Raw genomic sequence first — 55,975 nt, 5'->3', positions numbered from 1 at the left:
ACCGTCGAGATGCCGGTGAAGTCCGCCACGTACAACCCGTCGACCGGCCACTGAGGGAGGGACCACCTTGACGCGGACCATCACCCCCCGCCTGCGGACCCTGGTACTGCTGCTGCTCGCTGTCACCGGCGCGCTGCTGGCGGGCGCCGGACCGGCCTCCGCGCACGCGGCGCTGACCGGCAGTGACCCCGCGCAGGGGGTGGTGGTCAAGAAGGCGCCCAGCCAGGTGTCGCTCACCTTCTCCGAGACGGTCGCGATGACCGGGGACTCCGTGCGGGTGCTCGACCCGAAGGGCCGGCCGGTCCAGACGGGCACGCCCGCCGACGTGAGCGGGACGACCTACGCCGTGCGGCTCAAGAGCGGCCTGGCCAAGGGCACCTACACGGTCGCCTACCAGGTCGTCTCGGCCGACAGCCACCCCGTCGCCGGGGCCTACACCTTCTCCGTCGGGGCGCCCTCGGCGACCGTGGTCTCCGACGCGGGGCCGGCCGCGGGCGGCGGGACCGTGGGTGTGCTCTACGGGTTCGGGCGGTACGTGTCCTACGCCGGCTTCATCGTGCTCGCGGGCGGCGCGGCCTTCGTGCTCGCCTGCTGGCGGCGCGGCGCGGGCGTACGGGCCCTGCAGCGGCTGGTCGTCGGCGGCTGGCTGGCGCTGACCGCGGCCACCCTGTGGCTGCTGCTCCTGCGCGGCGCGTACACCACCTCGGGCAAGCTCGCCGATGTCCTCGACCTCGATCTGCTCGGCCAGGTGCTCCAGACCAAGACCGGTGCCGCGCTGGTCTCCCGGCTGTTGCTGCTCGCCGCCGCCGCGCTGTTCGTCGCCGTCCTGTTCGGCGCCTACACCCGGCGGGAGGAGGGCGCGGAGAAGCGCGACCTGACCTTCGGGCTCGCCGTCGGCGGCACGGTCGTCGCGGCCGGTCTCGCCTCCAGCTGGGCCATGGCCGAGCACGCCTCGGTCGGGCTCCAGCCGGGCATCGCCATGCCGGTCGACGTCGTCCATCTGCTCGCCGTCGCCGGCTGGCTGGGCGGTCTCACCGCGCTCCTGGTCGCCCTGTACCGCGCGCCCGCCGAGACGCCGGTCGAGGCCGCCGCCGTGCACCGCTTCTCCCGGCTGGCCTTCGGCTCGGTCCTCGCGCTGGTCGTCACCGGCGTCTACCAGTCCTGGCGGCAGCTCGGCTCCTGGTCGGCGTTCACCGAGACCCGGTACGGGCAGCTGCTGCTGGTCAAGATCGGCCTGGTGGCGCTGCTCGTCGGTGTCGCGGCGGTCTCGCGGCGGTGGACCGCGCGGCTCGCCGACACGGGCACGGGCGCCGGGGCCGACCGGCCGCGGAAGGAACGGGTCGCCTCCGCGGCGGCCGGGCCGGCCGCCAAGGCCTCGGCCGGGGCGTCAGTGAAGGCACCGGCCGAGCAGTCCTCCGGCGCGAACGGGCCGGCCGGCGGGGACGCGGACGCCGAGGGCGACAAGGGTGAAGGCACCGGTGACTCCCCGCGCGCCGCACAGCTGGCCCGGCAGCGGGCCGCGGCCGACGCCGCCCGGCGCAAGCGGCTGCGGGACGCCGACCCCAACCGGTTCGGGCTGCGCCGCTCGGTGCTCGCCGAGGCCGGTGTCGCGGTCGTCCTGCTCGCCGTCACCACCGTGCTGACGCAGACCGAGCCGGGCCGCACCGAGCAGCAGGCCGAGGCCGCCACGTCCGCGTCGGCCCGCTCGTCGTCCCCGTCCTCCCCCGCGTCCGGTGCGCTCACCCTGGACATGCCCTTCGACACCGGCGGCACGGACGGCAAGGGCGTCGCACGCATCGACCTCGATCCCGCGCGCGTGGGCGGCAACGAGATGCACGTCTACGTCGAGCGGCCCAACGGCCGGGCCTTCGACGTCCCCGAGGTGAAGGTCTCCTTCACCCTGGAGGCGAAGAAGATCGGCCCGCTCCCCGTGAACCCCGACCACATCACCACCGGCCACTGGTCGGCGAGCGCGGTGCAGATCCCCATGGCCGGCGACTGGAAGATCGCGGTGACCGTGCGGACCTCCGACATCGACCAGGTGACCGTCTCCAAGAACGCGCAGATCGGCTGAACGACACCATGCCCGACCAGTCCCTCCCCGAGGCCCGGACGCCCGAGTCCGCCGTGCGCCAGCCCGCCGGCGACCCCGGCACCGGCCGGGGCGTCTCCCGGCGTGCCCTGCTCGGCACCGCCGGCGCCACCGGGCTCGTGCTCGGCGCGACCGGCGGCGCAGTGGGCTACGCCGCCGCGCCCGCCGGGGCCACTCCGCTGACCTCGGTGGGCACCGACCGGGCGGTGTTTCACGGGAAACATCAGCCCGGTATCACCGAGGGGCTCCAGGCGCGCGGCCATCTCGTCGCCTTCGACCTGGCGCCGGGCGCGGGCCGCAAGGAGGCGGCGGCCCTGCTGCGCCGCTGGTCGGCGACGGCCGAGCGGCTGATGGCGGGCGAGGCCGCCCCGCACGACGACACCGACGTGGCCCGTGACGCGGGGCCCTCCTCGCTGACGGTCACCTTCGGTTTCGGGTACGGCTTCTTCGGCAGGACGGGCCTGGAGAAGCAGCGGCCGGCCGCGCTGGACCCGCTGCCGGCCTTCTCCTCCGACCACCTCGACAAGGCCCGCAGCGACGGCGACCTGTGGGTGCAGATCGGCGCGGACGACGCCCTGGTCGCCTTCCACGCCCTGCGGGCGATCCAGAAGGACGCCGGGTCGGCCGCACGGGTGCGCTGGCAGATGAACGGCTTCAACCGCTCCCCGGGCGCCACCGCCCACCCCATGACGGCCCGCAACCTCATGGGCCAGCTCGACGGCACCCGCAACCCCCGGCCGGCCGACGCCGACTTCGACCAGCGGATCTTCGTGCCCTCCACCACCGGGCCCGCGTGGATGGCGAACGGCTCCTACGCCGTCGTACGCCGCATCCGCATGCTGCTGGACGACTGGGAGGGGCTGTCGCGCACCGCCCAGGAGCAGGTCATCGGGCGCCGCAAGGCCGACGGGGCGCCGCTGTCCGGGGGCGACGAGACGACCGAGATGGACCTGGAGAAGACGGACGCCAAGGGCGAATACCTCGTCCCCGTCAACGCGCACGCGCGGATCACCCGGCCCGACCGCAACGGGGGCGCGGCGATGCTGCGGCGCCCGTTCTCCTACCACGACGGCATCGACGCGGACGGCACGCCCGACGCCGGTCTGCTGTTCGTCTGCTGGCAGGCCGACCCGCTGCGCGGCTTCGTCCCGGTGCAGCGCAAGCTCGACCGGGGCGACGCGCTCTCGCAGTACGTCCGGCACGAGGCGAGCGGGCTGTTCGCCGTGCCGGGCGGGGCGGCCAAGGGCGAGTACGTGGGGCAGCGACTGCTGGAGGGGTGAGCCGGCACGCACGTCCGCGGCGGCCCGGAAGGCGTCCGGATACGCGAGGCAGCGGTGCACCCGGGGCCGTTCCGCGTTCAAACCACCCGGTCGGGTGGCCGTCGTGAGACGGAGGCGACGGGCCGCCGTGCCGCCGTTAGGGTGAGGACATGCCAGCGAGCTATGCGTACCTGGGCCCCGAGGGCACCTTCACCGAAGTCGCCCTGCGGACGCTCCCGGAGGCGGCCACCCGGGAGCTGATCCCGTACGTGTCGGTGCAGTCCGCGCTGGACGCCGTCCGCGCCGGTGAGGCCGAGGCGGCGTTCGTGCCGATCGAGAACTCCGTCGAGGGCGGCATCACCACCACCCTGGACGAACTCGTCGCCGGCGCACCGCTGACCATCTACCGCGAGGTGCTGCTGTCGATCACGTTCGCGCTGCTGGTCCGGCCGGGCACCGAGCTCACGGACATCAAGACCGTCTCCGCCCACCCGGCGGCCCAGCCGCAGGTGCGCAACTGGCTGCGCGCGCATCTGCCGGACGCGACCTGGGAGTCGGCCGCGTCCAACGCGGACGCCGCCCGCCTGGTCCAGGAGGGCCGCTACGACGCCGCCTTCGCGGGCGAGTTCGCCGCCGCCCGGTACGGGCTGCGCGCCCTGGAGACGGGGATCCACGACGCGGAGAACGCCCAGACCCGGTTCGTGCTGGTCGGCCGCCCCGCCCGGCCCGCCGCGCCGACCGGCGCCGACAAGACCTCCGTGGTGCTGTGGCAGCGCGACGACCATCCCGGAGCCCTGCGCGACCTGCTCGGTGAATTCGCCTCGCGCGGCATCAACCTCATGCTGCTGCAGTCCCGGCCCACCGGTGCCGGTATCGGCAATTACTGCTTCTGCATCGACGCCGAGGGCCATATCTCCGACCGGCGGATGGCGGAGGCCCTCAGAGGTCTGAAGCGGATCTGTCTCCAGGTGCGTTTCCTCGGCTCCTATCCGCGTGCCGACATCACCCCGGCCGAGGCCCGGCCGACGCTTCCGGGGACCTCGGACGAGGAGTTCACGGCGGCGGCGGACTGGGTGGCGCGCTGCCAGGACGGGCGCTTCTAGCCAGTCGTACCTGCGGATCATCGTTATCCACAGGCGTTATCCACAGGTGCCCTTCTCGACCTGGGGACAAGTCGACAAGGAAGTGCCGTTCGGTCGACAAATCGCCCTACGGCCCCCAGGTGGCGTCACCGGCGCATGAGTCACCCTTCGTCCACCCGTTTCCCATGGTTCATCTTTTGGGGCGACCGTTTTCCACCCGAACGTGGGTGTGGATGGGGTTTGACCCGGGAATTCTTCCGTCCGTTCGACGCTTCCGGAGTGATCAATTCCGACGTCCACAGACCTTCCACACAGCCTGTGGATAACCCTTCCGGGGGTGTGGATTCCTGTGGACAACGCGCTTCCCAAGTCCCGTTCCCCACAAGGAAATCCAGTCAACCGGGCGCCCGAGGCATGCCCCGTCCCAGGGAGTGAGACACTTTTCCTTGACACGCTCGGCAATTAGCGCATAACGGAACGTAAGCCGCGTATCTGAACTCTCCGGAATAGGGATTCGTGAGCGGCAACCGCGCACCGGTAGCCTGGGCCCCGTGATTGACCTTCGCCAGCTCCGTGAGGACCCCGACCGTGTGCGCGCGTCCCAGCGCGCCCGTGGAGAGGACGTCGCGCTCGTCGACTCCCTCCTGTCTGCCGACGAGCGGCGCAGGTCCTCCGGCGTCCGCTTCGACGAACTGCGCGCCGAGCAGAAGCAGCTCGGCAAGCTGATCCCCAAGGCCTCCGCCGACGAGAAGGCCGAGCTGCTCAAGCGCGCCGAGCAGCTGAAGGCGGACGTCAAGGCCGCCGACGCCGAGCGCGACGCGGCCGACGCCGAGACCCAGGAGCTGCTGCTCCGGCTCGGCAACCTCGTCCACCCCGACGTGCCCGTCGGCGGCGAGGAGGACTTCGCCACGCTGGAGACGCACGGCACCATCCGTGACTTCTCCGCCGAGGGCTTCGAGCCCCGGGACCACCTGGAGCTCGGCCAGATCCTCGGCGCGATCGACGTCGAGCGCGGCGCCAAGGTCTCCGGCTCCCGCTTCTACTTCCTCACCGGCGTCGGCGCCCTGCTGGAGCTGGCCCTGGTGAACGCGGCCATCGCCCAGGCCACCGCGGCCGGCTTCACGCCGATGCTCACCCCGGCGCTGGTCCGCCCGCAGTCCATGGCGGGCACCGGCTTCCTCGGCCAGGCGTCCCAGGACGTCTACCACCTCGACAAGGACGACCTCTACCTGGTCGGCACGTCCGAGGTGCCGCTGGCGGCCTACCACATGGACGAGATCATCGACGCCGACCGGCTGCCGCTGCGGTACGCGGGCTTCTCGCCCTGCTTCCGCCGTGAGGCCGGCTCGCACGGCAAGGACACGCGGGGCATCTTCCGTGTGCACCAGTTCGACAAGGTCGAGATGTTCTCGTACGTCGCTCCCGAGGACTCCCAGGCGGAGCACCAGCGCCTGCTGGAGTGGGAGAAGCAGTGGCTGACCTCGCTGGAGCTGCCGTTCCGCGTCATCGACGTCGCGACCGGCGACCTCGGCGCCTCCGCCGCCCGCAAGTTCGACTGCGAGGCGTGGATCCCGACCCAGGGCAAGTACCGCGAGCTGACCTCGACCTCGGACTGCACCGAGTTCCAGTCGCGCCGCCTGTCCATCCGGGTCCGCGACGGCAAGCAGGTCAAGCCGCTCGCCACGCTCAACGGCACCCTGTGCGCCGTACCGCGCACGATCGTGGCCATCCTGGAGAACCACCAGCAGGCCGACGGCTCGGTCCGGGTTCCCGAGGTCCTGCGCCCGTACCTGGGCGGCAGGGAGGTCCTGGCACCGGTGACCCGGTGAGCTTCCCCTACGGGCTCGTCGCCACCGACCTCGACGGAACGCTCCTGCGCTCCGACGAGTCGATCTCGCAGCGCACCCGGGACGCGCTCGCCGCGGCCACCGCGGCGGGCGCGGCGCACATCGTCGTCACCGGCCGGGCCGTCCCCTGGACGCGGCACATCCTGGACGACCTCGGCTACGACGGCCTCGCCGTCTGCGGCCAGGGCGCGCAGGTCTACGACGCCGGGGCGCACCGCCTGCTGACCTCGGTCACCCTGGACCGGCAGCTGGCAGGAGTGGCCCTCGCCAAGATCGAGGCCGAGGTGGGCCCGCTGTACCTGGCGGCCAGCCGTGACGGCCTCGACGGCGAGGTGCTGGTGGGGCCGGGATACGCGGTCACCGGGCGGCTCCCGGCGACTCCGTTCACGGACGCGTCCGACCTCTGGACCGCGCCCTTGAACAAGATCTACATCCAGCATCCGACGCTGGGCGACGACGAGCTGGCGGCCGTCGCCCGGCAGACGGCAGGCGGGTTCGTCACGGTGGCCCTGGCGGGCGAGGGCATCGTGGAGCTGCTGCCGCTCGGCCTGTCCAAGGCCACCGGGCTGTCACTCGCCGCCCGCCGCCTCGGCCTGAAGGCCGCCGACACGATCGCCTTCGGCGACATGCCCAACGACGTCCCAATGTTCGCCTGGGCGGCCCGCGGCGTGGCCATGGCCAACGCCCACGCGGAACTCAAGGCGGTGTCGGACGAGGTGACGTCCTCCAACGAGGACGACGGCATCGCGGTGGTGCTGGAGCGGTTGCTGGCCTGAGATCCCCCGGCCGGCGAGCCGGCCGGGTCGGGTGACAGCGTCTTGCGGAGGATGCACGGATCGAACGTGCGCGGGCCTTTCGGACCCGACCATGGCTTAGCAAGCCAGTGCCTTACCACTCGGCCAATCCTCCGGGTGGGCGGCCCACGCGGATGCGGACATCGCGTGCTCGAAGCGGCCGCCCCGGGCAGCTCCCACGGGCGTCACGGAGGAGTGGCGATCACTCCGGAGCCGGCCTCGCGCTGCCCTGTCGGGAGCTGGGCGTACTGCCGTGCATGGACATCGCCCATCTCCTCTCCCAGTACGTGGCGCCGGGACGATCCCGGCGGACGGGGCACAACCACTGTGCCCCGCCGCCGAGTCGGGCGCCACCGAATTAGCCGGGTGCCGCCGGAGCGGCGCTAGCGACGGCGCCGTCCGCGCCGCCGGGCCTTGCTGAAGAACCAGCCGGCCGGCGGCTCGTCGGAGCGCCAGGGCTGCGGCTGCGGTCCCTCCGCCCGCCAGCGCGCGGCGAGCATCCGGGCCCGGGCGGACGGCTCGGAGGACTCCGCGGCGCGTACGAAGGCCTCGTCCAGGACGATGTCGTCCCAGGCGGCCTCCCCGGCCCGCTCCCGCCCTTCGGGCTGCGGTATCTCCTCACCCATCTGCGGCCTCCCAGCCATGTGTCCGATTCGCCCAGTGTGCCCGGGCCGGGGTGAAGTCCCCGTCAAGGCCGCCGCGGCCTACTCCTCGCCCGCGAGCTTCAGCGACCGCAGTTTCTGGCCGGCGTACCAGGTGGCCAGGACGGTGACGGCCACCAGCAGCACGGTGGCCGTCGTCAGGCTCACCTCGGAGGTCACCATGTCCCCGCCGGCGACCTTGTGGGCGACGGCCAGCGACCACTGCTGGACGCTCAGCGTGCGCGCGCCCGGCACCAGGGAGCCGAACAGCGCCTCCCAGACGAGGGCGTAGACCAGCCCGAACACCACGGCGTGCCGGGAGACCGTGCCGAGCAGCAGGAACAGCGCCGAGTAGGCGATGGAGGAGACCAGCGCGGCGACCGTGTAGGCGACGGCGATCTGCTGGCCGTTGCCGTTCAGGATCAGTCCCGCGATCAGGGTCGGCACGGCCGAGAACACCATGGTCACGGCGATGGCCACGATGAGCTTGGTGAAGATGATCGTGGGCCGCTTGAGCGGCTTGGACAGCAGGTAGACGACGGAGCCGTCGTCGATCTCCGGGCCGATCGCGCCCGTGCCCGCGATGACGCCGATGATCGGCACCATGGTGGCGAGGGCGAAGCCGCCGAGCACGTCGGAGGCCGTCTGGTCGTCGGCTCCGGTCAGCGCGCGCACGGCGACCGCGATCACGATGAGCAGCAGGGGCAGCGCGCCGAGGATGAGGGCCCGGCGGCGGCCCAGCAGGGCCCGGTAGGTGAGCCGGGCGACGGTGGGGTCGTACATCTTCGGCCTCCTACGCCGCAACCAGGTACGAGAACACGGACTCGAGGGACTCGTCGGACGGCGAGACCGTGAGCAGCCGGATGCCGTGGTCCCTGGCGACCTTCGGCAGCAGGGCGGTGAAGCGGCCGAAGTCGACGGCCTGGACGCGCAGCGCGCCCTCGGCCGTGTCGACCTCGATGCCGGCCGTCGACGGGTCGGCGATCAGCGCGGCCGCGAGGGCGCGGTCGTCGCTGGAGCGCACCAGGTAGCGGTGCGGGCGGTCGGTCATCAGGCGGCGGATCCGGCGGAAGTCGCCGCTGGCCGCGTGCCGTCCGGCGACGACCACCTCGATGTGCCGGGCGAGCTGCTCGACCTCCTCCAGGATGTGCGAGGAGAACAGCACCGTGCGGCCCTCGTCGCCCATCTTCCGCAGCAGGTCCATCAGTTGCATGCGCTGGCGCGGGTCCATGCCGTTGAACGGCTCGTCCAGCAGGAGCAGCGAGGGGTCGTGGACCAGCGCGGAAGCCATCTTCACGCGCTGGCGCATGCCCTTGGAGTACGTGGAGATCTTCCGGTCCTGGGCGTACTCCATCTCGACGGTGGCGAGCGCCCGCCCGGCGGCCTTGGCGCCGAGTCCGTGCAGTTCGGCGTTGGCGACGACGAACTCCCGTCCGGTGAGGAAGTCGTACATCGCCTCCCGCTCGGGGACGATGCCGATGTGCCGGTAGACGGACTCGTTGCGCCACACCGGCTTCCCGTCGAGGGTCACCGAGCCGGTGGAGGGGGCGAGGAAGCCGCCCATCATGTTGATCAGGGTGGACTTGCCGGCGCCGTTCGGGCCGAGCAGGCCGGTGACGCCGGGGCCGATGGTCATGGTGACGTCGTTGACGGCCACCACGTTGCCGAACCAGCGGGACACGTGGTCGATGGTGAGAGTGGTCATGGGCGCAGCCCGTTCCTCGGGAGGGTGGTGGCGGGCGACGGGACGGGCGTGGTCACAGTCCCACCTTCTTGTAGCGGCGCAGCAGGAGGCCGTAGCTCGCGGCGATCAGACCGAGGACGACCAGGGCGTACGCCACGCCCTCGCCGCCGGACGGGCCGGTGCCGCCGGGGAAGCCGGAGCTGCCGCCGAGGAAGGCGGACTGCACGCCGTCGATCAGCGTGACCGGCGAGAACAGGCCGAGCCAGGGAACGGCACCGCTGCTGCCCTGGACGTCGGCGATGGCCTGGAGGGTGGAGACCGCGCCGTAGGAGATGGTCATCACGGCGATCACGGCGGCGATGCCGAAGCCGCGGCGCGGGGTGACGGCGGCGATGACCAGGCCGATGCCGGCGAAGAGCAGCGAGAGCAGGGCCACGGAGACCAACCCCTGGGCGAATTCCCCGGACTGGTGGGCGAAGCCCATCTTGGCGAGCAGCGAGCCCACGTACAGCACCAGCAGCGGGGCACCGGTGAGGACGAACAGCGCCGAGGCCAGTGCCGCGAACTTCGCCACGACGTAGTCCGCGGTCTCGATGGGCCGGGAGAAGTACAGCGGGACGGTCTTGAAGCGCAGGTCGCGCGAGACCGACTGGGGGGCCTGCGCGGCGACGTACAGGCTGATCACCGCCTGCATGACGAGCGCGTAGCGGGTGTAGGCGTGAGCCAGCGGCAGTTCGTGCGCCTTGGTGGCCACCGCGACGGCCACCATGATGGCCGCGGGCACGCACATCACCGCGAACAGCAGCATCGGCAGCACCTTGGACTTGGCCGAGCGGCCGAGGCCGTAGGCGCCGCGCAGGGACTGCGAGTACAGGGACCGGCGGGCGTAGGAGCGGCCGAGGCGCGGGCCGTCGTAGCCGCGGTAGCCGATGTCGTGGATACGGGTCTGGTCGCCGGAAGGCGTCGCCAGGGGATGCTCAACCGCCATGGCCGACGGCCTCCTTCCGCTGCTCGTCACTGCTGAACACCTCGGAGATGTGGTGCCGGCGCTGCTCCATGCGCACCAGGCCGAGGCCGAGGTCGGCCACCACGTCCCGGACGAGGTCGTACGTCGCGTCGCCCTCGGCGGTCAGCAGCAGGATGTGCCCGGCTCCGGGCAGTCCGCCCGCCTCGGCGTGCGTGTCGATTCCGCGCGCGTGGAGCTCGTCGCGGACCGCGCGGGTGCCGTCGGGGTGGCTGTCGCTGTCGGTGACCTCGATCGCGAGGGTGGTCGTGGTCTGGGTGAAGTCGGTGGTGGAGCTGGAGCGCAGCAGCTTGCCGCCGTCGATGACGACGACGTGGTCGCAGGTGCGTTCCAGCTCGCCGAGCAGGTGGGAGGTGACCAGGACCGAGATGCCGAAGTCGGTGTGGACGCGCCGGATCAGGCCCAGCATCTCGTCGCGGCCGACGGGGTCGAGGCCGTTGGTCGGCTCGTCCAGGAAGACCAGCTGCGGGTCGTGCACGAGCGCCTGGGCCAGTTTCACCCGCTGCTTCATGCCGGTCGAGTAGCCGCCGATGGGGCGGTAGCGCTCCTCGTACAGGCCGACGTGGCGCAGGGTGTCCGCGGTGCGCTCGCGCGCGGCGGTGGGCGGCAGACCGGACATGCGGGCCATGTGGACGACGAACTCGGTGGCCGAGACGTCGGGCGGCAGGCAGTCGTGCTCCGGCATGTAGCCGACGCGCTCCCGGATGGCGGCGCCCTCGGTGGCGACGTCGAGGCCGAGCACCTCGGCGCGGCCCTCCGTGGCGGGGGACAGACCCAGCAGGATCTTGATCAGGGTGGACTTGCCGGCGCCGTTGGCCCCGACGAGTCCGGTCACACCGGCTCCGATGTCCATGGACAGCCGGTCGAGCGCGGTCACCCGGGGGAACCGCTTGCTCAGGCTTTCGGTCGCGATCACAGTCACCCCTCGAAGGTAGTGACCCCGACCACCGCGGTCGTCAGACCTCAGAGCCGTCTCGGCGTCAGACCCAGGTATTACGGGGCCCTAGGGGTCCCCCCGGGGGAGGGCCTGGCCTTGACCGCCCCTCGCGGCCGTCCACAGCCGCACCGCGCCTATTGACGCCACCTCTAACAACTGTCACATTCACCAGTGTCAAGTTACGGACGCGTACCGCAGTCGACGGGACGGGGCGGCATGACGACGGCAGTGAGCAGCGGACTCTCCGCGGAGTTGCGGGGGTTCAGACGGGTGCAGCGCCTCGCCTACGAGTGCGCGGAGGCGGTCGCGGCGCGGTTGGAGCCGGGCGTGACCGAGCGCGAGGCGGCGCGGATGCAGCGTGCCTGGCTGCGCGAGCGGGGGGTGCGGGACTGGTTCCACCTCCCGTTCGCCTGGTTCGGCGACCGCACGGCCTTCGCGAACTTCCGCATCCCGCTGCAGTTCTTCCCGACCGACCGCGCGCTGGAGCCCGGGATGCCGTTCATCTTGGACATGGCCCCGGTGTACGAGGGATACACGGCGGACATCGGCTACTCGGGCTCGCTCGGGGTGAACCCGGTGCAGGACCGGCTGATGGCCGACCTGGAGGCGCACCGCGAGCTGATCCTGCGCGAGGTGCGCGAGAAGCGCCCGCTGCGGGAGATCTACGAGGACGTGGACCGGCTCATGGTGCGCCAGGGTTACGCCAACCGGCACCGGGCCTACCCGTTCGGGGTGATCGCCCACAAGGTGGACCGGGTGGCGCAGCGCCGCTGGTCCCCCCACCTCTTCGGCTTCGGCACGCAGTCCCTGACGGGCCTCGTCGCGGACGCGCTGCACGGCCACCGCGAGGGCTGGTCGCCGCTGTGGTCGCCGTACCGCTTCTCCGACCACCCGCCGCGGCCGGGTCTGTGGGCGGTCGAACCGCACCTCGGCTTCCGGGGTACCGGAGCGAAGTTCGAGGAGATCCTGGTGGTGACGGATTCCCGGGACCCGGAGGACAGCGCCTTCTGGCTGGACGACGATCTGCCGCACGTGCGGCGCTGGGCGGAGGAGAAGTGACGCTGACAGGTGCGCGCGAGCGCTGGGTGCGGACCGGCGGGGTCGAGCTGTGCGTCGCCGAGCTGGGCGACCCGCAGCAGCCGACCGTGGTGCTGGTGCACGGCTATCCGGACAGCAAGGAGGTGTGGTCGGAGGTCGCCGCCCGGCTGGCGGACCGCTTCCACGTGGTCCTCTACGACGTCCGGGGCCACGGCCGCTCCACGGCGCCGAAGCCCCTGCGCGGCGGCTACACCCTCGCCAAGCTCACGGACGACTTCCTGGCGGTCGTGGACGAGGTCAGTCCGGACCGGCCGGTGCACCTGGTCGGGCACGACTGGGGTTCGGTGCAGGCGTGGGAGTTCGTCACGGTGGGCCGCACGGAGGGCCGCATCGCGTCGTTCACCTCGATGTCCGGACCGTCCCTGGACCATTTCGGGCACTGGATCAACGCGCGCGTGAAGCGTCCGACGCCCCGCCGGGTGGGACAGCTCCTCGGCCAGGGCGCCAAGTCCTGGTACGTCTACCTGCTGCACACCCCCGTCCTGCCGGAGCTGGCCTGGCGCGGCCCGCTCGGCAGACGCTGGCCGAAGATCCTGGAGCGCGTCGAGCGGGTCCCCGGCGGGGACTACCCGACCGCGTCCCTGCCGTCCGACGCGGCGCACGGCGCCTGGCTCTACCGGGACAACGTCCGCGCCCGGCTGCGCAGGCCGCGCCCCGACGCGTACGCGCACGCCCCCGTGCAGCTCATCACGCCCCAGGGGGACGCGTTCCTCTCGGAGCGGCTGTACGACGACCTGGAGCAGTGGGCGCCCGGGCTGACCCGGCGCACCCTGCCGGCCAAGCACTGGATCCCCCGCACGCGTCCCGACCAGGTGACCGCGTGGATCGCTGAGTTCGTCACCTCCGTGGAGGGCGGCCGCCCCGAGCCGAAGACCGCCGGGCGCCACGCCCAGCGCTTCGGCGGACAGCTGGTCCTGGTCACCGGCGCGGGCAGCGGCATCGGCCGGGCGACGGCGTTCGCGTTCGCGGAGGCCGGCGCCCGCGTGGTGGCCGTCGACCGTGACACGGAGTCCGCGGCCCGCACGGCCGAGCTGTCCCGGCTGGTCGGCGCGCCCGAGGCCTGGGCCGAGACGGCCGACGTCTCCGACGAGCAGGCCATGGAGAAGCTCGCGGAGAAGGTGCACCGGGAGTACGGCGTGCTGGACGTGCTGGTCAACAACGCCGGCATCGGGCTGTCGGGGTCCTTCTTCGCCACGACGACGGAGGACTGGCGCAAGGTCCTCGACGTCAATCTCTGGGGCGTGATCCACGGCTGCCGGCTCTTCGGGGCGCGCATGGCCGGGCGCGGTCAGGGCGGGCACATCGTCAACATCGCGTCCGCGGCGGCGTTCCAGCCCTCACGCGCCCTGCCCGCCTACAGCACCTCGAAGGCGGCCGTGCTGATGCTCTCCGAGTGCCTGCGCGCCGAACTCGCGGGCCAGGGCATCGGGGTGAGCGCGATATGCCCCGGCATCGTCAACACCAACATCACCTCCACGGCCCGCTTCGCCGGTGTCGACGAGGCGGAGGAGCGGCGCCGCCAGAAGAACTCGGCCCGGCTGTACGGGCTGCGCAACTACCCGCCGGAGAAGGTCGCCGAGGCGATCCTGGACGCGGTGGCGGGCAACAGGGCGGTGGTCCCGGTCACCCCCGAGGCCCGCGGCGCCCTTCTCATGTCCCGTTTCCTGCCGGGGGTGTTGCGGCGGATCGCCCGGGTGGAACCCAAGCTGTGAGCCGGCGGCGGGCGGTCCGGTTCCGGCCGGCCGCCGCACACGGCACCGGCCGAGGAGGCGGAACATGAGCGGACCCCCGTCCCAGCACACCTACCGCATCGAGGACTTGGCCCACCGGACCGGCACCAGCGTGCGGACCATCCGCGCCTACCAGGACCGCGGCCTCCTTCCCCGCGCGGAGCGCCACGGCCGGGCCAACCTCTACTCCGAGGCCCACGTCACCCGGCTCCACCAGATCGCCCACCTCCTGGACCGCGGCTACACCCTCGCCTCGATCAGGGAACTCCTGGAGGCCTGGGACACCGGACGCGGCCTGGGCGGTGTCCTCGGCCTGGTCGCGGAGGTCGAGGGCCCCTGGACGGACGAGCGACCCGACCGCATCACCCGCGCCGAACTGGACGCCCGCTTCGGGGGGCCCGACGACGCCGCCGTGGCCGAGGCGGTCGAGCTCGGCGTGCTGGAGCGGATCGACGGCGACGCGGACACGTTTCTCGTCCCGAGCCCGCAAGAACTGTCCGTGGCAGCCGAGTTGCACGCTGCGGGAGTACCACTCTCCGCCATCTCCCGTCATCTGCGGGAGTTGAGGGGCCAGGTGGAGCATATCGCCGCCCGTTTCCTGGAGTTCACCACCGAGTACGTCTTCGCGCCCTACCTGGACGATCCGGGCCACCGCACGGACGCGCACGCGGCGGAAGCGGCCTCGCTCGTCCGCCGGCTGCGCCCCCTGGCACAGCAGACCGTGGACGCCGAACTCGCTCGAGCCATGCGGGTGTTCGCCACCCGGCACCTCCGCTCGCACCTCGGTTCCGGCGCCCCCTCGGAACCCTGGTCGGACACGCGTACGGTCGCGCTTCCCACCGGGACGATCGAGGCCGTCGAAGGGCTGGTTGGCACCGAGCGCGTCGCCGCCTTCGTCGCCCTGGCCGCCGAACGGGAAGTGCGCGCAAGAGCATTGGATGAACTTGCCACAACCACCGAAAAACCTACGAAGGTTGGTGAACCGCCGTAAAACCAGCACTGGTTGTCCACAGTTTCGTCAATTCACCTGTGGATAACCCGACTTGGCTGTGGACCAAACCTACGGGCGAAAAACCGACTGCGTGATCCGCGTCTCTGGCGCACGCTGGAGCCATGGACGAAAGACGCACCGTCAAGGTGTCGAAGTACCTCTCCAAGCACCTGCGCCATCAGCCCGAGCGCATCGGGCTCGCACTGGACCCGGGCGGCTGGGTGGAGATCGACACGCTGATCACCGCGGCCGCCGCCCACGGGTTCCGGTTCACCCGTGAGGAACTGGACCACGTGGTGGCCACCAACGACAAGCGGCGCTTCGTGATCGAGGGCGGCAGGATCCGGGCCAGCCAGGGCCACAGCGTGGAGGTCGACCTCGGCCTGCCCCCGGCGACCCCGCCGCCGTACCTCTACCACGGCACCGTCGCCCGCAACCTGGACGCCATCCGGGCCGAGGGCCTGCGGCCGATGAACCGGCACGACGTGCACCTCTCCGCCGACCGGGAGACCGCCACCCGGGTGGGCGCCCGCCGAGGCCGCCCGGTGGTGCTCACCGTGGACGCCGGCGCCATGCACCGCGACGGCCATGTGTTCCACGTCAGCGCCAACGGCGTCTGGCTGACGAAGGCCGTCCCACCGGGCTACCTGCGGCTGCCCGGCCCCCGCTGACGTCACCGCGCCGACCGGTGGCGGAGGATCGGCGCCATGGAGCACTCGCCCGAACACCTCCCCACCACCGAGGCCGCCGTCACCGCACTGCGCGCCCTCGCGGCCCGTCACGGACGCGAGATCGAGGTGATCCACGACATCGGCGCGGACAGGACCTCCCGTCGCAGCGCTGCGGGCGTCGGCGTCACCACGGACCCCGACGGCTCACTGCCGCACGAGGCCCAGGTCGAGTTCGGCGGTATGCCCCGGGTGAGCGTGCGCCTCTACCCGGAGGACGACGCGCTGATCACCGTCGAGGGCGTCGAATGCCCCGACATCGCCCGCGACGACGTCCCCGCCTTCCTCCGCTCCGTCTTCGGCGGCCTCGCGCACGTCCGGGCCCGCCGCTTCCCGCCCGGCCACCGCCTGGTCGTCCCGCTGCCCGGCGACCGCGCCCACCAGGAGCACGTACCGGCGTTCCTGCTCGGTCCGTGGCTGCGCCGGCGCATACGGTGACCGTTTCCGGGGTTACTCGTGAGGCCGCTTACCCTCGGATCCATGAGTCTGCGTCTGAGCACCGTGATCCTGCCCTACCGCCGCTGGAGCGAAGGCGGTCGTTCGGCCTGGACACGGGCCGAGCAACTCGGTTTCCACACGGCGTACACCTACGACCATCTGTCCTGGCGCAGCTTCCGGGACGGCCCCTGGTTCGGCGCGATCCCCACCCTGACCGCCGCCGCGACCGCCACCGAGCGGCTGCGCCTGGGCACGCTGGTCACCTCTCCGAACTTCCGGCACCCGGTGACGCTCGCCAAGGAACTGATCTCCCTCGACGACATCTCCGGCGGCCGGATCACCCTGGGCATCGGCGCCGGCGGCACCGGCTTCGACGCCACCGCCCTCGGTCAGGAGCCCTGGAGCCCGCGCGAGCGCGCCGACCGGCTCGCCGAGTTCGTGCCGCTGCTGGACCGGCTGCTCACCGAGGACTCGGTGTCGCACGAGGGCCGTTTCTACTCGGCCCACGAGGCGCGGAACATCCCCGGCTGTGTGCAGCGGCCCCGGCTGCCGTTCGCGGTCGCGGCCACCGGCCCGCGCGGGCTCAGGCTCGCCGCGCGCCACGGCCAGGCGTGGGTGACCACCGGCGACCCGAAGCTGTACGAGACCGGTACGCCCGAGCAGTCCGTGGAGGCGCTGCGCGGCCAGATCGCCAAGCTGACCGAGGCCTGCGACGCCACCGGACGGGACGTGGCGGACCTCGACAAGATCCTGCTGACCGGCTTCACCCCGGACCGCGGCCGGCCCCTCGAGTCGCTGGACGCCTTCGTGGACTTCGCCGGCCGGCACCAGGAGCTGGGCTTCACCGAGATCGTGATCCACTGGCCGATCCCGGACTCGGACTTCGCCGCGGAGCAGAAGGTCTTCGAGCGGATCGCGATGGAAGCCCTCGCCCAGCTGCGCTGACGCCCGCTGAATCCCCGTCCTCCACGCCCGTGCGGAGCCCCGCACGGGCGTGCGGACCTATGCGCGAGAATGATCCGGTGACCTCAGCGACCAGACAGCACGGGACCCCTGCCGCCGCCGTACCCCCGCGGCTGATCGCCACCGACCTCGACGGCACCCTGCTGCGCGACGACAAGTCGGTCTCCCCCCGCACGGTCGCCGCGCTGGCCGCAGCCGAGGAGGCGGGCATCGAGGTCTTCTTCGTGACCGGCCGCCCGGCCCGCTGGATGGACGTCGTCAGCGAGCACGTCCACGGCCACGGCCTGGCCATCTGCGGAAACGGCGCCGCCGTCGTCGACCTGCACGGCGGCCCCGGCGCCCACCGCTTCGTGAAGGTGCGCGAGCTGGCCCGGGAGAACGCCCTGAACTCCGCCCTGCTGCTGCGCGAGGCGGCACCCGGCACGGTGTTCGCGATCGAACAGACCTACGGCTTCCACCAGGAGCCGGACTATCCCAAGCTGCACATGGAGATACCGGACAACCTCCTGCCCGCCGAGGAACTGCTCGCTCCGGACGGCCCCGACGCCGACCAGCCCGTACTGAAGATCCTCGCCTACCACGCCACCCTCGACCCCGACGCCTTCCTCACCCTCGCCCGCCTGGCCGTCGGCGACCAGGCCAACGTCACCCGCTCCAGCCCCAGCGCCCTGCTGGAGCTCAGCGGACCAGGCGTCTCCAAGGCCAGCACCCTCGCCCTGTGCTGCGCCGAGCGCGGCATCTCGCACGAGGAGGTCGTCGCCTTCGGGGACATGCCCAACGACGTGGAGATGCTGACCTGGGCCGGCCGGTCGTACGCGATGGGCAACGCCCACCCGGACGTCATCGCCGCCGCGTCGGGCCGTACGGTCGCCAACAACGACGACGGCGTGGCGGTCGTGATCGAGCAACTCCTCGCGGGCCGCGCGGCCTCCTGATCCACGGTTCGCCCGCGGCACCGGCAGGCCGTCGCCTTCCGGTGCCACGCACCGCCTCACCGCGCGTCCGCGAGCACCTCCGCCGCCGCCTCCCGCCGCGCCATCGCGCGCAACGGACCGTCCGCCCCGGCCAGCTCCGCGTACGCGCCCCGCTGCACCACCCGGCCGCCGTCGAGCACGATGACCTCGTCGACCGCCTCCAGGCCCGCCAGCCGGTGCGTGATGAGCAGCGTCGTACGGCCCTCCGTCGCGGCCAGCAGATCCGCCGTCAGCGCATCGGCCGTCGCCAGGTCCAGATGCTCGGCGGGCTCGTCCAGGACCACGACGGGGAAGTCGGCCAGCAGTGCGCGAGCCAGCGCCAGCCGCTGCCGCTGACCGCCGGACAACAGGGCGCCGTGCTCACCGACGAAGGTGTCCAGACCGTCGGGCAGCCCGTCCACCCAGTCCAGCAGCCGGGCCCGGGCGAGCACCCCGCGCAGCTCGGCCTCCGTGGCGTCCTTCCGGGCCAGCAGCAGGTTCTCGCGCACCGAGCTGTCGAAGAGGTGCGCGTCCTGCGCGCACAGCCCGACGAGCCGGCGTACGTCGTCACCGGCCAGCGCGGTCGCGTCCACACCGGCGAGCGTGTACGAGCCCGCCCGCGGGTCGAGGAAGCGCAGCAGCACCTGGGCGAGGGTCGTCTTGCCGGCGCCGGACGCCCCGACCACGGCGATCCGCCGCCCCTGCTCCAGCCGGAGGCCGAGGCCGGCCAGCGCGTCCCCGCGCTGCCCCGGATGCCCTGCCGCCAGGTCCTTGATCACCAGCGGGAACGGCGAGGCGGGTGCCTGCCGGGGCCGCTCGGGCTCACGCACGGGCTCCGGCGCGTCCAGGACCTCGTGGACCCGCTCCGCGCTCCGCCGCACCCGCTGCCGGTACCGCACGGCGAGCGGCAGTCCGAGGACGGCCTCGAAGGCGGCCAGCGGGGTGAGGACGACGACCGCCATCGTCACGCCGTCGAGCCGGCCGTCCGCCACCGCCCGGGCGCCGAGCAGCGCGGTGGCCGTGACCGTCAGGCCGGAGACCAGCGCGGTGAGTCCGTCGCCGAGCCCGGTGACGGCGGCGGCGCGCGAGGCGATCCGGGTGAGGACGCCGTCGGCCCCGCGAGCGGCGGCCACGCGGGCGGGCAGCGCGCCGGCGACGGTCAGCTCCGCGGTACCGGTGAGGAGATCGGTCACCCGGGTCGCGAGCACGCCCCGGGCCGGTGCCAGACGCCGCTCCGTCCGCCGAGCCGCCTTGGCGGTCACCAGCGGGACACCGGCGCCGGCCGCCAGCAGCCCCACCGCGAGGGCGGCCCCGGCCTCGGGCAGCAGCCACGCAGTGAAGCCGACGGAGACCGCGGAGACGGCCACGGCCACACCGGCGGGCAGCAGCCAGCGCAGCCAGTAGTCCTGCAGCGCGTCCACATCCGTGACGAGCCGGGTGAGCAGATCGCCGCGGCGGGCGGTCCGCAGTCCGGCGGGGGCGAGGCGTTCCAGGCGGCGGTAGACCGCGACCCGGGTGTCAGCCAGCATGCGCAATACGGCGTCGTGCGACACCAGCCGCTCGGCGTACCGGAACACGGCCCGCCCGATCCCGAAGGCTCGGGTCGCGGTGACGGCCACCATCAGATAGAGCACCGGCGGTTGCTGCGAGGCCCGCGAGATGAGCCAGCCGGAGGTCGCCATCAGACCCACGGCACTGCCGAGCGCGAGGCTGCCGAGCAGAAGGGCGAGCGCCAGCCGGCCACGCCGGGCCCCGGCGAGCCCCCGAACCCTGGCGAGCACCCCCTTGCGGGGCCCACCCGCGATCGGACCGGGCTGTTCCCCCGCCGCCTGGGCCTCCAGCACGCCGAGCCGATCGGCGAGCGGACCGGACACGGGGTCCGGGGAGCGGGGCCCTTCGGCAGGCCCGGCCTCCCCACGGCACTCCGGAGCCTCCCGCAGCCGCACCACCCTGTCGGCCACCTCCAGCAGCGCGGGCCTATGCACGACGAGCAGCACGGTACGGCCCACCGCGAGCCTGCGTACCGCCGCTACGACCTCTGCCTCCGTCGCCCCGTCCAGGGCGGCCGTCGGCTCGTCCAGCAGCAGCACGGGCCGGTCGGCGAGGAAGGCCCGGGCCAGGGCGAGTCGCTGCCGCTGCCCCGCCGACAGGCCGGCCCCGTCCTCCCCGAGCACCGTGCCGGCACCCTCGGGCAGCGCGTCCACGAACTCCAGCGCGCCCGCGTCCCGCAGGGCCTGCCGTACGGCCGCGTCGTCCGCGTCCGGCCGGGCCAGCCGCACGTTCTCCGCGATCGTCCCCGCGTACAGATGCGGGCGCTGCGGTACCCAGGCGATCCGCGACCGCCACTGCTCCAGGTCGAGGGCGCCGAGTTCGGCTCCCCCGATCCGCACCCGGCCGTCGGTGGGCCGTACGAACCCGAGCAGTACGTCCAGCAGCGTCGACTTGCCCACACCGCTCGGCCCGACCAGTGCGACGGTCTCGCCGGGCGCGACACCGAAGGACACTCCGTTCACCGCGTCACTCGACCGGCCGGGGTAGCGCACGGTGACCCCTTCGAACGCCACCACGCCCGCCGGCGGCACCGCGCCGGAGCCGGACACCGGAAGCGGAGTCTCCAGCACGGCGAAGATCTCCTCCGCGGCGGCGAGACCCTCGGCCGCCGCGTGGTACTGGGCGCCCACCTGCCGCAACGGCAGATAGGCCTCGGGCGCCAGCACCAGGATGACCAGGCCGATGTAGAGGTCCATGTCGCCGTGGACGAGCCGCATACCGATCGTCACGGCGACCAGGGCGACGGACAGCGTGGCGAGCAGTTCCAGCGCGAAGGAGGACAGGAAGGCGATCCGCAGGGTGCGCAGGGTGGCCTGGCGGTACTCGCCGGTGATCCGGCGGATGGACTCGGCCTGCGCCTTGGCCCGGCCGAACACCTTCAGCGTGGGCAGGCCGGCGACGACGTCCAGGAAGTGCCCGGACAGCCGGGACAGCAGCCGCCACTGACGGTCCATCCGGGACTGGGTCGCCCAGCCGATCAGCATCATGAAGAGCGGGATCAACGGCAGCGTGCCGACGATGATCGCCGCCGACACCCAGTCCTCGGTGACGATCCGCGCCAGCACCGCCACCGGCACGACCACCGCGAGCCCCAGCTGCGGGAGATAGCGCGAGAAGTAGTCGTCCAGGGCGTCCACGCCACGTGTGGCGAGGGTGACCAGAGAACCGGTCCGCTGTCCGCTCAGCCAGCCGGGGCCCAGCACGGCCGCACGGTCGAGAAGGCGGCCGCGCAGCTCCGACTTCACCGCTGCGGCGGCCCGGTGGGCCGCGAGTTCGGTGAGCCATGCGAAGACCGATCGCCCCACGGCGACGGCGGCCAACAGCAGCAGGGGAGTGCGCAGTTCGGCGACGGCCTGCGTGTGCTGGAACGCCCCGACGACGATGTCGGCGATGAGCATCGCCTGCGCGATGACCAGTCCGGCGCCGACGGCACCCAGACCGACGACCGCCGCGAGGAAGAAGCGGGTGGCACGCGCATAGCGCAGAAGGCGTGGATCGATGGGTTTCACGTGAAACATGCCCCTTCGGCCCAGAGGGTGTGTTTCACGTGAAACACACCCTCGGCGGACTCAGTGTGCGGGTTCGGCGAGGTGCTGCGTGCCGATCCGCTTGCGGAACACCCAGTAGGTCCAGCCCTGGTAGAGCAGGACGATCGGCGTGGCGATCACCGCCAGCCACGTCATGATCCTCAGGGTGTACGGGCTCGACGAGGCGTTGGTGACCGTCAGGCTCCAGTCACCGTTGAGCGTGGACGGCATGACGTTCGGGAAGAGCGAGAGGAAGAGCATCGCCACGGACGCCACGATGGTGACGCCCGACAGGGCGAACGCCCATCCCTCGCGCCCGAGTTGATTGGCCACGAGCGCGGCTGTCAGAGCGGCGACCGCGACGACCAGCGCCACCAGGCTCTTGGCGTCACCGCTGTGGGCCTGCGTCCACAGCAGGAAGGCGAGCGCCACGACGGCCGCGACGAGACCGGTCCACAGCGCCAGCTTCCGTGCCCGCACCCGGATGTCCCCGACGGTCTTGAGGGCGGTGAACACCGCTCCGTGGAAGGTGAACAGGGTGAGCGTCACCAGACCGCCCAGCAGAGCGTAGGGATTGAGCAGGTCCCCGACGCCGCCGACGTACTCGAAGTGCCGGTCGATCTTCACGCCCCGCACGATGTTCGCGAACGCCACACCCCACAGGAACGCCGGGAGCAGCGAGGTCCAGAAGATCGCCGTCTCCCAGTTCCGCTGCCAGTTCTCCTCGGGTCGCTTCGCCCGGTACTCGAAGGCGACACCGCGGACGATCAGGCAGACCAGGATGAGGAGCAGCGGGAGGTAGAAGCCCGAGAAGAGCGTGGCGTACCACTCCGGGAAGGCGGCGAAGGTCGCGCCGCCCGCCGTGAGCAGCCACACCTCGTTGCCGTCCCAGACGGGTCCGATGGTGTTGATCAGCACCCGGCGCTCGGGCCGGTCGCGCGCCAGCAGCTTGGTGAGGATGCCGACCCCGAAGTCGAAGCCCTCCAGGAAGAAGTAGCCGGTCCACAGGACGGCGATGAGGACGAACCAGACGTCGTGAAGTTCCATGACTGTTCCCTCGGCCTAGTACGAGAAGGCCATCGGCTTGTCGGCGTCACGGGTGTCGCCGCCGATCTTCGTGGGCGGGTTGAGGTCGGCCTCGGTCAGCTCGGGCGGGCCGGCCTTGACGTACTTGGCGAGCAGCTTGACCTCGACGACGGCGAGGATCGCGTAGAGCGCGGTGAAGACGAGCATCGAGGTGAGGACCTCGCCCTGGGAGACGCCGGGGGAGACCGCGTCCCGGGTCTGCAGGACGCCGTAGACGACCCACGGCTGGCGGCCCATCTCGGTGAAGATCCAGCCCCAGGAGTTGGCGATCAGCGGGAAGGCCATGGTCCAGGTCGCGATGCGCCAGAACCAGGGGCTGAGCTTCGGGCTGAGCGCCTTGTTCCTGAACAGCACCAGGTGCGGCACCTCGTCGTCGCCGACCCTGAGGGCCTGCGGGAGCATGAACTTCTTGCGGGTCAGCCAGAGGCCGGCCAGGCCGATGGCGAAGGAGGCCATGCCGAAGCCGATCATCCAGCGGAAGCCCCAGAAGGCGACCGGGATGTTGGGCCGGTAGTCGCCCGGACCGAACTTCTGCTGCTCGGCCTTGTTGACGTCGTTGATGCCGGGGACGTACGAGGTGAAGTTGTCGTCGGCGAGGAAGGACAGCAGACCGGGGATCTCGACGGCCACGGTGTTGTGGCCCTTCTCGACATCGCCGTAGGCGAAGATCGAGAACGGCGCCGGCTTCTGACCGTCCCACAGCGCCTCGGCGGCGGCCATCTTCATCGGCTGCTGCTTGAACATGACCTTGCCGAGGGTGTCGCCGCTGACCGCGGTGAGCAGACCGGCGATGACCACCGTGATCAGTCCGAGCCGCAGCGAGGTCTTCATCTCGCGGACGTGCTTCTTGCGGGCCAGGTGGTAGGCGGCGATGCCGACCATGAAGGCGCCGCCGGTGAGGAAGGCCGCGGACAGGGTGTGGAAGGCCTGGCTGAGGGCGGTGTTCTGGGTCAGCACGGCCCAGAAGTCGGTCAGCTCGGCACGCCCCTTCGCCTTGTTGATCCGGTAGCCGACGGGGTGCTGCATCCAGGAGTTCGCCGCGAGGATGAAGTACGCGGAGAGGATCGTGCCGATCGAGACCATCCAGATGCAGGCCAGATGGATCTTCTTGGGCAGCTTGTCCCAGCCGAAGATCCACAGACCGATGAAGGTGGACTCGAAGAAGAACGCGATCAGGGCCTCGAAGGCGAGCGGGGCACCGAAGATGTCCCCGACGAAGCGCGAGTAGTCGGACCAGTTCATGCCGAACTGGAACTCCTGCACGATGCCGGTGACGACGCCCATCGCGATGTTGATCAGGAAGAGCTTGCCCCAGAACTTGGTCGCCCTGAGGTACTTCTCCTTCTCCGTGCGCACCCAGGCCGTCTGCAGCCCGGCCGTGAGGGCGGCCAGGGAGATGGTCAGCGGGACGAACAGGAAGTGGTAGACGGTGGTGATGCCGAACTGCCAGCGCGCCAGTGTCTCCGGCGCCAGAGCCAGGTCCACGTCGTCACTCTCCTTACTACGCCGTGGTACAGCGGCGGTTTGCCCCTTTTGCTACACGCATACGGGAGCAAACGGGACGCGCTTGTGAACGCGTTCACATTCACAAGCTATTATGACGCACTGATTTTCGGCAATCGAAGGGGGGTCCCTCCTTCGCCTTCGCGTCAGGGCCTTGGCAGGGACTTCAACATCTTGTTGAATTGCGCGCCATGCAGATACGGATCTCCTGGCCCGCGGGGAACCTCACCGCGACCCTCGACGAAGACAGCCCGACCACTCAGGCCCTCACCAAGGCGCTGCCGCTCACCTCGACCGCGCACACATGGGGCAAGGAGGTGTATTTCGATACAGGAGTTTCCGTTTCACGTGAAACGGACGCCCGGGAGGTCGTGGACCCGGGCACGGTGGCCTTCTGGACGGACGGCGACGCGCTCGCCCTCCCCTACGGCCCCACACCGATCTCGCGAGGGGCCGAGTGCCGCCTCGCGAGCCCGTGCAATGTGCTGGGAAGCGTGGACGGGGACGCCGGCGTCCTGGTGACCGTGCGCGACGGCGACCCCATCCGGGTGGAACTGATCGACGAGTAGAGCAGGCGCCGCCTACAGCTCCTTGCGGAACGCCTCCGCCACCTTCATGAAGATGTCGTTCGCCTCGGCCTCCCCGATCGTCACCCGCACACCCTCACCCGGGAACGGCCGGACCACCACACCGTGCTTCTCGCAGGCCTGAGCGAACGGGACCGTGCGCTCCCCCAGCCGCAGCCACACGAAGTTGGCATGCGTCTCCGGCACCGTCCAGCCCTGAGCGCGCAGCGCGTCGACCACGCGCGCGCGCTCGCACACCAGTGAGCCGACCCGGCCCAGCAGCTCGTCCTCGGCCCGCAGCGAGGCGATGGCGGCCTCTTGCGCGAGCTGGCTCACACCGAACGGCACCGCCGTCTTGCGCAGCGCCGCCGCCACCGGCTCGTGGGCGATCGCGAAACCGACGCGCAGTCCCGCCAGCCCGTACGCCTTGGAGAACGTCCGCAGGACGCAGACGTTGGGCCGCGTCCGGTACAGCTCGACACCGTCGGGCACCTCGGGGTCCCGGATGAACTCCCGGTAGGCCTCGTCCAGCACCACCAGCACATCGGAGGGCACCCGGTCGAGGAACCGCTCCAACTCGGCCCGCCGCACCACCGTGCCGGTCGGGTTGTTGGGGTTGCAGACGAAGATCAGACGCGTCCGGTCGGTGATCGCGTCCGCCATCGCGTCCAGGTCGTGCACATCGCCCGGCGTGAGCGGGACCTGCACCGACCGGGCGCCGCTGATCTGCGTGATGATCGGGTAGGCCTCGAAGGACCGCCAGGCGTAGATGACCTCGTCGCCGGGTCCGCTGGTGGCCTGGATCAGCTGCTGGGCGACACCCACCGAGCCGGTACCCGTGGCCAGGTGGGAGAGCGGGACACCGAAGCGCTCCGACAACTCGTTCATCAGCCCGGTGCACGCCATGTCGGGGTACCGGTTGAAGTCGCACGCGGCCGTGGTGACGCTCTCCAGCACACCGGGCAGCGGCGGATACGGGTTCTCGTTGGAGGACAGCTTGTAGGCGACCGGCCCTCCGGCCGCCGCGGGCTTGCCCGGCTTGTAGGTGGGGACACCCTCCAGCTCGGCGCGCAGCTTGGGGCTCATCTCGCTCACCGCAGTCCTCCTCGCGACCACCGGCGGCCCGTCGACACCGCCGGCTTCCAATACTCCTCACCTTATGAGGATTCGGCGCCGCTGCGAACAGGTGCGGGACGGCAATGCCTACGACCACGGGAAGGCGATGCGCCCGGGTGCGGGACGGCAAGGGGTAAAGCTCATCCGTCCCACCGGCATCAGGGGCATCACCGTACGAAGGCGCACGTTTCGGGGGCGCGCCCTACATATATCTATGCGCCGGTGGCTTGCGCCGTGGCGCGCATCACCCGTGAAGGTGAGTTGAGACCTCTTCGAGACATCGGGCACTTGGCAGGCTCATGCGCGTCGACAAGTCACGTCTTAGCATGGGAGCGCGTAACTTCCTTGTTTTCCATGGCAGTTGACACCCAATGACCATGCAGAAACGTGCCTGTCAACGCGTGCATATGCGTCCGCACTACCCCACCGTATGAGCCCTACTATCGGCTCGCCATGACAGCAGCAGGGAAGCACCAGGTGAGCCGCGCGGAAACCTCACGTCGAGGCAGCCGGCCCGGCCGGGCCGGCATCAGAGACGTGGCCGCCGCCGCGGGGGTCTCCATCACGACCGTCTCCGACGCCCTCAACGGCAAGGGCCGGCTCCCGGATGCCACCCGGCGCCATGTACGCGAGGTCGCCGACCGGCTGGGGTACCGACCCTCGGCCGCCGCCCGCACCCTCCGTACCGGCAAGTCGGGGCTGATCGGCCTGACCGTGACCACGTACGGGGATGAACCTTTCACCTTCACCGAGTTCGCGTACTTCGCCGAGATGGCGCGCGCCGCCACCTCGGCCGCGCTGGCCCGCGGCTACGCGCTGGTCATCCTGCCCGCGACCTCCCGCCACGACGTGTGGTCCAACGTCGCCCTGGACGGCACGGTCGTCATCGACCCCTCCGACCAGGACCCGGTAGTCAGCGAGCTCGTCCGCCAGGGACTGCCGGTCGTCTCGGACGGCCGTCCGGCCGGCTCGCTCCCGGTCACCGCCTGGGTGGACAACGACCACGAGGCCGCCGTCCTCGGCATCCTCGACCATCTCGCCGCCGCCGGCGCCCGCCGCATCGGCCTGCTCACGGGCACGTCGACGGACACGTACACCCATCTGTCGACCACCGCCTACCTGCACTGGTGCGAGCGGGTCGGCCAGGACCCGGTCTACGAGGCCTACCCCGCCCACGACCCGTGCGCCGGCGCGGTCGCCGCCGACCGGCTGCTCGCCCGCCCCGACCGGCCGGACGCCGTCTACGGGCTGTTCGACCCCAACGGCACGGACCTGCTCGCCGCCGCCCGCCGCTACGGCCTCCGCGTCCCCGACGACCTGCTGCTCGTGTGCTGCAGCGAGTCCACGGTGTACGCCAGCACCGAGCCTCCGATCACCACCCTGTCCCTGAAGCCACGCCGCATCGGCACCGCCGTCGTCCAGCTGCTCATCGACGCCATCGAGGGCGTGGAGTCGGACCAGCCGGTCGAGCAGGTGATACCGACCGAGCTGATCGTGCGCACCTCCTCCCAGCGGCGTCCCCCGCGCACGACGGTCAGCCCGCCCCGCACGCCGGACGACAAGTAGGCCGACGGGCCCAGCGCGGGAAGGGGTCCACGGCCGGGGGCGTGTCGTGGTGCACGGCCGGGGCGCGCGGCCGTCGGTGTGCTCCCGTCCCGTGCGCCCGCGGGCGGGCGGGATCGTCGGCAGACGGCCGGTGACCGTCCGAACACCTGCCCAAACGGGGCGAATGCCGCAGCGAACCGGAGTCTTGTTCCGATTCACCACCCCTGGGTCATCACACGTCGCGCCGCGCATTCCTATGATGGGCGCACGACACCGTGGACCGCTGCGACCAGGCAGTCCGAAGCGGTGCAGATGCGGCGCGATGGTGGAGGGGTCTGATGACTCAGGGGGCCGGTCAGGGACCCGAGGTGGAGCGGACGGCGACGCTGCGCGACTTCCGGGTACCGGCGTACGTCCATGAGACCGGTCCGTTCGGCCACGACGTCCACCCGGGCGACACCGCCCCGCCCCTCGACGAGGCGTACCCCGAGGGCTACACGCCCACCCAGCGCGACCTGCCGGTCATCAACCGCGGCGACACCGTCCAGGTGGCCGTCGAACCGGCTCCCGCCGCGGCACCGCAGCCGACGACCGGGCCAGGACCGCTGTTCGTCGTCGGTGACGTCCACGGATACCTCGACGAACTGATGGCCGCCCTGCGGGAGCAGGGGCTGGTCGACGCCGCGGGCCAGTGGTGCGCCGGCACCGCCCGGCTGTGGTTCCTCGGTGACTTCACCGACCGCGGCCCGGACGGCATCGGCGTCATCGACCTCGTGATGCGGCTGTCCGCCGAGGCCGCGGCCGCAGGCGGCTACTGCAAGGCCCTCATGGGCAATCACGAGCTCCTGCTGCTCGGCGCCAAGCGGTTCGGCGACACCCCCGTCAACTCGGGCGCCGGCACCGCCACTTTCCAGGCGGCCTGGCTGCTCAACGGCGGCCAGAAGACCGACATGGACCGCCTCCAGGACCACCACCTGCAGTGGATGGCCCGCCTCGACGCCGTCGAGGAGGTGGACGGCTATCTGCTCGTCCACTCCGACACCACCGCCTACCTCGACTACGGCGACTCGATCGAGGCGGTCAACGACACCGTCCGCGAGGCCCTGACCCGCAACGACGCCGACGAGGTCTGGGACCTGTTCCGCAAGTTCACCAAACGCTTCTCCTTCCGCGACGAGGGCGGCGCCGACGCCGTTCGCTCACTTCTCGATACGTACGGTGGCACCCGGGTCGTTCACGGCCACAGCCCCATCCCGTACCTCCTCGGCGAGGTCGGCTCCGAGGAGGACGGCGAGGAGAGCTCCGACCCCGTCGTCGAGGGACCGCACATCTACGCCGACGGGCTCGCCATCGCCATGGACGGCGGCGTCACCATGGCCGGGAAGCTGCTTGTCCGGCAACTGCCCCTGGACGCCTGACCGTTCCCCGCGCGGCCCGTTCCCGGCGAGGTCCGCGCGGAGCAGGTGACCGAATTTCCGTCAACCCCCTGTCACCGTGTACCGCCACGGCTCTACCATCGGCTTATCCGTAGCAGGCTCCCCTCCGTTTCTGCCCGACGGCTCGCCGGCGTGCGAGCCCCAAGCCCTACGGAGCATCGGGGGATGCACATGAACAGCGTTCCGCAGCACCTGCAGAGCGAGGACCGCCAGGAATTCGAGCGGCTCCTCGACGAGGCGCTGCGCTCCGCACCGTCCCGACCGGAACTGGCCGCTGTCGGTCAGCGGCTCAACCCCGAACAACTGCGCACCATGGCGCTCAACGCCACCGCCCTGATCACCGAGGCCGCGGCGGCCGAGTACCAGCACTACCTGAAGATCCGCGACGAACTGCGCCACCCGGCGCTGTCCGCCCCCGCCTCCCCGGAGACCGGCGGCGACTCCACCACCACGGACCCCGCACCGGACACGGCGAGCCTCGCCGCGGCCCTCGGGGAGGCGGCCGAGACCACCGGCGCGGGCGCCGTCGCGGTCGTCGCCGTACTGGCTCCGGTCCTGTCCGGGACCGCCGCGGTGATCTTCCTGCTCGTCGGCTACATCCTGAAGATGCTGGACCCCCGGCAGTCCTTCGCCCGGACCATGCTCACCGCGGGCTGGGTGTTCGGCGCCGTCACCGCGGCCGCGATCCTCGTCGCCGCCGTCGGCCTGCTGCTCACGGCCCTGCGCAACGGCACCTCCGCGGAGGCCGAGGCACGGGACGCCGCGCACGAGGAACTGGCCAGGGCCAGAGAGGCCTGGCGGGACGCCCTGCTGGAGCGGGGCATCCTGCCGTTCCTGCGCGAGGCGCTCGCCGAGCCCGGCCCGGCGGCGCTGCACCGCACGACCCCGCCCACCCCGACCGGACGCATGCCGCGCCTGGGCTACGACCGTCCCGGCTTCACCAGCCCCGACGACGGCACCGCCTCCGGCCGCCCGAGCTTCACCAGCCCCGACTACACCAGCCCGGACTTCGGCGGCCCCGAGCACCAGCCGGAGTGACGACGCCCGCCCCGGCCGGGAGCCCACCGGGACCCGGCCGTGCCGTGCACGGCCGAGCCCGCTCCGGACTCCGGCGGCCCCAGCCGGCTCGGCGGCACCGGCTCAGAGGATGCCGGCCTGACGGGCCGCGGTGATCCAGGAGGGGAACTCGGACAGCAGCCGGTCGTACAGTTCCGGGTCGGGGACCTTCTCGATGTCGTCCACCGCGAAGAACCCGACGTTGTCGACCCGGCGGCCCGGCATGGTGTCGAAGCGCTCCAGCACACCGTAGTTGGACCGCCCCAGGCCGACGAACTGCCAGAAGACCGGTTCCTCCACCGCCTCCCGCAGCTCCCGCTCGATCTCGGCGTTGCGGTAGACGCCTCCGTCGGAGAAGAACAGCACGAGGGTGGGGACGGCGGCCGGGTTCTCCCGGACGTACTGCCGAACCTGGGCGATCACCTTCTGTTCCTCGTTCTGGATACCGACCGCCCGCATGTCGACCTGCCCCGGCTCCAGCCCCTTCCTGGGCTTCTTGTTCCGGCGGAAGACGCTCAGCTCACCGACGCGGACATGGAGCCGCAGCCAGTCCGGAAGCTCACCGATGTGCAGATCGGGCAGCCGGGCCGGATGCGAGGCGAACGTCCAGGCCTGCATCTCCCCGTCGTCGTCGAGCTGGGCGACGACCGCGGCCATGCGCTCCACCACGTCGGCCACCACACCCTTGGCGTACAGGGGGGACATGGAGCCGGAGGCGTCGAGCACCAGTACGACCCGTGCGGTGACACCGGCGGCACCGTGCTTGGTCAGGCTGACCGCCACCTGTTCCTTGCGCAACGAGAGCCGCTTGCGCATGTCCACGGGCAGCCGGTCCTCCGGCTTGCCGAGGGCCGGGCCCCCCACCGGTACGGACGGGGCGGGCGGTGTCACCGGCGGCGCGGCGGGGACGGTCGCGGTCGTCGGAGCCGTCGGGGCGTCGTCCACGGTGATGCCGAAGTCGGTCGCCAGACCGGCGAGCCCGGAGTCGTATCCCTGACCGACCGCACGGAACTTCCACCGCCCCTCGCGCAGATACAGCTCGCCTCCGATGAACGCCGTCTCCGTCGTGGCCTCCATGTCGAACCGGGCCAGCTCTTCCCCCGTCCCCGAGTCGAGCACTCTCAGGGTCAGTTGGCGCATCTGGCCGAACGTCCCCCCGTCCGCCGACGCGCACAGCACCACGCGTTCGACGGCCGGCTCCAGCGCCCGCAGATCCACCTCGACCGTGTCCGTCGTGACGCCTCGCCCCGGCCCTCCCGGCTGCTTTCCGAGGTGACTGACGGCGCCGGACCCGTGCCGCGGCTGGTTGTAGAAGACGAAATCACCGTCGTCGCGAACGCGCCCCGCCCCTGTGAGCAACAGCGCCGAGGCATCGGCGTCGGGCACGCCCGGCCCTTCGGACCAGGCGAACTCGGCGCGCACCGCCGCGGAGCCGACGGGAACGTTCGCGCCCTTGCTCATCGATCTCGCTGTCATGCCGCCAGTCTGCGGTGCGCGCAGGCCCAGGGGTACCTCCCCGACACCGCGGGGAGCGACAGCCCGGCCACACCCGGGCCGTCGCTCCCCGCACCGCTCAGTCGGCGATCGGCAGGTACACCCGGTTGCCCGCTGCAGCGAACTCCTTCGACTTCTGCGCCATGCCCTCCTCGATCTGGGCCTTGCTGCCGCCGTGTTCGCGGCGGATGTCCTGCGAGATCTTCATGCTGCAGAACTTGGGGCCGCACATGGAGCAGAAGTGGGCCGTCTTGGCGGGCTCCGCCGGGAGGGTCTCGTCGTGGAACTCCCGTGCCGTATCGGGGTCCAGGGCAAGGTTGAACTGGTCCTCCCACCGGAACTCGAAGCGTGCGTCGGACAGCGCGTCGTCCCATTCCTGCGCGCCCGGGTGGCCCTTCGCGAGATCGGCCGCGTGGGCGGCGATCTTGTAGGTGATGACACCGGTCTTGACGTCGTCCCGGTTGGGCAGGCCCAGGTGCTCCTTGGGCGTGACGTAGCAGAGCATCGCCGTGCCCCACCAGGCGATCATCGCGGCGCCGATGCCGGAGGTGATGTGGTCGTACGCCGGCGCGACGTCCGTCGTCAGCGGGCCGAGCGTATAGAACGGAGCTTCATCGCAGATCTCCTGCTGAAGGTCGATGTTCTCCTTGATCTTGTGCATCGGGACGTGTCCCGGGCCCTCGATCATCGTCTGTACGTCGAAACGCCTGGCGATGCGGTTGAGTTCCCCGAGCGTGCGCAGCTCCGCGAACTGTGCCTCGTCGTTGGCGTCCGCGATGGAGCCGGGCCGCAGGCCGTCGCCCAACGAGTACGTGACGTCGTAGGCGGCGAGGATCTCGCACAGTTCCTCGAAGTTCTCGTACAGGAACGACTCCTTGTGGTGCGCCAGGCACCACGCGGCCATGATCGAACCGCCGCGGGAGACGATGCCGGTCTTGCGGTTGGCCGTCAGCGGTACATGCGCGAGCCGCACCCCGGCGTGGACGGTCATGTAGTCCACACCTTGTTCGGCCTGCTCGATGACGGTGTCCTTGTAGATCTCCCAGGTCAGTTCCTCGGCCCTGCCGTCGACCTTCTCCAGGGCCTGGTACAGCGGCACGGTGCCGATGGGCACGGGGGAGTTGCGCAGCACCCACTCGCGGGTGGTGTGGATGTTGCGCCCGGTGGAGAGGTCCATGACCGTGTCGGCGCCCCAGCGGGTCGCCCAGGTCATCTTCTCGACCTCCTCCTCGATGGAGGACGTCACGGCCGAGTTGCCGATGTTGGCGTTCACCTTCACCAGGAAGCGCTTGCCGATGATCATCGGCTCGATCTCCGGGTGGTTGACGTTGACCGGCAGCACGGCGCGGCCGGCCGCGATCTCCTCGCGGACGACCTCCGGGGACACGTTCTCCCGGATGGCCACGTACTCCATTTCCGGCGTGATCTCCCCGCGGCGCGCGTACGCGAGCTGGGTCACCGCCTCACCGCGACGACCGCGGCGCGGCTGCCGCGGACGCCCGGGGAAGACCGCGTCCAGGTTCCGCAGCCCGCCGCGCGGTGAGGTGTGCTTGATGCCGTCGTCCTCGGGACGGACGGGACGGCCGGCGTACTCCTCGGTGTCGCCGCGGCCGATGATCCAGTTCTCCCGCAGCGGCGCCAGTCCCCTGCGGACGTCGGTGTCGACGAGCGGATCCGTGTACGGGCCGGATGTGTCGTACAGCGTGACCGACTGCCCGTTGGTGAGATGCACCTGACGGACCGGCACCCGCATGTCGGGGCGCGAACCCTCGACGTACGCCTTGTGCCAGCCGATGGACTTCCCGGCCTCCTGGGTCTTCTCACCCTGAACGGAGGCAGGCGTGCGTGCGTCCTTGTTGGTCATGAGACCTACTCCCTACGCCGGCATTACCCGGTAACAGGTTCGGCGGTCGACGCAGCGGCTTCCGTCGGCCGATGCTTCCCGTGAGACGTCGTTCCACGTGAAACATCGCGAATACGGAGGTCAGCGCCCTCTCAGCCCGGTGCTCCGAGCTCCCGCGTGTGCAAAGGTGCCTCCACGCTAGCGTCATATGTGGCGCGGTGAACAGTGGGCCCCTGCCGTTCTTGCGATGATCTGGCGGTGACCAGGATGGAGCAGTACCCGTACCAGCCGCCCGAGCCGCGCCGCCCGGACAGCCCGGCAGCGGGCAGCCGACGGGGGGACGGGCGCTCCCGCGGGCAGGAGGCGGGTGACGGGCACGGCCACCCTCACCACGGCCACGGCGAGGCGCACACCGGCCCTCAGACGCCCGGCCACAGCCACAGCCACAGCCATGGGCCCGCCGCGCCCGTCTCCCGGCATCTGCGCAAGGTCATCGCGGCGATCCTGGTGCCGTTCACCGCGGCTGTCCTGGTCGGCCTGGTGGTGCTGTGGCCCGGGGGAGCGCCGTCGCACAAGCGCACGGGCGTCGGCTTCGACCGGCAGACCCAGCAGGCCACGGTGACCCGGGTCGTCGAGGTGAGTTGCAAGTCGGTGAACGCCTCCGGTGGCACCCCGGCCGGCGACACGACCGCCGAGGGCGGCTCCGGGGCACAGGAGACGGGCGGCACCTGCAAGAAGGCGACCATCCGTGTCGACACCGGGAAGGACGAGCGGCGTACGTTCACCGAGATCGTGCAGCCCGACCAGTCACGGCAGTTGCACCAGGGTGAGAAGGTCGTGGTCGCCTACGAGCCCGCGGCGCCCAAGAACCTGCAGTACTCCGTGGCGGACGTGAACCGGAAGTTCCCGATGGCGCTGCTCGCCGGGATCTTCGCGATCGCGGTCGTCGTGGTGGGCCGGCTGCGCGGGGTCATGGCGCTGGTCGCGCTGGCCGTGAGCTTCGTGGTGCTCACCTTCTTCATCCTGCCCGCGATCCTTCAGGGCTCGAATCCCCTGCTGGTGGCCGTCGTCGGGGCGAGCGCGATCATGCTCATCGCGCTCTACATGTGCCACGGGCTGTCGGCCCGGACGTCGGTCGCGGTGCTCGGCACCCTGGTCTCCCTCCTGCTGATCGGCGTCCTCGGCTCGGAGTTCATCGACTGGGCCGCCCTGACCGGCAACACGGACGACAACACCGGTCTGATCCACGGGCTCTACCCGTCGATCGACATGAGCGGTCTGCTGCTGGCCGGTGTCATCATCGGCTCGCTCGGCGTGCTGGACGACGTCACCGTGACGCAGACGTCGGCCGTCTGGGAGCTGCACGAGGCCAATCCGGCGATGGGCTGGCGCGGGCTGTACCGGGCCGGCATCCGCATCGGCCGCGACCACATCGCATCCGTCGTCAACACCCTGGTCCTCGCCTACGCCGGTGCCGCGCTGCCGCTGCTGCTGCTGTTCTCCATCGCGCAGAGCAGCGTCGGGGCCGTGGCCAACAGCGAGCTGGTGGCCGAGGAGATCGTGCGCACCCTGGTGGGGTCGATCGGCCTGGTCGCCTCGGTGCCCGTCACGACCGCGCTCGCCGCGCTGGTGGTGTCGGCCGACCGCTCCGGCCCGCACGCTCCGGCCGGCACAGCCCAGCCCGTCCCGGCCCGCACGGGGCGGGGGCGCCGCCGGAAGCGGTAGCCGATCGGCCCGGTGAGACCGCCCCGCCCTGTGCAGAAGCGTTCCTGCACAGGTCCGTGAAGGAGAGCGGGGCGTCCGGTGCCGTGGTCGCGAGGCCTCAGCCGGCGCTCTGTTCCTCGGCGAGGATGCGGTCCAGCGCCTCGTCGAGATGAGCGTCGAAGTCGGCCAGCGCGCCCTCCTGTCCCAGCGGCACGAGTTTGTCGGTCCGGTCGAGGAAGGCCACGAGTGGCGGGGCCGACGACCGGAACAGAGCCTGGTCGCAACCGACCTGAAGACGGATCATCACCTCCCCCAGCACCTCGGCGTCCGCCGGGGCGATGTGCACATCCCCCTCCCCGCACGGCCGGCCCACCCCGTCGATCAACAGCTCGCGGCCGAAGGCCCAGGTCACCGGTGCGTCACCCGGCAGATGAAAGGTGAGGCGCACCGCATAGGGATCACCGGTCTCGTAGCGCAACTCCACCGGAATGCGGAAGGAGAGCTCCTCCGACACGAGAAAGCTCATCATGACCTCTGCCTGTACGGACTCGCGCATCGCCTATCCCGTCATATGACATCGACTGGCCGGGATTGATCCCTCTGACCGTGGTCAAATCTTGCTGAAAGTACACAGCAGATCACAAGGAGTAAGTTTTCAGATACTGATAGAGAGGGTGAGAGAGCCCAGATGCCGCCCGATCTCCGCCTGCAGACGCTCGGCCGCGGGCAGCAGCCGGTCGGCATGGCGGGCGGGCAGGGAGATGGCCATGGTGGCCGCGGTGGTGCCCACCGTGATCGGGACCGCCGCGCAGACGGTGCCGAGCGCGTACTCCTGCCGTTCCACGACGGCCTCCATGCGCCGCGTCCGGCCGAGCCGTCGGAGCAGGGCATCGTTGTCCCGCACGGTGTACGGCGTGATGGCCTGCGCGGGGTAGCGGGCGAGATGGTCGCGCCGGGTGTCCTCGTCGAGCTGGGAGAGCAGGCACTGGCCGATGGCGTGCGCGTGGCCGGTCTCGCGGAAGTCGGCCCACTCCTCGACCGCGGGCGCCTCGGGGGAGTCGGAGACGCACATGACGTCGATCTCGCCGTTGCGGTACATGGCGTAGTACACCGGGACACCGATGGAATCGCGCCAGTGCGCCAGCGTGTCCGCCACTGTGCTGCGACGTTTCTGCTGCGCCCCGCTGCTGCTGAGCCGTTCCGCCGCGTCACCGAGGAAGAACAGTCCCTTCTCCCGGTGCAGATAGCCCTCGTGCACCAGCGTGCGCAGCAGGTGGTACGTGGTGGGCAGGGCGAGGCCGGTCTCGCGGGCCAGTTGCTTGGCGGGGGCGCCGTAGCCATGGGTGGCGACGGCCTCCAGCAGGCGCATGGCGCGCTGGACGGAGCCGATGAGGGTGACGGCGCCCTGGGTCTCCGTGACACCCGCGGAGACCCGCCGGCCGGCCGGCCCCGTCGCCGGGAGTTGCTCCGGGTGGTCCGTGGCGTGCGGCTGCCCCGGGACGGTCACGGCGGGCGGGCGGTGGACGGGGGGTGGGCACGAACGTGGTGGAGCAGGGGGTGCGCAGGAGCGCGGTGGAGTGGGGGGTGCGTGGGCTTCCGCCGGTGCGGTGTCAACCGTGGCCAAGGGTCTCTCCCGAAGCGCGAGGGGGGTCAGCCCGTGCGCAGGAGGTGCACGGGTGGGGTCTGCGCCGCCCACGGGGCCGGACCCCGCGAGGAGTTTTGGACTCTAACGGCCCGCCACCGCGCACAGTCGGCCTCATCGGGAAACTTCCCCCGCCCGAGGGAACCGGTTCCCGTCACGGGTCACCGGTCCCCGGGTGCCTCACCAGTCGCTGCGCGAAGAGGAGTTCGACATGAACTTGCGCACGATGTAGATCAGTCCGCCGACCAGGGCGACGAAGACCAGCGCCTTGAAGAGCAGGCCGATCACGAAACCGACGACGGTCGCTATCAGGCCGCCGAACACCACCAGGGCGATGACCGGCACCGCGACCCACTTCACCCACCACGGCAGTCCCGCGAAGATCTCTCGCATCGCCCTCGTCCTTTGCGTCTCGTGCGTTGTCGATGTTCCGCTCTCGATGCTAGGGCCGGGCAGGGGTCCGATGGGGCAACCGCACCCCTTGTCGTCCCCTGACCCGTCCCCTAGGGAACCCCGAGGTCCGGACTCACGCCTCGGGCGGAGAGAAGACGACCAGAACCCTCAGGTCCTCGCTGATGTGGTGGAACTTGTGGGCGACACCGGCGGGCACGTACACGACGCTGCCCCGGGCCACCTCGGTCGTCTCCAGACCGACCGTGATCGACGCGCGACCGCTGACGACGAAGTACACCTCGTCCTGGTTGTGCGGCTTCTGCGGGTCGTGTTCGCCCGCGTTGAGGGCGTAGAGGCCGACCGACATGTTCCGCTCGCGCAGGAATTGCAGGTAGGCACCCTCGTTGGCGGCGCGTTCCGCCTCCAGTTCGTCCAGCCGGAATGCCTTCATCGCCACTGTCGTCCTCGTCTCACTGCCCACTCCCGATCAGGTCTGCCACGATCAGACACATGAAGAATTTCGTAGTCAAGACGATCGCCAACGCGGGCGCCCTGGCGGTCGCTGTGTGGCTGCTCGACAAGATCACCCTGACCGGTGACAGCACGGCCAAGAAGGCCGGCACGCTGATCGTCGTGGCGCTGATCTTCGGCTTGGTGAACTGGCTGGTCAAGCCGATAGTCAAGGTGCTCACGTTCCCCCTGTTCATCCTGACCCTGGGACTGATCACCCTGATCGTCAACGCGCTGATGCTGCTGTTGACGTCCTGGGTGTGCGGCAAGCTCGACCTGAGCTTCCACGTGGAGGGCTTCTGGACGGCCGTGCTCGGCGGCCTGATCATCTCCATCGTCTCCTGGGCGCTGCACGTCGTCCTGCCCGACGAGGACTGAGCGCGCCATGACCTACCGCGTCTGCTTCGTGTGCACCGGGAACATCTGCCGTTCCCCGATGGCCGAGTCCGTGTTCCGCGCGCGCCTGGCGGACGCCGGCCTCGGGGACCGGGTGGAGGCCGACAGCGCGGGCACCGGCGGCTGGCACGAGGGGGAGGCCGCCGACCCGCGCACCGTCCGGATCCTGGAGGAGCACGGGTACGACGCCGGGCACGTCGCCCGCCGGTTCCGGCCGTCGTGGTTCGCCCGGCTGGACCTGGTGATCGCCCTCGACCTCAGCCACCTCACGGCCCTGCGCCGGCTCGCGCCCACCGAGGAGGACGCCCGCAAGGTCCGTCTGCTGCGCTCGTACGACCCCTCCGCCGCCGACGACCTCGACGTGCCCGACCCGTACTACGGGGGGCCGGACGGCTTCGAGGAGTGTCTTGAGATGGTTGAAGCTGCGAGCACCGGTCTGCTCGCCGATGTACGGGAACGACTGGAAGGACGGGCCGCATGAGCGACGCGACCAGCAACGAGGGGCGCACCGGCGACGGCACGCGCGCGGTACGGGCGGGGCTGCCCGAGCCGGTCAAGCACGAGCCGACCCTGCCGGGTCCGGTGTTCGCGGCCCACTTCCACCTGCCCGGCGAGGTGACGGGACCTTACTCGTACGGCCGTGACGACAACCCGACCTGGACGCTGCTGGAGCGCGCCATCGGTGAGCTGGAGGCGCCCGGCCGGGAGGACGTCGAGACGCTGGTGTTCGCCTCCGGCATGGCGGCGATCTCCGCGGCACTCTTCTCCCAGCTCCGCGCCGGGGACGCCGTCGTGCTGCCCTCCGACGGCTATCAGGTGCTGCCGATGGTCCGCGCCCAGCTGGAGGCGTACGGCGTGGAGGTGCGCACCGCGCCCACCGGCGGCGACGCCCAGCTGGAGGTCCTCGACGGCGCGAAGCTGCTGTGGATCGAGACCCCGTCGAACCCCGGGCTCGACGTCTGCGACATCCGGCGGCTCGTGGAGGCGGCACACGCGCGCGGCGCCCTGGTGGCCGTCGACAACACGCTCGCCACGCCGCTCGGACAGCGCCCGCTGGAGCTGGGCGCCGACTTCTCCGTGGCCAGCGGTACCAAGCAGCTGACCGGGCACGGAGACGTCCTGCTGGGCTATGTGGCCGGCCGCGACGCCGAGGCGATGGCCGCCGTACGGCGCTGGCGAAAGATCGTCGGCGCGATCTCCGGGCCCATGGAAGCCTGGCTCGCGCACCGCTCCATCGCCACCCTCCAGCTGCGTGTGGACCGGCAGAACGCGACGGCCCTCACCGTCGCCGAGGCGCTGCGGCAGCGGCCCGAGGTGGCCGACCTGCGCTATCCCGGACTGCCCGACGACCCCTCGCACAAGATCGCCTCGCAGCAGATGCGACGCTACGGCTGCGTCGTCTCGTTCACGCTGCCCACGCGCGCGCGGGCGGAGCGTTTCCTGGAGGCCTTGCGGCTGGTGGAGGACGCGACGAGCTTCGGCGGGGTGCGCTCGACGGCCGAGCGCCGGCGCCGCTGGGGCGGGGACGCGGTCCCGGAGGGCTTCATCCGTCTGTCCGTCGGCGCCGAGGACCCCGAGGACCTGGTGGCCGACCTGCTCCGTGCCCTGGACGCGTCCGCCGAATGACCGGGAACGGGTCCGTCTGCTGATGTCTGCGGACGGTCCGAACCTCCCCCCTCGTGGCTCGGACCGTCCCGGTTCCGCGCGCGAAGAACCGCGCGCACAAGGCTAGTTGACTCTGTGTCAGTGTCCAATCACGCTAGAGACAGAGACCTATCGACATATTTATAGTTGGTGCCTGCCCGGGGGCCGGAGGACGACAGGGACAAGGGAGGGCACGCCATGGATCTGGCCTTGCTGCGGACCTTCGTCACCGTGCACCGGGCCGGTTCCTTCACCCGCGCCGCGGCCCTGCTCGGGCTCTCCCAGCCGGCGGTCACCTCACAGATCCGCACGCTGGAACGGCAGCTGGGCAGGCCCCTCTTTCTCCGCCGGGCCAGGGGTGTGACCCCGACGACCACCGGCGACGAGCTGGCCCACAAGGCAGCACCGCACCTCGACGCCCTGGTGGAGATAGCGGAGAGCGGTCTGGACGACGACTCGTCACTGCGGACGCTGCACCTCGCCGGTCCGCCGGAGTTCACCGCCGAACGCGCTCTGCCCGCCCTCACGGAGCTGACCGGCGACGACGGCCAGGGCTTCATGCTGCGCGCCTCCTTCGGCACCGCCGAAGAGGCGCTGGACGGGCTGGCGGCCGGGCACCATGACCTGGCCATCAGCACGGCCCGGCCGCGCGGGGCCCTGCTCACCGCGACTCCGCTCTGCGACGAGGAGCATGTGCTGGTCGCCGCGCCGCGCTGGGCGGAACGGATCGGTCCGGAAACGCTGCGCCTGAGGGGCGCGCCCGCTCTGGAGAACCTGCCCGTCGTCGAGGTGCACGAGTCGCTGCCGCTCGTCGCGCGCTACTGGGCCTCCGTCTTCGACTCCCGGCCCGCCGCTTCGGGCGCGGTCGTCGTCCCCGACCTGCGGGCCGTGCTCTCCTGTGCGATCGCGGGCGCGGGGCTGGCGGTGCTGCCCCGCTACCTGTGCGCGCCCGCCCTCGATCATGGCGCGATCGTGACCCTGCACGAGCCGGCCGTGCCGCCGCTGCGCACCTACTTCCTGGCTGTGCGCAGCGGCACCCTGGCCATGCCGCATATCGCCCGGGCCCACGAGTGGCTGCGGCAGGCAGCCACGGCCTGGTTCTGAAGGCGCCGACAGGGGAGTGCACGCGCTGCGGTCGTTCGCGGACGCTTCGCGATGTTTCACGTGGAACCAGCCGGGCCACATTTCTCCCATGACCGTCCGACCCGTGGTCAAGCGCACCGCCCGTGCCGTTCTGCTGGACGGTGGCGACCTGATCCTGATCAAGCGCACCAAGCCTGGTGTCGATCCGTACTGGGTGACCCCCGGTGGTGGGGTCGAGCCCGGCGACCCGACCGTCGTGGACGCCCTGCACCGAGAGGTGTACGAAGAACTCGGCGCCAAGATCACCGATGTGGTGCCCTGTTTCGTGGACACCGTCGAGCACATCGGCGAGGACGGCGGCGCCACCGGCGTGAAGGTGCAGCACTTCTTCGTCTGCCGGCTCGAGTCCATGGACCCGTCGCTGCGTCATGGCCCCGAGGTGGACGAGCCGGCCGGGGAGTACGAGATCGTCCGGATCCCGTTCACCCGTGTCGGCATCGCTTCCGTACACCTCGTCCCGCTGTCGCTGCGCCACTACCTGGACGGCAACATCGAAGGGGTGCGTGCCATGCACGCTCCCGACCTGGGTTAGCGCGGTCAGTTCCCCGCGAGGAGAAGCTCCTCCACCGAGTCGTGCCGTATGCGGCCCGGCGGGATGCCGATGTCCCGAAGCGCGTGGACACCGCTGCGGATCATCCCGGGCGGGCCCGACAGATAGGCGTCGAACTCCTTCCAGGGCCCGTAGACACGTATGGCGTCGGGAAGCCGCAGGCGGGCCTGCTGGTCGGTCACGGCCCGGACCGAGAGCCAGGGATTGCCCTGCTGAAGCCTGAGCAGAGTGTCGATGTCGTAGAGGTCGTGGTCGGTACGTGCGCCGTAGAAGACCTCGACCTGCCGACGGGCACCGCGTTCGGCGACGTCCTCGACGAGTGCCTTGATGGGCGCTATACCGGTGCCGCCGCCGAGGCAGAGCAGCCCGCTGTCGGTGGTGTGGTCGACGGTCATCGACCCGGTCGGCGGGCCGAGGCGTATGACGTCTCCGGGGCGGGCGCGGTGCACCAGCGCACGCGAGACCCAGCCGGCCGTCACGGCCTTCACATGGAAGGTCAGCAGGCCGTCCGAGCGGGGTGCGGAGGCGAAGGAGTAGTGCCGCCACACCCGTGGCCACCAGGGCGTCTCGATACTCGCGTACTGACCGGCGAGGAACGGATAGGGCTGGTCCGGACGGACGGTGACGACCGCGACATCGGGGGTCCTGAGGTCGTGGGAGACGACCTCGGCCTGCCACCAGGCAGGCGCCCGCAGTTCGTCGGCCGCCGCCGCGTCGATCATGACCTGGGAGATCGTCGTGTACGCCCGGACCCAGGCGGCCTCGGTCTCCCGGTTCCAGTCGGCGGCGTACTGGCTCAGCGCGCCGATCAGGCATTCGCCGACCGCCGGATAGTGCGCGGCGTGCGTCCCGTACTTGCGGTGTCCGCGACCCAGGTTCTTCAGGTAGTCGACGAGGACGGCGGTGTTGTCCAGGTGCTCGGCCGCTATGAGGAGGGACTTCAGCAAGCGGTCCCGCTGGACGTCCATCGCGGCCGGGAACAGCGGACGCAGTTCGGGGTGACGGACGAAGAGCAGTGCGTAGAAGTAGGAGGTGACCTTGTCGGCGACGGGTCCGATCTCGGCCATCGTCCGGCGGATGCGGACCGCGTCCGGAGACGCCAGCCTCGAGGCCGGCATCGTCCGCCGCTCCGGCAGATGCTGCGGAGCCGGGGCGCCGGCATGCGTCTGCTGATCACCACCGCGCGGCGGAGGGGATGACGACGGGTGCGGCGCGAACCAGCCGCCTCCGTCCGACGTGTCGTACTCCCCCGACGTGGTGGTCGGAGCGTCCATGGTGCCCTCGCCTCGAACATCTCTCGGTCGGTCTGCGCACCTCCTCCTCGGAAGGTGCCTGCTTTCCCCCGGCGGGCGGCCGGCCCGTAGCACTCGCCCCGCAGCCTTCCACCCGGATCGGATGCCGCGGTTGGGTACGCGTAAACGCGGCCTTCGATCTCTCCGCCCCGTTACGCTGCTGCCCTGCTCTCGGCCCGTACGGGATGCGCACGCGATCCCGTACGTGAACCGGAGTCGACTCTACCGGCCATTGGCGCGCACACAAGTCCCCCGGTCCGTGCCGCTTGCCGACCGGGAGGAGTGCTGGCTCGGCTTACCTCAACTAGCTGAGTCCGGCTACGAGTTCATAGGCATCCCACAGGTCGCGTCCGGTGTAGGAATGGGTCGCGAGACCGGCCAGGTGACCGTCCGCGTTGACCGCAACGGAAACCGGTACGACCGCAAACAGATCCTTGTCCGACGAGGAGTCGCCGTACGCCACGCAGTCCGCCCGCACCACGCCGAACTCGGCGCAGAGCCGGTCCGCGATGGTCACCTTGGCCGCGGCACTGAGCGCCCCGGCGGGGTCGACGGGCTCGGTGAAGGGCACGGCCGGGAATCGGGAGCCGTGCGCCGCGTGGGCGCCCCACTCCAGCAGGCGCTCCACGAAGAAGGAAGGCGACAGCGACACCACGGCGCAGTACTCGCCCGCGCTTCGGATCTCCGCCCACACCTCGCGGATCCGGGTGAGCCAGGGAGCCGCCTCGAAAGCGGCGGTCACATGCGCCTCGGTCAGGCCCGCCCAGAGGTCGTAGACCTGAGCCGCGTACTCCGGTGGCCCGATCAGCCCTGCTCCTATCGCGCGGTCCAGTGCGACCGTCTCCGCCTCCAGCCCCAGCTGGCGGGAGATCTCCACCGGGGCCGTGGTGCCGTGCAGCAGTGTGCCGTCGAGATCGAAGAGATGCAGTCTTGCCATGGCCCTGAAGGCTAACCGGGCTGCCGGTGTTTCACGTGAAACGCCGGCAGCTGTCCGGGAGCTGAGCAGAGGGCTACGACATGGCCAAAAGCACGTGCGTCTCCGTCGAAACGGGTGGACGCCGAGGGTGCCGGTCGGACAGCCTGACCTGCGTGCCGACTCCTTCCCTCGCCTCTCTGCCCATCCGCCGTCTGACCCTCCGCGATCTGACTTCGTGCGCGGACTTGTCCGAGGACCGGGGGTGGCCACGTGAGGAACACAAGTGGGGCTTCCTTCTGACGGCCGGGAAGGGCTTCGGTATCGACGATCCCGAGGGCGGTCTCGTCGCCGCGTGCGTCGTCACCGAGTACGGACCCTGGGACCAGCCGGAACTGGGCGCCATCGGCATGGTCCTGGTGGCCGAACGTCATGCACGGAAGGGCATCGGGCGCCGCCTGATGCGGCACGTCGTGTCGGCCATGGGCACCACCCCGCTGACTCTTCACGCCACGCCCTATGGACGCCCCCTGTACGAGGAGCTGGGCTTCAAGTCGACGGGCCGGGCGGAGATGCTGAGGGGGCACTTCACTCCCGGTGGTGCGGAGCCGGGGGTGTCGACACGGGCCGCCACCGCCGAAGACCTTCCCGCGATCCTGCGTCTCGACGAGGAGGTGTTCGGTGCCGATCGCACGCCCGTCATCGCCCGGCTGCCCGCCTTCGCCGACCAGCTGCGGGTGGCGGAGGAGAACGGCCGGGTCATCGGGTACGCGGGCGCTTGGCCCAACATGGACACCCATGTGGTCGGCCCGCTGATCGCCCGGGACACGGAGACCGCCAAGGCCCTCATCGCATCCCTGGCCGCTCTTACGGACCGCCCGCTGCGCACCGACATCGACGTACGCCACGAGGAGTTGCTGGCGTGGGCGAAGGCCCGGGGGCTGGCCTCGGTGGCGTTCAACGCCGTGATGACCTACGGGATCACGGACCTCCCGGGAGACTGGACACGGCGGTTCGCCCCGCTGACGGTGGCCGCGGGCTGAGAGGCGTACGACGAACGCCGGCCCTCCACCGCCCGGAGCGGTGGAGGGCCGGCGTTGTCCGTCCGGGCTCGGTGATCAGACGAGCACCTGCACGGCCGCGGTGGCGAAGCCGTGGTCCTGGTCCGGCGCGCCGCCGCCGACGCCGATCGCGCCGATCAGCCGGCCGTCCCGGTGCACGGGCAGGCCGCCCGCGATGAAGAGCAGGGGGCGGTCGAGCGCCGTGGGCAGGGTGTGGAAGAGGCCGCCGGGCTGCACGGCGTCGACCAGGTCGGCGGTGGGAGCGTTCAGCTGCAGCGCCGTGTAGGCCTTGCGGGTGCTGGTCTCGCCGGAGATCAGCACTGCCCGATCGTCCCGGCGGAAGGCCAGCAGGTGGCCGCCGGCGTCCAGGACGGTGACGCTGACGGTGACTCCGGCGTCCTCTGCGGCGCGACGGGCCGTGGCGACGAGCAGTTCGGCGTCCTCGATGGTGAGCGGGGCGACGACGGTGGTGCTCATGGAGCTTTCTCCTTGGTGGTGCCGAGGGTGGTGGTCTGCCGAACCGGGGCGCGCCCGGCACGGGCGTACGGGGGTGAACCGAGATGGCTCAGTGATGGACGGGCGTCCGCTGTTCGGCGTGAGAGCCGGACACGGTCACGGTGCCGTGCCGTGCGTCCCTGCGCTCCAGGGCCGCCGAGAGAACGGCGAGGACCAGGGCGGCCGCGGCGAGGGCGGCGCCGACCCAGTTGGGCGCGGTGTATCCGAGGCCCGCCGTGATCACGATGCCGCCGAGCCAGGCGGAGAGGGCGTTGCCCAGGTTGAAGGCGCCGATGTTCACGGCCGAGGCGAGCGTCGGCGCGCCGTGCGCCTGGTCGAGGACGCGCTTCTGCAACGGCGGAACGGTCGCGAAGCCCAGGGCGCCGATCAGGGCGATGGTCACGGCGGCCGCGATCTTGTTGTGGGCGGTCAGCGTGAAGAGCGCCAGGACGACCGCGAGGGCGCCGAGGGAGACGTACAGCATGGGCATCAGGGCGCGGTCGGCGAACTTGCCGCCGACCAGGTTGCCGCCGACCATGCCGAGGCCGAAGAGGACCAGCAGCCAGGTGACGGAGCCGTCGGCGAAGCCGGCGATGTGGGTCATCATCGGCGCGATGTAGGTGATGGCCGCGAAGACGCCGCCGAAGCCGAGGACGGTCATCGCCATGGCGAGCAGGACCTGGGCGTTCTTGAAGGCGGCCAGTTCGTGCCGCAGATGCACGCCCTCCGGCCGCGGCATGTCGGGCACCAGCTTGGCGATGCCGACGAGGCCGAGGACCCCGAGGGCGGCGACGACGGCGAAGGTGACCCGCCAGCCGACTGTCTGCCCGACGAGGGTGCCCAGCGGGACGCCGACCACATTGGCGACGGTCAGACCGGTGAACATCATGGCGATGGCGCCGGCCTTCTTGTGGGGTGCCACCAGTTCGGCCGCGACGACCGAGCCGATGCCGAAGAAGGCTCCGTGGGCGAGCGAGGCGACCACGCGTCCGATCAGCATGACGCCGAATGCGGGGGCCACCGCGGAGAGCAGGTTCCCGGCGATGAAGAGGCCCATCAGCAGCATCAGCATCCGCTTGCGCGGGACCTTGGTGCCGAGCACGGTCATCAGCGGAGCTCCGATGACCACGCCGAGGGCGTAGCCGGTCACGAGCAGGCCCGCCGTGGGGATGGAGACCCCGAAATCGCCCGCGACCTCGGGAAGCAAGCCCATGATCACGAACTCGGTCGTTCCGATTCCGAAGGCCCCGATCGCGAGGGCCAGAAGCGCGAGAGGCATGTGGGGGGTACACCTTCCCAGAAGATTGCAGGAGCGCGTTTCGTGCGTTCACAATAGTTGCAGACGCGGGTTAAATGCAACCGCAGGATATTGCGGACGTGCTCTACCCTTGGAGCAGCCGCTCCGGGACGGAGGAGAACCCCATGACAGCGACGGACCCCGCGCTCACCGCTCTCGCGCAGGGCTGGTGCGCCCTCTCTGCGCTGCACGGGAGGATCGAGGCGCACATCGAGCGCGCCCTGCAGGCGAAGCACGACCTGAGCGTGCGCGAGTACTCCCTGCTGGATGTACTGAGCCGGCAGCACGACGGCGATGGCGGACATCTGCAGATGAAGCAGGTCGCCGACGCGGTCGTCCTCAGCCAGAGCGCCACCACGCGCCTGGTGACCCGGCTGGAGGACCGCGGCCTGCTGGAGCGCTACCTGTGCCCCACGGACCGGCGCGGCATCTACACCAACGTCACCGAGGCGGGGCTGCGACTGCTGGAGGAGGCGCGGCCGACCAACGACGCCGCCCTGCGCGAGGCTCTGGACGACGCCTCCCGGAACCCCGAACTGGCGCCGCTGGTAAGGGCCGTGGAGTCCCTCAACGTGCCCGCATAGGGTGCGGGCATGGAAGATCTTGAAATACGGGCCGCGACGCCCGGCGACCTGCCGGCGATCGTCGCCATGCTCGCCGACGACCCCCTCGGCGCCCAGCGTGAGTCACCTCACGACCTGAGCCCGTACCGGGCCGCGCTGGAGCGCCTGGACGCCGATCCTAACCAGCATCTCGTCGTCGCCGAGCGCGAGGGACGGGTGATCGGCACCCTTCAGCTCACGATCATTCCCGGGCTCTCCCACAAAGGGGCGACCCGCGCGCTCATCGAGGCCGTGCGGATCCACTCGGACGAGCGGGGCAGCGGACTGGGCAGCCGGCTCATCGAGTGGGCGGTGGACCGATCCCGGCAGCTCGACTGCGTCATGGTGCAGCTGACCTCCGACAAGACGCGCACCGACGCTCACCGCTTCTACGAGCGGCTGGGCTTCACGGCCTCGCACGAGGGTTTCAAGATGCGGCTCTGACCGAACCGCAACAGATGCGCGTAGGGGGGTGTTTCACGTGAAACACCCCCCTACGCGTTGACGACTACCGAAGGCCCCGCCAGCCTTCGGGGTCCACACCGCCCGGTACCGGCGCCTCGGTGTCGTAGGGCTGCCGGGTGAAGACGAACGAGCCGAGGTCGAGGTGGCTCAGCGACCCGTCCGGCCTGCTCACGGGCCGCAGCAGCTCTCCGGCGTAATAGCCCTCCAGGCCCGTCCAGGTGCCGTCCCCGTTGGAACGGAAGCGGGCACGGCGGCCGCCACCGGTCAGCGGCCCCAGGGCGGCCAGACCGTCGGCGGTCACCCGCAGACCGAACGCGTGCGTCCCCCAGTACCACTGCCCCGCCAGCTCCAGGACCGCCGGCTCGATCTCCCGCAGCGGCCGCCACGGCTCGGGGATCCGGGGTTCCGCCTCGGCGACGATCCGCACCAGGTCGGCGCCCACCGCACCCAGCAGCGGCCCACTGGTGCAGTTGGCGAGCACCACCGCGGCGACGTCGTCCTCCACACCGATGGTGAGGTTCGCCAGGAAGCCCGGCAGTGAACCGGAGTGCCCGACGAGCAGCCTGCCGTCGCGGCGCTGGATCTGCATGCCCAGTCCGTAACTGGTCCCCTCCAGCACATCGGCGGCCTCGGCGGGCGCCGCAGGGGTTCGCATCTCCCGTACGGACTCCGCGCACAGCACCCGGTCGTCACCGCGGGCCAGGAAGGCGGCGAACCGCGCTAGGTCACCGGTGGTCGACCACAGCTGCCCGGCCGGGGACATCCGGCCCAGGTCCTCCAGCGGCTCGGGCAGCAGGGCGTCGGCCCAGGGGTGCACGGCCCATCCTCCCGCGTTCGGCGGCTCGGGCTGAGCGCTCGTCCGCCGCAGACCGAGCGGCTCCAGGATCTCGGCGCGCAGCACCTCCTCCCAGGGGGCCCCGCGCAGTTCCTCCACCAGTGCACCCAGCAGCGTGTAACCGGGGTTGGAGTAGTGGTGCCGCCGGCCGACGGGATGCAGCAGGGGCTCTTCGCCGAGCACGTCGCCGAGCTCGGGCCGCAGTGAGCCGGGGGTCCTCTCCCACCAGGGCGCGGGTGACTCGGCGGCCAGGCCGGCGGTGTGGGCGAGCAGTTGGGCGATCGTCGCCTCCCCCGCGCCGGTACCCGGCAGATGCTTCTCCAACGGATCCCCGAGGTCGAGGAGGCCTTCGTCCCGCAGCCGCATCACCAGCACGGCGGTGAAGGTCTTCGTGATGGACCCGATCCGGTACTGCACATTCTCGTCGGGCCCGTGCCCGTCCACCGAGGTCCGCGCCCCGTGCCACACCGCCTGTCCGCCCCGTACGACGGCGGCCACCAACGACGGCGCCCGCCCTTCGGTCTGCGCTACGGCGATCCGGTGCAGCAGAGCACGCCGGGTCGCGGGCAGCAGTGCTTCGTGAGGTGTCGTCATGGGCCCAGTCCACCGGGTGCCGCGCCGGACGTCGAATCCATTTCGCCGCTCTGCGGGCGCACCGGCCGGAGACCCGGACGGGATCAGGTCTGGGCCATGTCCACGAAGCGGGAGTAGTGGCCCTGGAACGCGACCGTGATCGTCGCGGTCGGGCCGTTTCGGTGCTTGGCCACGATCAGGTCCGCCTCACCCGCGCGCGGGGACTCCTTCTCGTACGCGTCCTCACGGTGCAGCAGGATGACCATGTCGGCGTCCTGCTCGATGGAGCCGGACTCACGCAGGTCCGAGACCATCGGCTTCTTGTCGGTGCGCTGCTCCGGACCACGGTTGAGCTGGGAGAGCGCGATGACCGGGACCTCCAGCTCCTTGGCGAGCAGCTTGAGGTTACGGGACATGTCCGAGACTTCCTGCTGCCGGCTCTCGGCGCGCTTGGAGCCGCCGGACTGCATCAGCTGGAGGTAGTCGATGACGACCAGCTTCAGGTCGTTGCGCTGCTTGAGCCGCCGGCACTTGGCGCGGATCTCCATCATCGACAGGTTCGGGGAGTCGTCGATGTAGAGCGGCGCGGCCGAGACGTCCGGCATGCGGCGGGCGAGTCGGGTCCAGTCCTCGTCGGTCATCGTGCCGGAGCGCATGTGGTGCAGGGCGACCCTGGCCTCGGCGGACAGCAGACGCATGGCGATCTCGTTGCGGCCCATCTCGAGCGAGAAGATCACACTCGGCAGGTTGTTCTTGATCGAGGCGGCCCGCGCGAAGTCCAGCGCGAGGGTCGACTTACCCATGGCGGGACGTGCGGCGATGACGATCATCTGACCGGGGTGCAGACCGTTCGTCAGCGAATCGAAGTCGGTGAAGCCGGTCGGCACACCCGTCATCTCACCGCTGCGCGAGCCGATCGCCTCGATCTCGTCGAGGGCGCCCTCCATGATGTCGCCCAGCGGCAGGTAGTCCTCGCTGGTGCGCTGCTCGGTGACGGCGTAGATCTCGGCCTGGGCGCTGTTGACGATCTCGTCCACGTCGCCGTCGGCCGCGTATCCCATCTGGGTGATGCGCGTTCCGGCTTCGACCAGGCGGCGCAGCACGGCCCGCTCGTGGACGATTTCCGCGTAGTACTCGGCGTTGGCGGCCGTCGGCACCGTCTGGACGAGGGTGTGCAGATACGCGGCGCCGCCGACCTTGTTGATCTCGCCGCGCTTGGTGAGTTCGGCGGCGATGGTGATCGGGTCGGCCGGCTCGCCCTTGGCGTAGACGTCGAGGATCGCCTGGTAGATCGTCTCGTGCGCGGGCTTGTAGAAGTCGTGGCCCTTGAGGATCTCGACGACGTCGGCGATGGCGTCCTTGGACAGCAGCATGCCGCCCAGCACCGACTGCTCGGCATCCAGATCCTGCGGGGGCACCCGCTCGAAGGACGAACCTCCGCCGTCCCAGCCGCCGTTCTCCCTGCCCCGGTCGTGCTGCTCGTCACGGCCCCGGCCGCCGTCGCTCCGCCGGCGGGAGGCAGGCAGACGATCACTGGGTCCGGCGTCGGCCCACGGATCGTCCAAGGGCTCGGAAATGCTCACCGAGCCACCTCCTCCCGTCCGCGCGGCGGACCTCGCCGTGACCTCTTTTGTACGGCACGACACTGACAACTAAGAGACCCAACTCCGGTTCTGGCGCGTCGGATTTATGACGGTTCCAGGGCCGCGAAGGACGCACCTCCCGGGCCGGGGGAAAGGAGCAGGCGCCGGACCACGGTAGGCCCGTCGGCACCGTCAGCCAATCTGGTTATCCACAGGCCATGTGGACGACCGCTCCGATGCTGTGGAGAACTCGGCGAAACCTGTGCACGACTCGGTGGACAGCCCTGTGAACAAGCCCTCGCTGCTTCCTTGGACACCCACGTGACCTGCACCTTTGCCGTCCACCGCCTGTGCAGAAGAAAAACTTTCCCAGTCGGACCAAGATCGCCTCGAACGCTGCCCGAAAGGAGGTGACCCACCGGGCAAAGTAAGGGTCACTAGCCATTTGTATCTCTTACCTGTGGACGATTAGATTAGTGCTCATGACACAAGCTCCCGCGATACCCGAGGTCACCCGTCGGCAGCACGATCGGGAGATCGTCGCGCTGGCCGTCCCGGCCTTCGGCGCTCTCGTTGCGGAGCCCCTCTTCGTCATGGCGGACAGCGCGATCGTCGGCCATCTCGGGACCGCCCAACTCGCTGGTCTCGGGGTCGCCTCGGCGCTCCTGACCACCGCCGTGAGCGTCTTCGTCTTCCTCGCCTACGCCACCACGGCCGCCGTCGCCCGCCGCGTCGGCGCCGGAGACCTGCCGGCCGCCATCCGGCAGGGCATGGACGGCATCTGGCTGGCTCTGCTGCTGGGCAGTGCCGTCATCGCCCTCGTGCTCCCGCTGGCTCCCGGCATCGTGGAGCTCTTCGGAGCTTCCTCGACCGCGGCCCCCCATGCCACGACGTATCTGCGCATCTCCGCACTGGGCATCCCCGCGATGCTCGTCGTCCTGGCAGCGACAGGAGTTCTGCGTGGACTGCAGAACACCCGGACCCCTCTCTACGTCGCCATCGCCGGCTTCATCGCCAACGGTGCCCTCAACGCGGTCCTCGTCTACGGCGCGGGACTCGGTATCGCCGGTTCGGCCTGGGGCACGGTCATCGCGCAGTGCGGCATGGCCGCCGTCTACCTTGCCGTCGTCGTGCGCGGAGCACGCCGACACGGAGCCTCCCTTCGCCCCGACGCGGCCGGTATCCGAGCCTCGGCGCAGGCAGGCGTCCCACTTCTGGTCCGCACGCTGTCCCTGCGGGCGGTCCTGATGATCGCCACGGTGATCGCGGCCCACCTCGGTGACGCGGACATCGCCGCCCATCAGATCATCCTGTCCCTGTGGAGCCTGCTCGCCTTCGCTCTCGACGCGATCGCGATCGCGGGGCAGGCGATCATCGGCCGTTACCTCGGTGCGGCCGACGCCCAGGGCGCACGCGAGGCCTGCCGCCGGATGGTCCAGTGGGGCATCGCGACCGGCGTCGTACTCGGCCTGCTCGTGGGCGCCGCCCGGCCACTCTTCCTGCCGCTCTTCACCGATGACTCGGTGGTCAAGGACGCGGCGCTGCCCGCGCTTCTGATGGTGGCGCTCTCGCAGCCGATCTGCGGAATCGTCTTCGTCCTGGACGGCGTCCTGATGGGCGCGGGCGACGGCCCGTACCTGGCCTGGGCCATGGTCGTCACGCTGGCGGTGTTCGCTCCCGTGGCGCTGCTCGTCCCCACCGTCGGTGGCGGTCTCACCGCCCTCTGGGCCGCGATGACGCTGATGATGACGGTCCGCATGCTGACGCTGTGGCTGCGCATGCGTTCCGGCCGCTGGATCGTGACGGGCGCGACCCGCTGACCGTTCCACGTGGCACAGAGCGGCTGGGGGTGTTTCACGTGAAACACCTCCGCCGGCTCTGTATGGCGCCGGGTCTGATGCCGAGCCAGCGAAAAGGGCCGCACCCGCGAAGGGTGCGGCCCTTTTCAGGACTGCTCGAGAAAGCTCGCGGTCAGCCCGCGACGACCTCGATGTTGACCTTGGCGGCAACCTCGGGGTGCAGACGCACGGACGTCTCGTGGGCGCCCAGGGTCTTGATCGGAGCGGTCAGCTCGATGCGGCGCTTGTCCACCTCGGGGCCACCGGAAGCCTTGATCGCGGAAGCGACGTCGGCCGGGGTGACGGAACCGAAGAGACGGCCGGAGTCGCCGGAGCGGACGGCCAGGCGGACCTTGACGCCCTCGAGCTGGCCCTTGATCTGGTTGGCCTGCTCGATGGTCTGGATCTCGTGGATCTTGCGAGCGCGGCGGATCTGCTCGACGTCCTTCTCGCCACCCTTGGTCCAGCGGATAGCGAAATTCCGCGGGATCAGGTAGTTGCGAGCGTAACCGTCCTTGACGTCGACGACGTCGCCGGCGGCACCGAGGCCAGAGACCTCGTGGGTGAGGATGATCTTCATGTTTCGGTCACCCTTCCCTTATCGCGCGGTGGACGTGTAGGGCAGCAGCGCCATCTCACGGCTGTTCTTGACGGCCGTGGCGACGTCACGCTGGTGCTGCGTGCAGTTGCCGGTCACGCGGCGGGCACGGATCTTGCCGCGGTCGGAAATGAACTTCCGCAGCATGTTCGTGTCCTTGTAGTCCACGTACGTGACCTTGTCCTTGCAGAAAGCGCAGACCTTCTTCTTAGGCTTGCGCACAGGCGGCTTCGCCATGGTGTTTCTCCTGTGTGATCAAGAAGTTTGGGTACGACCCACCCTTCGGTCCGAAGACCTAGAAGGGGGGCTCGTCCGAGTAGCCGCCACCGCCGCCGCCGGAGCCTCCGCCCCAGCCGCCGCCGCCCTGGTTGCCACCGGCGGGAGCGCCGGTCGCCCAGGGGTCGTCGGCCGGAGCACCGCCGCCGCCCTGCTGGCCGCCGCCGGAGCCACCGCCCCAGCCGCCGCCCTGCTGGCCGCCGCCGCCACCGCCGCCGTAACCACCCTGGCCACCGCGGCCACCGCCACCGGCGGTCTTGGTGACCTTGGCAGTGGCGTTGCGCAGGCTGGGGCCGACCTCGTCGACATCCAGCTCGTAGACCGTGCGCTTGACGCCCTCGCGGTCCTCGTAGGACCGCTGCTTCAGCCGGCCCTGCACGATGACGCGCATGCCTCGCTGCAGCGACTCGGCGACGTTCTCCGCCGCCTGACGCCAGACCGAGCAGGTCAGGAACAGGCTCTCGCCGTCCTTCCACTCGTTCGTCTGGCGGTCGAAGGTGCGGGGAGTGGACGCGACGCGGAACTTCGCGACCGCCGCACCGGACGGGGTGAAGCGCAGCTCGGGGTCGTCGACAAGATTGCCGATGACCGTGATGACGGTCTCGCCTGCCATGGGGGAACCTCTCGGCGGGTTTGCTCTGGCTGCTTGGTTGCTACTCGAATCCCGGGATCAGCTGAGCTGGAGAGCTCAGTGGGTCTCGGGACGGAGGACCTTGGTCCGGAGGACCGACTCGTTCAGGTTCATCTGGCGGTCGAGCTCCTTGACGACCGCAGGCTCGGCCTGCAGGTCGATGACCGAGTAGATGCCCTCGGGCTTCTTCTTGATCTCGTAGGCGAGACGACGACGGCCCCAGGTGTCGACCTTCTCAACCTTGCCGCCGCCGTCACGGACGACAGACAGGAAGTTCTCGATCAGCGGGGAGACCGAACGCTCCTCGAGATCGGGGTCGAGGATGACCATCACCTCGTAGTGACGCATGTGGAACCCACCTCCTTTGGACTCAGCGGCCACGGTCGTTCCGTGGCAGGAGGGTCGTGATGCGTACGCAACGGTATCGGCCGCCACTGACAATGCGGGGTCCCGAAGGGGATCCCGCAGCGTGGCCCCAGTGTGACCTGGCCAGCTCTGGGCAGACACCGGTGCAGACGGTACAGACTACCCGCACACCTGCTTCCGGTTGAAATCAGGCGGCGGGGGCCGTCAGTCTGTACACATCGGGTGTGTATGGCGCTACAGTGCGCCGCGATCCGCAGGAGGTGCCACATGGCACAGCAGGCATTGCGACCCAACACCGCCGGATCTCTCTTCGCCACCGACGGCAAGCCCCATCCGCTCCAGGACACCCTGATGGCCGTGACACTGGTCCTGGGCGTGCTGGCGTTCATCACGGGCTTCTTCGCCGGCCTCCACCTGCTCGCCTCCTGGGCCGGCCTGGTGGGTCTCGTCGTCGGGGCGTACGGGCAGTGGATCTCGGTGACCACCCGTGAACGCTTCGGCCTGGTCCTGGGCCTCGGCGCCTCCGGCGTCGGTTTCATGCTCGGCATGGCGAACGGCGGACTGTTCGGCGGCCTCATCGGCTGAATCGGGCCGACCGCTCGTGGGGCACCTCCGCAGCCCTGTGGAGGTGCCCCGCCGAACCATGTCCACGGACCGGAAGCCCGTACACCCCAGTCGGGGTGCTCGAAAGGCGCAGTAGGCTTCGGCGCGAGAGCCGGAGCCCCTGACCCCATGGGGACACCCCAGCCCGAGGAGCGCCCCGAATGAGCCTGACCCTGAGGACCATCAGTCGCGAGCAGCATCTGGCCTACATCCAGAGCCTGCCGGCGGCAAGCCACATGCAGGTCCCGGCATGGGCCGATGTGAAGGCTGAGTGGCGCTCGGAGAGCCTCGGCTGGTTCGACGACCGCACCGGCGAGATGGTCGGCGCGGGCATGGTCCTCTACCGTCAGCTGCCCAAGATCAAGCGCTACCTCGCCTACCTCCCCGAGGGCCCGGTCATCAACTGGTACGCGCCGAACCTGGACGACTGGATCCAGCCGATGCTGGCGCATCTGAAGCAGCAGGGCGCCTTCTCCGTGAAGATGGGCCCCCCGGTGATCATCCGGCGCTGGAACGCCGAGACCATCAAGAAGGGCATCCAGGACCCGGACGTCAAGCGCCTGCGCGACCTGGAGGCCGACTTCATCGAGCCGCGCGCCTTCGAGGTGGCCGACAAGCTGCGGCGCATGGGCTGGCAGCAGGGTGAGGACGGCGGCGCCGGCTTCGGTGACGTGCAGCCCCGCTATGTCTTCCAGGTGCCGCTGGCCAACCGCTCGCTGGAAGAGGTCCACAAGAACTTCAACCAGCTGTGGCGCCGCAACATCAAGAAGGCGGAGAAGGCCGGCGTCGAGGTCGTCCAGGGCGGCTACCAGGACCTCGCCGAGTGGCAGCGGCTGTACGAGATCACGGCCGTGCGCGACCACTTCCGGCCGCGTCCGCTGTCGTACTTCCAGCGCATGTGGACGGCCCTCAACTCCGAGGACCCCAACCGCATGCGGCTGTACTTCGCCCGCCACAACGGGGTGAACCTCTCCGCGGCGACGATGCTGATCGTCGGCGGGCACGTCTGGTACTCCTACGGCGCCTCCGACAACATCGGCCGCGAGGTCCGGCCCTCCAACGCGATGCAGTGGCGGATGCT

Annotated in this window: 54 protein-coding genes, 1 tRNA gene and 1 riboswitch (2 of these 56 only partly in view); of the genes, 29 read left to right on the top strand and 26 right to left on the bottom strand. The window is 70.7% G+C overall.

Going from position 1 to position 55,975, the window contains the following annotated elements:
• From ACF08B_RS08085 to ACF08B_RS08060, 6 genes are all read left to right on the top strand, one after another.
• Nucleotides 1-54, top strand: the 3' portion of a protein-coding gene (locus ACF08B_RS08085) for a copper chaperone PCu(A)C (protein ID WP_392316585.1). It extends 405 nt beyond the left edge of the window; the window shows 54 of its 459 coding nt (coding positions 406-459); the start codon falls outside the window, past its left edge; it ends in the stop codon at nt 52-54.
• A 13-nt stretch (nt 55-67) separates the two neighbouring features.
• A complete protein-coding gene (locus ACF08B_RS08080) occupies nt 68-2,074 on the top strand; it encodes a copper resistance CopC/CopD family protein (protein WP_392316584.1) in 2,007 nt (668 codons plus the stop codon).
• Nucleotides 2,075-2,082: 8 nt separating this feature from the next.
• Nucleotides 2,083-3,372, top strand: a complete 1,290-nt coding sequence (gene efeB / locus ACF08B_RS08075) for an iron uptake transporter deferrochelatase/peroxidase subunit (RefSeq protein WP_392316583.1) — start codon at nt 2,083-2,085, stop codon at nt 3,370-3,372.
• A gap of 149 nt (nt 3,373-3,521) precedes the next feature.
• Nucleotides 3,522-4,454, top strand: coding sequence for a prephenate dehydratase (pheA, locus tag ACF08B_RS08070; protein WP_392316582.1), 933 nt, complete (start codon nt 3,522-3,524; stop codon nt 4,452-4,454).
• Between the two features lie 530 nt (nt 4,455-4,984).
• A complete protein-coding gene (gene serS, locus ACF08B_RS08065; RefSeq protein ID WP_392316581.1) occupies nt 4,985-6,262 on the top strand; it encodes a serine--tRNA ligase in 1,278 nt (425 codons plus the stop codon).
• Nucleotides 6,259-7,056 (top strand): HAD family hydrolase, encoded by a 798-nt coding sequence (locus ACF08B_RS08060; protein ID WP_392316580.1) that lies wholly within the window; start codon nt 6,259-6,261, stop codon nt 7,054-7,056. Before serS ends, ACF08B_RS08060 begins: the two co-directional genes overlap by 4 nt.
• A gap of 45 nt (nt 7,057-7,101) precedes the next feature.
• On the opposite strand, the gene ACF08B_RS08055 is transcribed toward ACF08B_RS08060, so the two are convergent.
• The 6 genes from ACF08B_RS08055 to ACF08B_RS08030 form a co-directional block, all read right to left on the bottom strand.
• Nucleotides 7,102-7,189 (bottom strand) — tRNA-Ser (locus tag ACF08B_RS08055).
• Between the two features lie 268 nt (nt 7,190-7,457).
• A complete protein-coding gene (locus ACF08B_RS08050; protein WP_073887189.1) occupies nt 7,458-7,700 on the bottom strand; it encodes a hypothetical protein in 243 nt (80 codons plus the stop codon).
• A 78-nt stretch (nt 7,701-7,778) separates the two neighbouring features.
• A complete protein-coding gene (locus ACF08B_RS08045) occupies nt 7,779-8,498 on the bottom strand; it encodes an ABC transporter permease (protein ID WP_093476347.1) in 720 nt (239 codons plus the stop codon).
• 10 nt (nt 8,499-8,508) lie between these two features.
• A complete protein-coding gene (locus ACF08B_RS08040; RefSeq protein WP_093476346.1) occupies nt 8,509-9,420 on the bottom strand; it encodes an ABC transporter ATP-binding protein in 912 nt (303 codons plus the stop codon).
• Nucleotides 9,421-9,472: 52 nt separating this feature from the next.
• The gene (locus tag ACF08B_RS08035) at nt 9,473-10,387 is read right to left on the bottom strand and encodes a hypothetical protein (protein ID WP_093696877.1); all 915 of its coding nucleotides are present in this window, start codon (nt 10,385-10,387) and stop codon (nt 9,473-9,475) included.
• Nucleotides 10,377-11,339 (bottom strand): ABC transporter ATP-binding protein, encoded by a 963-nt coding sequence (locus tag ACF08B_RS08030; RefSeq protein ID WP_392316700.1) that lies wholly within the window; start codon nt 11,337-11,339, stop codon nt 10,377-10,379. The genes ACF08B_RS08035 and ACF08B_RS08030 overlap by 11 nt, the downstream gene beginning before the upstream one ends.
• Nucleotides 11,340-11,576: 237 nt before the next feature.
• Between ACF08B_RS08030 and ACF08B_RS08025 the strand changes: the two genes are divergently transcribed.
• From ACF08B_RS08025 to ACF08B_RS07995, 7 genes are all read left to right on the top strand, one after another.
• Entirely contained in the window at nt 11,577-12,419 is an 843-nt protein-coding gene (locus ACF08B_RS08025; RefSeq protein WP_392316579.1) for a M24 family metallopeptidase, read from the top strand.
• A complete protein-coding gene (locus ACF08B_RS08020) occupies nt 12,416-14,170 on the top strand; it encodes an SDR family oxidoreductase (RefSeq protein ID WP_392316578.1) in 1,755 nt (584 codons plus the stop codon). The genes ACF08B_RS08025 and ACF08B_RS08020 overlap by 4 nt, the downstream gene beginning before the upstream one ends.
• Before the next feature lie 64 nt (nt 14,171-14,234).
• Nucleotides 14,235-15,179, top strand: a complete 945-nt coding sequence (locus ACF08B_RS08015) for a MerR family transcriptional regulator (protein ID WP_392316577.1) — start codon at nt 14,235-14,237, stop codon at nt 15,177-15,179.
• 122 nt (nt 15,180-15,301) lie between these two features.
• Nucleotides 15,302-15,850 (top strand): RNA 2'-phosphotransferase, encoded by a 549-nt coding sequence (locus tag ACF08B_RS08010; RefSeq protein ID WP_093696881.1) that lies wholly within the window; start codon nt 15,302-15,304, stop codon nt 15,848-15,850.
• A 36-nt stretch (nt 15,851-15,886) separates the two neighbouring features.
• Nucleotides 15,887-16,345 (top strand): hypothetical protein, encoded by a 459-nt coding sequence (locus ACF08B_RS08005; RefSeq protein WP_392316576.1) that lies wholly within the window; start codon nt 15,887-15,889, stop codon nt 16,343-16,345.
• Nucleotides 16,346-16,387: 42 nt separating this feature from the next.
• The gene (locus ACF08B_RS08000) at nt 16,388-17,290 is read left to right on the top strand and encodes an LLM class flavin-dependent oxidoreductase (protein ID WP_392316575.1); all 903 of its coding nucleotides are present in this window, start codon (nt 16,388-16,390) and stop codon (nt 17,288-17,290) included.
• 77 nt (nt 17,291-17,367) lie between these two features.
• Nucleotides 17,368-18,243: an HAD-IIB family hydrolase gene (locus ACF08B_RS07995; RefSeq protein WP_392316574.1), complete on the top strand. Its 876-nt coding sequence runs from the start codon at nt 17,368-17,370 to the stop codon at nt 18,241-18,243.
• Nucleotides 18,244-18,299: 56 nt separating this feature from the next.
• On the opposite strand, the gene cydD is transcribed toward ACF08B_RS07995, so the two are convergent.
• Genes cydD through ACF08B_RS07980 form a run of 3 tightly spaced genes read right to left on the bottom strand, consistent with a single transcriptional unit; the run spans nt 18,300 to nt 24,410 of the window.
• The gene (cydD, locus tag ACF08B_RS07990) at nt 18,300-21,830 is read right to left on the bottom strand and encodes a thiol reductant ABC exporter subunit CydD (RefSeq protein WP_392316573.1); all 3,531 of its coding nucleotides are present in this window, start codon (nt 21,828-21,830) and stop codon (nt 18,300-18,302) included.
• A gap of 51 nt (nt 21,831-21,881) precedes the next feature.
• Nucleotides 21,882-22,886, bottom strand: a complete 1,005-nt coding sequence (gene cydB, locus ACF08B_RS07985) for a cytochrome d ubiquinol oxidase subunit II (RefSeq protein WP_392316572.1) — start codon at nt 22,884-22,886, stop codon at nt 21,882-21,884.
• A 15-nt stretch (nt 22,887-22,901) separates the two neighbouring features.
• Entirely contained in the window at nt 22,902-24,410 is a 1,509-nt protein-coding gene (locus ACF08B_RS07980; protein ID WP_093476332.1) for a cytochrome ubiquinol oxidase subunit I, read from the bottom strand.
• A 209-nt stretch (nt 24,411-24,619) separates the two neighbouring features.
• On the opposite strand from ACF08B_RS07980, the gene ACF08B_RS07975 reads away from it, so the two are divergent.
• Complete coding sequence (locus ACF08B_RS07975; protein ID WP_392316571.1) at nt 24,620-24,997, top strand: cyclophilin-like fold protein; 378 nt, start codon at nt 24,620-24,622, stop codon at nt 24,995-24,997.
• Between the two features lie 12 nt (nt 24,998-25,009).
• Here ACF08B_RS07975 and hisC read toward each other — a convergent pair whose 3' ends face one another.
• Nucleotides 25,010-26,089: a histidinol-phosphate transaminase gene (hisC, locus tag ACF08B_RS07970; protein WP_392316570.1), complete on the bottom strand. Its 1,080-nt coding sequence runs from the start codon at nt 26,087-26,089 to the stop codon at nt 25,010-25,012.
• A 474-nt stretch (nt 26,090-26,563) separates the two neighbouring features.
• Between hisC and ACF08B_RS07965 the strand changes: the two genes are divergently transcribed.
• From ACF08B_RS07965 to ACF08B_RS07955, 3 genes are all read left to right on the top strand, one after another.
• The gene (locus ACF08B_RS07965) at nt 26,564-27,676 is read left to right on the top strand and encodes a LacI family DNA-binding transcriptional regulator (RefSeq protein WP_073887214.1); all 1,113 of its coding nucleotides are present in this window, start codon (nt 26,564-26,566) and stop codon (nt 27,674-27,676) included.
• Nucleotides 27,677-27,993: 317 nt separating this feature from the next.
• A complete protein-coding gene (locus tag ACF08B_RS07960) occupies nt 27,994-29,073 on the top strand; it encodes a metallophosphoesterase (RefSeq protein WP_392316569.1) in 1,080 nt (359 codons plus the stop codon).
• Nucleotides 29,074-29,256: 183 nt separating this feature from the next.
• The gene (locus tag ACF08B_RS07955) at nt 29,257-30,129 is read left to right on the top strand and encodes a hypothetical protein (RefSeq protein WP_392316568.1); all 873 of its coding nucleotides are present in this window, start codon (nt 29,257-29,259) and stop codon (nt 30,127-30,129) included.
• A 102-nt stretch (nt 30,130-30,231) separates the two neighbouring features.
• On the opposite strand, the gene ACF08B_RS07950 is transcribed toward ACF08B_RS07955, so the two are convergent.
• Both ACF08B_RS07950 and thiC read right to left on the bottom strand, forming a co-directional pair.
• Complete coding sequence (locus tag ACF08B_RS07950; protein WP_392316567.1) at nt 30,232-31,623, bottom strand: VWA domain-containing protein; 1,392 nt, start codon at nt 31,621-31,623, stop codon at nt 30,232-30,234.
• A 97-nt stretch (nt 31,624-31,720) separates the two neighbouring features.
• Nucleotides 31,721-33,505, bottom strand: coding sequence for a phosphomethylpyrimidine synthase ThiC (gene thiC, locus ACF08B_RS07945; protein WP_392316566.1), 1,785 nt, complete (start codon nt 33,503-33,505; stop codon nt 31,721-31,723).
• Nucleotides 33,498-33,671, bottom strand: a riboswitch (TPP riboswitch). Its footprint overlaps the gene before it by 8 nt.
• A gap of 80 nt (nt 33,672-33,751) precedes the next feature.
• Here thiC and ACF08B_RS07940 point away from each other — a divergent pair.
• Entirely contained in the window at nt 33,752-35,209 is a 1,458-nt protein-coding gene (locus ACF08B_RS07940; RefSeq protein WP_392316699.1) for a YibE/F family protein, read from the top strand.
• 97 nt (nt 35,210-35,306) lie between these two features.
• Here the strand turns inward: ACF08B_RS07940 and ACF08B_RS07935 are convergent, their stop codons facing one another.
• The 4 genes from ACF08B_RS07935 to ACF08B_RS07920 all read right to left on the bottom strand — a co-directional run bounded on the left by ACF08B_RS07935 (nt 35,307) and on the right by ACF08B_RS07920 (nt 37,674).
• Nucleotides 35,307-35,744, bottom strand: coding sequence for an SsgA family sporulation/cell division regulator (locus ACF08B_RS07935; protein ID WP_392316565.1), 438 nt, complete (start codon nt 35,742-35,744; stop codon nt 35,307-35,309).
• 99 nt (nt 35,745-35,843) lie between these two features.
• A complete protein-coding gene (locus ACF08B_RS07930) occupies nt 35,844-36,812 on the bottom strand; it encodes an IclR family transcriptional regulator (protein ID WP_392316564.1) in 969 nt (322 codons plus the stop codon).
• A 198-nt stretch (nt 36,813-37,010) separates the two neighbouring features.
• Nucleotides 37,011-37,223 (bottom strand): DUF5326 family protein, encoded by a 213-nt coding sequence (locus tag ACF08B_RS07925; RefSeq protein WP_073887226.1) that lies wholly within the window; start codon nt 37,221-37,223, stop codon nt 37,011-37,013.
• Nucleotides 37,224-37,356: 133 nt separating this feature from the next.
• Nucleotides 37,357-37,674 carry a cupin domain-containing protein gene (locus ACF08B_RS07920; RefSeq protein ID WP_023548672.1) on the bottom strand — a complete coding sequence of 106 codons (318 nt, stop codon included), beginning with the start codon at nt 37,672-37,674 and terminating at the stop codon, nt 37,357-37,359.
• 59 nt (nt 37,675-37,733) lie between these two features.
• On the opposite strand from ACF08B_RS07920, the gene ACF08B_RS07915 reads away from it, so the two are divergent.
• The 5 genes from ACF08B_RS07915 (at nt 37,734) to ACF08B_RS07895 (ending at nt 41,448) form a co-directional block, all read left to right on the top strand.
• Complete coding sequence (locus ACF08B_RS07915; protein WP_392316563.1) at nt 37,734-38,111, top strand: phage holin family protein; 378 nt, start codon at nt 37,734-37,736, stop codon at nt 38,109-38,111.
• A gap of 7 nt (nt 38,112-38,118) precedes the next feature.
• Nucleotides 38,119-38,610, top strand: coding sequence for a low molecular weight protein-tyrosine-phosphatase (locus ACF08B_RS07910; protein WP_392316562.1), 492 nt, complete (start codon nt 38,119-38,121; stop codon nt 38,608-38,610).
• On the top strand, nt 38,607-39,755 hold the full coding sequence (locus ACF08B_RS07905) for a cystathionine gamma-lyase (RefSeq protein WP_073887233.1): 1,149 nt from the start codon (nt 38,607-38,609) through the stop codon (nt 39,753-39,755). Before ACF08B_RS07910 ends, ACF08B_RS07905 begins: the two co-directional genes overlap by 4 nt.
• Nucleotides 39,756-39,971: 216 nt before the next feature.
• A complete protein-coding gene (locus ACF08B_RS07900) occupies nt 39,972-40,877 on the top strand; it encodes a LysR family transcriptional regulator (protein WP_392316561.1) in 906 nt (301 codons plus the stop codon).
• An 88-nt stretch (nt 40,878-40,965) separates the two neighbouring features.
• Entirely contained in the window at nt 40,966-41,448 is a 483-nt protein-coding gene (locus tag ACF08B_RS07895; protein ID WP_073887237.1) for an NUDIX domain-containing protein, read from the top strand.
• A gap of 5 nt (nt 41,449-41,453) precedes the next feature.
• Here the strand turns inward: ACF08B_RS07895 and ACF08B_RS07890 are convergent, their stop codons facing one another.
• Both ACF08B_RS07890 and ACF08B_RS07885 read right to left on the bottom strand, forming a co-directional pair.
• Entirely contained in the window at nt 41,454-42,584 is a 1,131-nt protein-coding gene (locus tag ACF08B_RS07890) for a globin domain-containing protein (protein ID WP_392316560.1), read from the bottom strand.
• 478 nt (nt 42,585-43,062) lie between these two features.
• Nucleotides 43,063-43,695, bottom strand: a complete 633-nt coding sequence (locus ACF08B_RS07885) for an HAD family hydrolase (RefSeq protein WP_392316559.1) — start codon at nt 43,693-43,695, stop codon at nt 43,063-43,065.
• Nucleotides 43,696-43,847: 152 nt separating this feature from the next.
• On the opposite strand from ACF08B_RS07885, the gene ACF08B_RS07880 reads away from it, so the two are divergent.
• Nucleotides 43,848-44,714, top strand: coding sequence for a GNAT family N-acetyltransferase (locus tag ACF08B_RS07880; RefSeq protein WP_392316558.1), 867 nt, complete (start codon nt 43,848-43,850; stop codon nt 44,712-44,714).
• Nucleotides 44,715-44,789: 75 nt separating this feature from the next.
• Here ACF08B_RS07880 and ACF08B_RS07875 read toward each other — a convergent pair whose 3' ends face one another.
• Both ACF08B_RS07875 and ACF08B_RS07870 read right to left on the bottom strand, forming a co-directional pair.
• A complete protein-coding gene (locus tag ACF08B_RS07875) occupies nt 44,790-45,209 on the bottom strand; it encodes a heme-binding protein (protein WP_392316557.1) in 420 nt (139 codons plus the stop codon).
• Between the two features lie 88 nt (nt 45,210-45,297).
• On the bottom strand, nt 45,298-46,506 hold the full coding sequence (locus ACF08B_RS07870; RefSeq protein ID WP_392316556.1) for an MFS transporter: 1,209 nt from the start codon (nt 46,504-46,506) through the stop codon (nt 45,298-45,300).
• 143 nt (nt 46,507-46,649) lie between these two features.
• Here ACF08B_RS07870 and ACF08B_RS07865 point away from each other — a divergent pair, with 143 nt between their 5' ends.
• The gene (locus ACF08B_RS07865; RefSeq protein ID WP_093476306.1) at nt 46,650-47,108 is read left to right on the top strand and encodes a MarR family winged helix-turn-helix transcriptional regulator; all 459 of its coding nucleotides are present in this window, start codon (nt 46,650-46,652) and stop codon (nt 47,106-47,108) included.
• Between the two features lie 9 nt (nt 47,109-47,117).
• On the top strand, nt 47,118-47,570 hold the full coding sequence (locus tag ACF08B_RS07860; RefSeq protein ID WP_392316555.1) for a GNAT family N-acetyltransferase: 453 nt from the start codon (nt 47,118-47,120) through the stop codon (nt 47,568-47,570).
• Nucleotides 47,571-47,634: 64 nt separating this feature from the next.
• Here ACF08B_RS07860 and ACF08B_RS07855 read toward each other — a convergent pair whose 3' ends face one another.
• On the bottom strand, nt 47,635-49,020 hold the full coding sequence (locus ACF08B_RS07855) for a serine hydrolase domain-containing protein (protein WP_392316554.1): 1,386 nt from the start codon (nt 49,018-49,020) through the stop codon (nt 47,635-47,637).
• 83 nt (nt 49,021-49,103) lie between these two features.
• A complete protein-coding gene (gene dnaB, locus ACF08B_RS07850; RefSeq protein ID WP_073887297.1) occupies nt 49,104-50,582 on the bottom strand; it encodes a replicative DNA helicase in 1,479 nt (492 codons plus the stop codon).
• 482 nt (nt 50,583-51,064) lie between these two features.
• Here dnaB and ACF08B_RS07845 point away from each other — a divergent pair, with 482 nt between their 5' ends.
• Nucleotides 51,065-52,402, top strand: a complete 1,338-nt coding sequence (locus ACF08B_RS07845; RefSeq protein ID WP_392316553.1) for an MATE family efflux transporter — start codon at nt 51,065-51,067, stop codon at nt 52,400-52,402.
• Nucleotides 52,403-52,553: 151 nt separating this feature from the next.
• Here ACF08B_RS07845 and rplI read toward each other — a convergent pair whose 3' ends face one another.
• The 4 genes from rplI to rpsF form a co-directional block, all read right to left on the bottom strand.
• Entirely contained in the window at nt 52,554-53,000 is a 447-nt protein-coding gene (gene rplI / locus ACF08B_RS07840; RefSeq protein ID WP_093476298.1) for a 50S ribosomal protein L9, read from the bottom strand.
• Between the two features lie 18 nt (nt 53,001-53,018).
• Entirely contained in the window at nt 53,019-53,255 is a 237-nt protein-coding gene (gene rpsR / locus ACF08B_RS07835; RefSeq protein WP_003949403.1) for a 30S ribosomal protein S18, read from the bottom strand.
• A gap of 58 nt (nt 53,256-53,313) precedes the next feature.
• The gene (locus tag ACF08B_RS07830) at nt 53,314-53,907 is read right to left on the bottom strand and encodes a single-stranded DNA-binding protein (RefSeq protein WP_392316552.1); all 594 of its coding nucleotides are present in this window, start codon (nt 53,905-53,907) and stop codon (nt 53,314-53,316) included.
• A gap of 75 nt (nt 53,908-53,982) precedes the next feature.
• Nucleotides 53,983-54,273, bottom strand: a complete 291-nt coding sequence (gene rpsF, locus ACF08B_RS07825) for a 30S ribosomal protein S6 (protein WP_009189556.1) — start codon at nt 54,271-54,273, stop codon at nt 53,983-53,985.
• A 285-nt stretch (nt 54,274-54,558) separates the two neighbouring features.
• Here rpsF and ACF08B_RS07820 point away from each other — a divergent pair, with 285 nt between their 5' ends.
• Complete coding sequence (locus tag ACF08B_RS07820; RefSeq protein ID WP_392316551.1) at nt 54,559-54,876, top strand: hypothetical protein; 318 nt, start codon at nt 54,559-54,561, stop codon at nt 54,874-54,876.
• 179 nt (nt 54,877-55,055) lie between these two features.
• Nucleotides 55,056-55,975: the 5' portion of a peptidoglycan bridge formation glycyltransferase FemX gene (femX, locus tag ACF08B_RS07815; protein WP_073887307.1), read on the top strand. It continues 202 nt past the right edge of the window; 920 of the gene's 1,122 nt are visible here — the first part of the coding sequence; its start codon is at nt 55,056-55,058; its stop codon lies beyond the right edge, outside the window.

Origin of the sequence: Streptomyces sp. NPDC015139 (assembly GCF_043079785.1) — a bacterium.
GTDB lineage: Bacteria > Actinomycetota > Actinomycetes > Streptomycetales > Streptomycetaceae > Streptomyces > Streptomyces albidocamelliae.
The sequence above is the reverse complement of the archived record's forward strand: the minus strand, read 5'-3'. Positions and strand labels throughout refer to the sequence as shown.

Coding starts and splice junctions, on each gene's coding strand:
- ACF08B_RS07920 (WP_023548672.1), bottom strand. CDS start 37,674: ATGAAGGCATTCCGGCTGGACGAACTGGAGGCGGAACGCGCCGCCAAC.
- ACF08B_RS07900 (WP_392316561.1), top strand. CDS start 39,972: ATGGATCTGGCCTTGCTGCGGACCTTCGTCACCGTGCACCGGGCCGGT.
- ACF08B_RS07915 (WP_392316563.1), top strand. CDS start 37,734: ATGAAGAATTTCGTAGTCAAGACGATCGCCAACGCGGGCGCCCTGGCG.
- ACF08B_RS07885 (WP_392316559.1), bottom strand. CDS start 43,695: ATGGCAAGACTGCATCTCTTCGATCTCGACGGCACACTGCTGCACGGC.
- ACF08B_RS07935 (WP_392316565.1), bottom strand. CDS start 35,744: ATGCGCGAGTCCGTACAGGCAGAGGTCATGATGAGCTTTCTCGTGTCG.
- ACF08B_RS07965 (WP_073887214.1), top strand. CDS start 26,564: ATGACAGCAGCAGGGAAGCACCAGGTGAGCCGCGCGGAAACCTCACGT.
- ACF08B_RS07910 (WP_392316562.1), top strand. CDS start 38,119: ATGACCTACCGCGTCTGCTTCGTGTGCACCGGGAACATCTGCCGTTCC.
- ACF08B_RS07905 (WP_073887233.1), top strand. CDS start 38,607: ATGAGCGACGCGACCAGCAACGAGGGGCGCACCGGCGACGGCACGCGC.
- ACF08B_RS07925 (WP_073887226.1), bottom strand. CDS start 37,223: ATGCGAGAGATCTTCGCGGGACTGCCGTGGTGGGTGAAGTGGGTCGCG.
- ACF08B_RS07940 (WP_392316699.1), top strand. CDS start 33,752: ATGGAGCAGTACCCGTACCAGCCGCCCGAGCCGCGCCGCCCGGACAGC.
- cydB (WP_392316572.1), bottom strand. CDS start 22,886: ATGGAACTTCACGACGTCTGGTTCGTCCTCATCGCCGTCCTGTGGACC.
- ACF08B_RS07875 (WP_392316557.1), bottom strand. CDS start 45,209: ATGAGCACCACCGTCGTCGCCCCGCTCACCATCGAGGACGCCGAACTG.
- ACF08B_RS08045 (WP_093476347.1), bottom strand. CDS start 8,498: ATGTACGACCCCACCGTCGCCCGGCTCACCTACCGGGCCCTGCTGGGC.
- ACF08B_RS08025 (WP_392316579.1), top strand. CDS start 11,577: ATGACGACGGCAGTGAGCAGCGGACTCTCCGCGGAGTTGCGGGGGTTC.
- ACF08B_RS07960 (WP_392316569.1), top strand. CDS start 27,994: ATGACTCAGGGGGCCGGTCAGGGACCCGAGGTGGAGCGGACGGCGACG.
- rpsR (WP_003949403.1), bottom strand. CDS start 53,255: ATGGCGAAGCCGCCTGTGCGCAAGCCTAAGAAGAAGGTCTGCGCTTTC.
- rplI (WP_093476298.1), bottom strand. CDS start 53,000: ATGAAGATCATCCTCACCCACGAGGTCTCTGGCCTCGGTGCCGCCGGC.
- ACF08B_RS07820 (WP_392316551.1), top strand. CDS start 54,559: ATGGCACAGCAGGCATTGCGACCCAACACCGCCGGATCTCTCTTCGCC.
- ACF08B_RS07890 (WP_392316560.1), bottom strand. CDS start 42,584: ATGCCGGCCTCGAGGCTGGCGTCTCCGGACGCGGTCCGCATCCGCCGG.
- ACF08B_RS08050 (WP_073887189.1), bottom strand. CDS start 7,700: ATGGGTGAGGAGATACCGCAGCCCGAAGGGCGGGAGCGGGCCGGGGAG.
- thiC (WP_392316566.1), bottom strand. CDS start 33,505: ATGACCAACAAGGACGCACGCACGCCTGCCTCCGTTCAGGGTGAGAAG.
- ACF08B_RS08015 (WP_392316577.1), top strand. CDS start 14,235: ATGAGCGGACCCCCGTCCCAGCACACCTACCGCATCGAGGACTTGGCC.
- ACF08B_RS08005 (WP_392316576.1), top strand. CDS start 15,887: ATGGAGCACTCGCCCGAACACCTCCCCACCACCGAGGCCGCCGTCACC.
- cydD (WP_392316573.1), bottom strand. CDS start 21,830: ATGTTTCACGTGAAACCCATCGATCCACGCCTTCTGCGCTATGCGCGT.
- ACF08B_RS07975 (WP_392316571.1), top strand. CDS start 24,620: ATGCAGATACGGATCTCCTGGCCCGCGGGGAACCTCACCGCGACCCTC.
- pheA (WP_392316582.1), top strand. CDS start 3,522: ATGCCAGCGAGCTATGCGTACCTGGGCCCCGAGGGCACCTTCACCGAA.
- ACF08B_RS07830 (WP_392316552.1), bottom strand. CDS start 53,907: ATGGCAGGCGAGACCGTCATCACGGTCATCGGCAATCTTGTCGACGAC.
- ACF08B_RS08040 (WP_093476346.1), bottom strand. CDS start 9,420: ATGACCACTCTCACCATCGACCACGTGTCCCGCTGGTTCGGCAACGTG.
- ACF08B_RS07870 (WP_392316556.1), bottom strand. CDS start 46,506: ATGCCTCTCGCGCTTCTGGCCCTCGCGATCGGGGCCTTCGGAATCGGA.
- ACF08B_RS07855 (WP_392316554.1), bottom strand. CDS start 49,020: ATGACGACACCTCACGAAGCACTGCTGCCCGCGACCCGGCGTGCTCTG.
- ACF08B_RS07895 (WP_073887237.1), top strand. CDS start 40,966: ATGACCGTCCGACCCGTGGTCAAGCGCACCGCCCGTGCCGTTCTGCTG.
- ACF08B_RS07860 (WP_392316555.1), top strand. CDS start 47,118: ATGGAAGATCTTGAAATACGGGCCGCGACGCCCGGCGACCTGCCGGCG.
- rpsF (WP_009189556.1), bottom strand. CDS start 54,273: ATGCGTCACTACGAGGTGATGGTCATCCTCGACCCCGATCTCGAGGAG.
- ACF08B_RS07845 (WP_392316553.1), top strand. CDS start 51,065: ATGACACAAGCTCCCGCGATACCCGAGGTCACCCGTCGGCAGCACGAT.
- ACF08B_RS08000 (WP_392316575.1), top strand. CDS start 16,388: ATGAGTCTGCGTCTGAGCACCGTGATCCTGCCCTACCGCCGCTGGAGC.
- ACF08B_RS08035 (WP_093696877.1), bottom strand. CDS start 10,387: ATGGCGGTTGAGCATCCCCTGGCGACGCCTTCCGGCGACCAGACCCGT.
- ACF08B_RS07955 (WP_392316568.1), top strand. CDS start 29,257: ATGCACATGAACAGCGTTCCGCAGCACCTGCAGAGCGAGGACCGCCAG.
- ACF08B_RS08010 (WP_093696881.1), top strand. CDS start 15,302: ATGGACGAAAGACGCACCGTCAAGGTGTCGAAGTACCTCTCCAAGCAC.
- ACF08B_RS07950 (WP_392316567.1), bottom strand. CDS start 31,623: ATGACAGCGAGATCGATGAGCAAGGGCGCGAACGTTCCCGTCGGCTCC.
- ACF08B_RS07865 (WP_093476306.1), top strand. CDS start 46,650: ATGACAGCGACGGACCCCGCGCTCACCGCTCTCGCGCAGGGCTGGTGC.
- efeB (WP_392316583.1), top strand. CDS start 2,083: ATGCCCGACCAGTCCCTCCCCGAGGCCCGGACGCCCGAGTCCGCCGTG.